A 57,177-nucleotide genomic window follows, 5' to 3' on the forward strand; every position below is an offset into this window, starting at 1 on the left:
CGGGCAGCGTCTGGGTCTTGGACGGCCCCGCCTACTTCAACCGCCCCGGCCCGCGGGTCGTGCGCGGAGCCGAGATACTGGCACATGTGCTGCACGGCGTGCGGGCCGGGGCGGCGGTCACAGCGGACGAGGCGAGACCGTTCTAGAAGGTGGTCCAGGTGAAGGTGACCTTGTCCCCGGCATTCAGCTTGAACTGGCATCCGCCGACAGGGGTCGGCGTGCCGTTGACGGAGATGTTCCAGTAGGCAACACCTCCACCACTGACGTTCTTGATGGTGTCGACCGAGAAGTCGTCGAACGAGGCATACCAGGCACCGTCCCAGGTGAAGTGTCTCTTGCGGGCAGCGTCGTCGAGGGCCGCGGTCGGTGTGGGGACGGCGCTCGGCTGAGCTCCCCCGTTGGTGCCGTCGCATCTGTGCGTACCACCGGTGGCGGTGGTCACGTCGTGTCCCTTGGTCTTGATCTTTCCGTTGAAGAGACGCCCGTCCGGCCCCTTCACGGTCACAGTCACCTTGACGGCGGCGTTCGTCGAGGCCGTGCCCTGCGCGTGAGCGACACCGGGAGCGGAGGTGAGAGCCAGGCCGAGGGCGGCCGAGGCAACAAGGGTACGGCGGGCGGATATCAGGTGCACGGAAGTGCCTTCCTGGTATGGGTCGTCTGCCGCCCCGGCCGACAGACCGCTGCCTGGCGCAGCCGTCCGCTGAACGGACGGTGAGACGCACGAGAGCGGTGCTGCGGGCTTCACGCTGCAGACCATGACAGTGGGAAGCGGTGCACGTCACGCACCGGGTTCTCCGACTCGCGGCCCGGACGGGCCACACACGGTTGCAGGTCAGCGCCGGATTCCCACCGGCTTCCCCCTGAGCGCGCACGCATTGAGTTGTCGCTCCGAGAACGCCGAAGCACTCGCATGCTATTGCCGATCGACGGAATGTCACCAGAGGCCAACGTGACGTGCCTGCCTATGCCGGCCAAGACAGCCCGGCCTCCCAACCGGGACACCGCACTTACGGGGACCGGAGACAGGTCATGCGCGCCACATTGTCGTGCCCGGTGCTCACATATCCGCAGGTTCACTCATGTGACTGCCGCGGGCCGCGAAGCGGCGCCGCACGAGCACGGAGGGCAAGGCTTCCCCAACTCGGCACACGGCCTCCGTGCGATGACTCGCACCCACCTGCACCACACGCGAGAGACCGACAGCGGCATCGAGACCCCCGCGTCCGCCGATGCCCGACCGACGCACATTCGCAGCCGCCAGAAACGGCTGTAAGTACCGACGCGGACTGGGTCACCGTGACACTTCCGCCGATCGACAGCGCCCGACCACCCTCGGATCTCCGCAGGCCCGCGCCCTGGTCGAGCAGGTCGTGGACCTGGTGCCAGCGCTCCAGGGTGGTCTGGGCGCGGGGCCCGTCATCCAGGGGCGCGTCCAGCACGGTGGCCCAGCAGCTACTGTGCGCCTTCACCTCGCTCAGGTCGGCCTCGCACAGGTTGTGCCACCGATGCCAGCGATCACCAACCTGCACCGCGTCGGTCAGGGCACGGCGGATGGCCTGGGCGTAGGTGGCCGAGCCGTCGCGGCACACGACCTCGACGCCCGGATGGGCGCGCAGCCGTGCCTCCAGGGTGTCGGCCGTGCGGTCGGGCAGCACGTCGATCCGCTCATGGGTCTCGGCGTCGATCACGACGGCGGCATAGCGATGCCGCCGACGCAGCGCGAAGTCGTCGACGCCGATCACGCGGGGGCACCCGCCCGGTGGGCAACGGGATGCGCATCAGGGCGCGCAGGGCAGTGTGACGAGAGACGCCCATCGCGGGTATCGCCGGCAAGCGTGCACCCGCCCGGCCCGCTAACTCCTCGACCACGGCCTTGACTTGCCTGGTCGGACGGGTAGTGCGGCGCTGTACCACTCCAGCGCCCCGGGCACCTGTTCGCGGAAGGTGTGGCGGCAGCCGTGCGTGGGACACACCAGGCGCCGCACCCGCACTCGGGCCATCACCCGCCGCCCGTCCACCGACACATCGGCCACCGTCCGCAGGTGAGAGCCATGCACCCGCCCGGACGGCGCTCCGCAACCCGGACACGGCACCGGGTCCTCCGGCGTCCGAGCCCGCACCACAATCCCCTCGCCTTCGTCGGAAACGGCCTCGATGACCAGCGGCGACAGCCCCGAAAACACCACATCTACAAGCTCGTTGACATCACGCACATCACGTCAACGGCAAACCGACACCCTCCGTCACCACCGAATGTGAGACAGGGCCGTTCGTTTGACAGACCCCCCATTGACCAGAAAAGCCGTTCCTGGACACAACAGTTGGCCGGCCTTGGGCTGGAGTGGGCGGTACAGATGGGACCCCGATGCGCGCCGGCCTGTGACCGCCATCCGGCCCACGGCCGACGCGCACGTCCCGCATCCCTGGTGAAGACCCCGCGAAACCAGGGGCCTGTCCTGGCGATCCGTCAGCGGCGCTCGGGGGTGTCTCCACTGCGACCGCCACCGGGGGCCGCGGCTTCTCCGGCGCCCAACGCCGGTGCGCGGGTCCGGCTGGTGCGGTGGTCATCGCCGCCGAGGCCGCCGCCGGTGCCCGTGGGGATCACGACCTGTCGATCTCCGCCTTGCAGTCCCGGAGCAGTTCCAGGTGTCTCGCCACCACGGGGCGGGCCGCCCGGGCGGCCGCCTTGACCTCGGCGTTGCTCCCCGTTCCCATTTCCTGGTCGATCAGGGCCAGCGCTTCCACGTGCCCGGTGGCCTCGGTGTTCAGCCACGCGACGTCGTACGTGCTCGTACCCGCCTTGGCCCGCACGGCGGCCAATGCCTGCTCCTGCGCCGGGGAGGGCCCGGCCGGCAGAGTAACGTGCAGTTTGCCCGCCAGCGCCTTGACGTCGGCGTCCAGCCTCCTGTGGTCGCGCACCAGTGTGGCGCCGACCGTCTTCACACACGCCGTTGTGGCGTTCTTGCCCGTGTCCTGTCCGGCTGCGATCTCGGCGAGGTTTCCCTGATGGATCGCCTTCAGGAAAGGCGCGTCATCGGTGGCCGCGGCCGCCGCGAACGCGGAAGGCGCGGATATGCCGGCCAGCGCTGCCAGCATCGTGGCAGCGGCCACGCGTCGCACAGCAATCATCTGCGTTGCTCCCTTCGCCCGGTCCGAGGTGCGCAAGGGGCGGCATCAGACCGGTCGCTGAACGGGCACGCGTGTTGGTGTCCGGTAGCCATGCTTTCCCGTGCCAAACGGCGTGGTCACACAAATACCGGTCTGTCACACGAATGGCCGCCGTTTCCCGGGTAACGGAATCCCCTGCCGTATCTCGTCGGGCCGTACCCCCGTGAGCTCGTCGGGCCGTATCCCCGGCGTATCCCTGATGGCCGCGCCGTGGTCTGCATCCCCGGCGATGCCCTCGTCCGCCCTCCCCTCCCCCGCCGCGCCGACAGCGCTGTGGCCGACACCTCCGCGTTCGCGCCGGTCTACGCGGTTCGTACACCGGGCGGATCCAGCGGTGCGGACAGGCGTCCGGCGGCTTCGCGGAGGACGATTTCGGCATGGGCGCCGCGGCCGTTCTTCGGCAGGGCAGTGGCGTGGCGCTGCCCGTCGGCGGCGATCGCGCGGGCGTGACCGGTCGGCTGGAGGGCGATCTGTTCGTAGTCGCGGGGTTCGAGGTGCGGGTTCTCCCACGCGAGCACGGCGGTGACGAGCGCTTCGTAGGAGCGCGGTTCAGGGGAAGTTCGGCTTCGATCAGGCCGTGAAGGTCGTGGAGCACGGTGTGTGTGCCGCTCATTGGCGCCTTGCCGCGCCGTTGTGGTCGCCCTTGTAAGGTAAAATTCAGGCGTATGGGTATATGGCGGCGGCTCTCGTTCCGCCAACATTCCTGGCAGGCCAGAGACGCCCTGCTGGCGATCCCGCTCGCTCTGATCACAGCCATCGTGCTGGCCGATGCAACGACCGGGCCCGACGTGCCGCTGGGCCCCCTGCTGATCGTGGCACCCGCGCTCACCGCCTCTTTCGCCGGCCCCCTCCTGACCGCCGTGGTCGGAGTCATCGCTGTGGGGGCCCTGTTCGGCGTCGGCGTAGGGCTCCGCATCCTGACCACGGAGAGCATCGGTGCGCAGATCATCGCCGTGGTGGTGGTCTCGGCGATTGTGACGGTGTTCCGGTTGCTGCGGGATCGGTACGGCCGTGAGCTGGCGCAGGTACGGACGGTGTCGGAGGCCACGCAGCGAGCGGTGCTCAGACCGCTGCCGCGGCGGATCGGGCCACTGCGGGTGGCCTCGGTGTACCTCGCGGCAGAGGAGCAGGCGCAGATCGGCGGCGACCTGTATGCGGCCACTCGCACCTCGGCCGGTACCAGGCTGATCATCGGGGATGCGAGGGGCAAGGGCCTGACCGCGATCGGAGACGCCGCGCTGCTGCTGGGCGCATTCCGGGCGGCCGCACACCGGCAATCCTCCCTGCCCGACCTCATGGCCTACCTGGAGAACAGCGTGTGCTGGAGCATGGTCGAACCCACCGAGTCGGAGCAGGAAGGGGAGTGCTTCATCACCGCCGCAATCATCGACATCCCCGACGCAGGCGAGAAGGTGGAGATGATCAGCTGCGGTCACCCGCCCCCCTTGCTACTACGCGACGGACAGGTCACCGCACTCAACGCCACCCGCCCCGCGCCGCCACTGGGCCTGGGCGAGCTGACCACACCCCAGTACCAGGTGGACACCTTCGCCCTGGAGCCCGCAGACCTGCTGCTGCTCTACACCGACGGCGTGATAGAAGCCCGGGACCCCGGCAGAGTCTTCTACCCGCTGGCCGAACGTGCCGCCTCGCAGGCACACCACAGCCCCCAGGCCCTGATCCACCACCTGCGCGCCGACCTTCTGGCCCATGTGGGCGGGCGCCTGGACGACGACGCCGCCATGGTCTGCATCCAGCGCACCCCCGGGCCCGGATCGGGGTCGGGGTAGTCGAGGCTGTAGACCCGGCCGCGCAGCAGCTGCTCAATACGTGGCATCAGTAACTTCTGCCCGGATTCACAGGCTCGGCACGATGGCGGCGCCGATGCCGCCGGGGCACAGGGCGAAGGCGACTTCCGGCCAGCCGCCCTTCCTCAGCGGAACGGTCTGTCGAGGGCGAGCCGGCCGGGGCCGATGGCAGCGATGGCCGGCGCCACGACCGCGATGCACACGTTGAACTCGACGCCACTCTGTGTCTCCCACAGGGAATGTGCCGCGGTGACGGTCACCATGGCATTGAGCATCACGCCGATCAGGACAGCCGATGCCAGCGGGGTGAACAGTCCCAGAGCCAGGCCGAGAGGCCCCCGAGAAACTCGGAGCCACCACCGATGGCGGCATAGACCTTTCCGGGGTGACTGGCGCCGCCGCACCTCGCGGCCGGGGACGGCACTGACCTCCAGCACCGGGGCGACGTTGGCCGGCTGCGGGCCCAGCCCGCAAACACGCGCCTCACATCCACGCGTGCGACTGATGCTCCGAATATGACATATATGGCATGCGTGGAAATTTGACATGTGTGGCATTTGGTGTTGGGGAGAACTTCTTAGCTGAACCCTCGGCTGGGAGGGCTCAAACAGGCGGGAGGAGCGCATCATGATCGCCAAGCTGCTCGGCAAGCTGTCCTTCACCCGCCACTACGGTGCGTAAGGGGCCCACGAATGGGATGCGTACGCCGGCGACGACCGGGGCTGACCACACCCCCCGGGCGGGCGCCCGGCGCCCGCCCGGCTCCCAGCCACGCTACCGACGATATCGGCCTGGACGGGTACGAGAGTCAGGGACGATCTCATGGGCCGAATGAATGAGCCGCCGCGGTTGCCCGAAGGCAGCTTCGCGGCTTGGAGCCGCGACCGGCCAGCACTAGCGCGACGTGGCGCTGACGAGTGCGGGGACGTCTGGCAGCTGGAGCCGGGTGTCTACGTAGCCGCTACGGCCGGGCCGTGTGAAGAAGTCCTGCGCCGCGCACAGGACTTCCCCAAGGCATCCTCGCCCCTCTTCCCGCCGTTGAAGCGGTCGAGCGGAGCACCGCCGCCTGCCTCACGCAGCACGCCGTGAGCAACCCTGCTCCTCACGAAAACGGCGTCCAGGCACTTCGGCTCCGCCAAGTCGGCGACATACCGGCCCTGGCCGGTGAGCAGCCGCTCATCCTCACGCCTGGTCCACTGCTGCACAGAGTCCTCCGTAGTCGGCTCCCTGGACCCACGCTAAGGCGATGCCTGCTGCTTGTCAGACCGACGTCAGCCCTCACCACGCCCTGCCAATTGGCCACGGCATGGCCCGGAGCGAGTGGCGGTCATGGCACTCAGCGCATCCCGGAGCGCATAACCTGGCTAGGGCGCAGGTCAGGTCCATGATCAACCATCTCCGCCGGATGCAGATCAACTACAAGGGGCGGCGCGGCTCGGGGGCGGCATGACGCCGTGCCGGCGGCTGCCGCAGGAGCTCTGATCAGGAGGCGTCACTGCCCGCCGTCGCCCACCCCTCGGGCAGCGCACCCCGAGGAGGAGGACGGACTTCACCCGCCTCACGGTGCGCAGCACCGTGTCCACATCGGGCTGCTGCGCCGGGGACGAGCCAAACGGTGGAATCGACACGGCGGACGTTGCGTGGCGAGCCACGAGCAGGGCCTGGTCGAGCATCGGCACCCAACCGGTGCGGTCCGACGCCCAGCGCTCATTCCGGGGCGATGTGGAGCGGCTTCGAGGGACGGCGCGACGACGGGGCGGCCGACACGCGCCCCGCCGACGGCAGCCCGGTCAGCCGAGGTCCAGCTCCGGTTCGTACATGTCCAGCCACAGCGCGAGGTCCAGGGTGCGTTCCAGCCCGCGGCGGGACGCCGAGGTGATCCCCGGTGCGTCGTCCTCCGCCACCCGCCGCAGCCGGTCGCGGTCGATGAGGTCGAAGACTCGGTGCTCGGGGCGCGCGAGCAGGGCGCGGGCGTATTCCTGAAGGGCGGCGGCGTACTTCGGGTCCTGGGTCGACGGATAGGGGCTCTTGGTCCGCTCGTACACCGAGCGGGGAAGCAGATCCGCGGTGGCCTCGCGCAGCAGGCTCTTCTCCCGGCCGTCGAAGGACTTCAGGGCCCAGGGGGTGTTGTAGACGTACTCGACGAGCCGGTGGTCGCAGAACGGCACCCGGACCTCCAGGCCGACCGCCATGCTCGCCCGGTCCTTGCGGTCGAGCAGGACGCGTACGAACCGGGTCAGGTGGAGGTGGCAGATCTTGCGCATCCGGTACTCGAAGTCGCTCTCGCCGGCGAGCCGTTCGATGCCGGCCACGGCGGAGTCGTAGCTGTCGTGGATGTACTTCTCCAGGCCGAGGGCCTGGTTCACGTCGTCGCGGAGCATGCCCGAGTCCTCGCCGAAGTGCTCGGCGAACCGCACCAGCCAGGGGAAGGTGTCGGCGCTTCGGGCCTCCTCGTCGAAGAACTGGAGGTAGCCGCCGAAGACCTCGTCGGCCGACTCCCCGGACAGCGCGACCGTCGAGTGCTCGCGGATGGCCCGGAAGAGGAGGTAGAGCGAGGCGTCCATGTCGCCGAGACCCATGGGGATGTCCCGGGCCCGGATCATCCGGGCGCGTACGTCGGGGTCGGCGAGGGTCTCCGGGTCGAGCACGATGTCGCGGTGGAGGGTGCCCGCCCGCTCGGCCACGTCGTGCACGAAGGGGGTGTCGGGGGTGGTGCGCAGTTCGTCGGCGATGAAGTTCTCGGTCCGCCCGACGAAGTCGACGGCGAAGGTGCGGACCTTCTCGCCGGTCTCGGCGAGCTGCCGGGCGGCGAGCGAGGTGACCGCAGAGGAGTCGAGGCCCCCGGAGAGCAGGATGCAGCGGGGTACGTCGGAGATCAGCTGGCGGCGCACGATGTCGTCGAGCAGTGACCGCACGGTGGCGATCGAGGTGTCCCGGTCGTCGGTGTGCGGACGGGTCTCCAGCCGCCAGTAGACGTGTCGGCGCAGGCCGCCCCGGTCCACGGTGACGACCGTTCCCGGCTCCACCTCGTACATGCCGTCCCACACGGCGTGGCCGGGGCTCTTGACGAGGCTGAAGAGTTCCCGGAGCCCGTCGAGGGTCACCCGGGGCTTGGCCAGCGGGTTGGCAAGAATGGCCTTGGGCTCCGAGCCGAAGAGCACACCGTCGGGCGTCGGCCAGTAGTAGAACGGCTTGACGCCCATCCGGTCGCGGATCATGACCAGCTTGTCGTGACGGCTGTCCCAGACGGCGAAGGCGTACATTCCGTTGAGCCGTTCGGCAACGGACTCGCCCCACTCAAGATAGCCGTGCAGCACGACCTCGGTGTCCGAGTCGGTGGTGAAGCGGTGCCCGCGGGTGATCAGTTCGGTGCGGAGTTCGGTGAAGTTGTACGCCTCGCCGGAGTAGACGAGGGCGACCTCCCCCTCGGGCGTGGACACGGTCATGGGCTGGCGTCCGCCGGGCAGGTCGATGATCGCGAGCCGGCGGTGTCCGAGCCCCGCGTGCTCGACGGTCCAGGTCCCCCGGTCGTCCGGGCCCCGGCAGGCCATGGTCTCCGTCATCGCGTCCAGCGTCGCGCCTTCCGCGGCGGCCCGTAGATCGCGGTCGAAGGAGACCCAACCGGCGATGCCACACATACGCGTCCTCCCGAATCGGTCCCGGCCGGGAAAGGGACGTACGCACGGTGCCGTCCCTCGGACGGCATGCCGAATGCGAAGGCCCGGCAGAACCAGTTGTATTTAGCAGCTATGTAAGGAGCCTGTGCCTGCGATTGCGTACGGTCAACACGGTCGTTACCTCGCCGGGGCCGGGCGCCCGATATTTTCGGCCGCCGCTTTCCCCTTCCTATACGGGACCACCGTGCTCCGCAGCCCGTGGGGGAAGGGCCCCGGGCCGGTCGAGGAGCGTGATTCAGCCACGGGCAAAGACTTACCCAACCCCGAGTGGGCCAGTGGGGTGCACCGGGCGGTCGGCAGACGGTCCGGTACGCCGCATCAGGCAGATGCGCCTGACCATGCGCCTGCGTGTTCCGAGAGACCGCCCCGGGAGCGTGCTCACAGCCGGGGTCGTCGGTGTTCCCATGCGTTCGGAGCCGTCGGGCGATCCGACGGCCGCGGAACGGCTGTCGGCGGAGAATGCGAGGCCGGTCGCGGGAGCCCGCCGTCGGCGCCGGGGGCCGACACCGCACCACCGAACCGGCGATCACGGCATGCGCCGTCGAGTTGTCCACGCAGCGGCGCTGAGCAACGCGAACGAAATTGATCGGCGCCACCTGCGCGGGCTTCCCCTCAACACGGCGGACGATCGACCGAGCGAGAGAACCCCTTCGAACGGATCACGTCATCTCTCTCATCCAGCACCCCGCCGCCCCCGTCGATTCGCGAACGGGACACCTCCAGCGATCTCCCCTGCACCGGAGCGCCCTGCACCGGGCGGTCCTGTGGCCCCCCGGCCTGCTGGCCCTCCTCGTCGGACTCTGGGGGATCCGCCGCCAGGACACCCTGTGGGGAGACGAAGCGGTCACCTACGCGATGGCGCACCGGAGCGTGCCGCGGATATGGCACACCCTGGCCCATGTCGACGTCGTGCACGGCCTGTACTACCTGATCATGCAGGGCGTGTTCGGCCTCTGGGACGGCGGTCTCGTGGCGCTTCGGCTGCCCTCGGTACTGGCGGTCGCCGCGGCGGCGGTCGGTATCGTGCGGCTCGGACAACGACTCGGCGGCACCTGGACCGGGCTGCTGGCGGGCCTGGTCTTCCCGCTGCTCCCGCCGGTGCAGCGGTACGCGCAGGAGGGCCGGTCCTACGCCCTGGTCTGCGCACTGATCACATGGGGCAGTTGTCTCCTGGTCGGCAACCTGTCCCGGCCGGAGGGACGGGGCCGGGCAGAGGGACGGGGCCGGACGGGGGGACGGGGCCGGGCGGAGGGACGGGGCCGGGCGGGGGGCCATGTACGCGGCTGGGTCGCGTACGGAGTGGTGATGCTGACGGCATGCCTGCTCCACGAACTCGCCGTACTGATACTCCTGGCCCACGGGGTGACCGTCTTCCGGGCGCGATTGGCTCGACCGGTGACGCGGGCGTGGGCCGTGGCTGCGGGCGGAGTGCTCACCGGGCTCCTGCCGCTCGCCGCCTTCAGCACCACGCAGTCCGCGCAGGTGGGCTGGATCGGGGTGCCGGACTCCGGGGAAGTGCTCGGCTTCGTCGCGACGGCTCTGCTGGGCGTCGCCTTCGCCCGCTTTCCCGGCCGGGTGTGCGGACCGATCACCCTGCCCGAACTCGCACTCCCGCTGCTGATCCTGCCCACCGCGCTGCTCATGCTCACGAGCCCGCTGCATCCGCTGTACGTGGACCGTTACGTCCTGGCCTCCGCCACAGGCTTCGCGCTCCTGACGGGCTCGGTGCTCGACCGGCTCCGGCAGTCGGCCCACGATGCCGGCACCGCGCGGCGTGTGACATGTGCTGTGGCATTGCTCGCCGTGCTGGCCGCCCTCGTACCTGTGAGCACCGCGTTGCGGAAGCCGGGGAGCCGCGAGAACGACGCGTTCGCGATCGCACGGGCGGTGCAGGGCATCGCCGAGCCGGGGGACGGACTGCTGTTCATGCCGTCACGCAGGCGCGTGTGGACGCTGGCCCGGCCGGACTCCTTCCGGTCCCTGGCCGACCTCGCCCTGGAACGGACCCCGGTCGCGTCCGACACACTGTTCGGCAGGGAGCTGCCACCGGGCCGGATCCGCGCGCGCATCCTGACACGCGCACGCATCGTCGCCGTGCGCGATCTGGAGGGCCAGCCGCTGGAGGTGAACACGCGAGAAGCGGTCAAACGCGCCACACTCGACGCGTACTTCGAGGAGTGCGCGAACCGGACGGTCACGCAGGCGCGCATCACGGTGTATGCCAGACCAGGCCACTGCTGAGCCGGGCCGCCCGAACCGTTCCGGGCGATCGGGGCCGGGCGACCCGGAGCAGGGCAACCAAGGGCTGCCGAGCGGCCGCGCCCACCACGTGTCCGGGATGCCGGACCCGGTGGTGGCGGGATCGTGCGCAAAGCTGTCCTTGCCAATGCTTTCAGATCAAGATCCCCGCACCGAAAATGGGCATCCGACTTCATCCCGCGCCGACACCCAGGCGATGGATGCCCCAACCCGCTGGGAGAGCCATGCCTCTGGAGATGCGCGACCGCTGCGAACGGTGTGAAGGAACGTTGCTGCCGCAGGACTCGTCCGCCCGCATCTGCTCCTACGAGTGCACATTCTGCGCGGCCTGCGGCGAGGCCATGCAGAGCACGTGCCCCAACTGCGGCGGCGAACTCGTGGCCCGCCCCCGCCGCGCGCCGGCACCTGCCGCACCGTAGACGACCGGTCCGGGGAACTCGCTGCGATCACGAGGCGAAGGAGGCCGATGCCGGGGTGCGAAGACCGACTCGGCCTCCTTCGCGTCCGCCCGGCATGTGCGGGCGGACCGCCGCTCGACGGTCTTTCCGCAACCGGCCCGTCCCGGCCGCCAGTCGGGTTCGCGCCCCGGCCGGCCGATACCCAGCCGGACGGAGCGGGAGACCCGGCGGCGTACGGCCACCGGCCTCAGGAGCCGATCACCTGGCCAACCTGCATCTCGGCCGTGATCGCCCACCGCTCGTGGTCGCGCCAGGCCCCGTCGATGAAGAGGAAGTCCGGCGAGAAACCTTCGAGACGGAATCCGGCCCGCCGGACGAGGGCGAGCGAACCCTTGTTGCCGGGCTGGATGTTGGCTTCGAGCCGGTGCAGGCCGAGTGGTCCGAAGGCGTACCGCAGGACCAGTGCCAGCCCTTCGCTCATCAGACCGCGTCCCACCGCGTGGGCGAAGGCCCCGTATCCGAGCGCACCGCAGCAGAACCCGCCGCGGACGATGTTGTTGATGTTGATGAAGCCCGCGATCCCGCCGCCGGCCCCGCTCCCACCGGCCTCCCGGTCACGGCCACGGTCGGGTTCGCGTTCGCCTTCGCGTTCGCCGTCGCGTTCGCGTTCGCGTTCGCAGACCAGGAAGCCCGCCTTCGTCGGATCGTCGATCAACCGTCCCGCGTAGGTGGCGTACGCGCGGGGGTCCTCGGGCGGGAAGAGCCAGGGGCTGTGTACCCCCCGGCTCTCCCTCGCCCGGGTGGTGAACTCTTCGGCATCCGCCGGGGTGTAGGCACGGATCACCACACGGCGTCCCTCGGCCAGACAGTCGATTGCAGACATCCGGCCAGCCTACGGGCTGTCCCGTAATCCCCGGCGGGCGTGCGGTCAGCCCGTCGCGCGGGCGATTCCCCGCACCGGGCCCTCGGGACCGTCCCTGACGGCGCAGTAGAAATGGTGGAGCCCGGCGCCGTCGGAGATGAGACCCGGCTTGTGCGCGTGGCGGTCGTCGACGTGTCCGGCGGGGCCGATGTCGACGAGGATCTCGCCGCTCTTGCGCCAGTGCAGCAGGTCGTCCGGGAACGCGACGCTCTCCCGGGCGTGTCCGTCGCTGCAGTTGCCGAAGTAGAACATCACCCAGCGCCTGCCGTCGTGCAGCACGCACGGATCGGAGGCGAAGCGGTCGTCGTGACGGAACGGAAACGGGCAGTCGGCTCCTCGGCTGTCGAAGTCGTCCCCCTGCCCCGGGGGGATCACCAGGGTGTTGCTCTTGTGCGGGGTGCGGTGGGTCCGGTGGGGGTGGACGGCCGGCACTGCGGCCCCCGGAAGCACTCGGGGACGGTGGTTCATGACGCGGCCCGGGGCAGGGTCACCCGGGCCACCGCGACCTCACCGGTCGACGGATCGCCGTGGTTGTAGAGGACCGCGGTGCCGTCGGGGGTGAACACCGGGTGCGGGTGCCGGGGGTGCCGGTCGGCCTCCGTACGGGCCAGGGGTGTGCGGGCGCCGGTGGCGACGTCCACGAGCACGACGTCGGACACCTGTCCCGCGTTCTGCCAGCCCCGGCCCGGTGCGTCGAGAGGGCCGGTCGTGTCGACGACCGCCAGCCGTCCGTCGCGGCTGATGTCGCAGTGCCAGTCCCGATCGCCCTCGCTGACGAGCCGGGCCGCCCGGCCGTCGGGGTACAGCGTGTACAGGCCGCGCGGTCCTGCCTCGCTCTCGCCGTACGCGCACACCACGGCGCCCAGATCGTGGAACATCCAGCGTTCGTGGCCCACGGCGAGTGTGCCCCGTTCCGTCGCCTGGTCGAAGACGCAGCGGCCCTCCGGACCCCGCGTGGGGTGCCGGGCCCAGATCCGGTCCGGAATCTCCTGGGAAGGCCCTTCGTGGGCGAAGGTCAGCCACGACTCGTCGTGCGGACTGTGGGCCGGGTGGTTGGCGAACCATGGCTTGCCGAACAGTTCGTCGGTCTTTCCGGTGGACACGGAGATCTCCAGGCACGTCACCGCTGTCTCCCGGCCCTCGGGGTGCTCCATCACCACCACTCGGTCTCCCGCACCCGTGAGGGAGCACAGGTTCTGCAGGGTGTGTCCGGGAGCGGCCGTGTAGAGCCGCTCGGAGGCACCGGAGTCCAGGTCGAGAACGTGGAGCGCACCGTTCCAGACCCAGGCCGCCCGCTCGGCGGCCAGGGCCACGTCGGGCCAGAGCAGCTGCTCCGGCCCCGAGGTGCTGGGCGGCAGCTCACACAGAGCGCGTGCGGCACGCTCCTCTCCGCGCCAGCGGACGCTGGTGAGTCCGATGGCACCGGTGACCGGGGAGTGCCGGGTCAGCACCACCCGTTCGCCGCCGGCGTGGAACCCGTTGGCATGGGGGTAGGGCAGATGGGCCCCGTTGAGGAGAAGCGTCATCGTACGAGCCTCGCGGACCGGAACAGGGCGGGGTTCTTGGGTGCCGCGCCGACTCCGGCACCCCATTGGAGATAGCCGTCCCGGGCGTCGGGGCCGGTGCCCGCGTCGGCGTCGTTGACGAGGAACGACAGCCCGATCGTCCCGGTGGGCGGCCGGTCGAACCCGAGCGAGGACCAGGGCACCGCGAGCCGGTACGTGGTGGTCCGAGCCGTCTCGTCGCGCACGGCGGAGACGTCCGCGCCCGGTGTGGGCCCGGCCTGCTGCCCCGGTGGGGCGGCCCAGGTGTACGCGACGGGGCCGGTCGGCAGCAGCGCCGCGCCGACCTCGACCCGGGTGCCGTCGGGCGTGCCGGGGAAATCCGAGTAGAGGTCGTACTGAAGGGAGTCGACCTGCCAGGCCGCCGAGGGATCGGTGCGGTCGGCGTTGTGCACGTCGTCCTTGATGACGGCGTCCAGGATCAGGTCCTTGTCCGTGTAGGTGTAGCGGATCGCCCCGGAGAGATCGTCGGGGCCGGTCCTGGTGCCGCCCCGCAGACCCGCCCAGTCTCCGAGGGAGTTCAGGTCCACCGGGGCGAGGGTGGTGTCGCCCGCGGGTTCGACGGGGCTGAAGCTGAGCGAGCCCGAGTCCGTGGCACTGCCGGTCGTGACGGAGTAGGCGTAGGGCACGAACTGCCTGACCTCGGCGGGGAGTTCAACCGTCTTCTCGGACGACTTCCCCGCGGGGACCGGGTCCGGCTCCGCGATCGTGCCCGTCCAGGATCCGACTCGCCAGCCCACCGGCGCGGGCGCCAGCGCCCGTTCCGGGTCGTTGTTGGTGATCTTCACGGTGAATCCTCCGCCGCTCCTGCGGATGTCGGGCCGCCCGGTCACCGTGTACGGCTCGACCACCTTCGTCGTGGTGTGCAGCCGGGCCAGACGGCCGAAGGACGCGGTGACATCGCGTACGCCGGTGGTCGCGGTGGCGGGTACTTCCAGCGTGAGCGAGGTCTTCGCGCCCGGCCTGGTCTTCAGCGTGCCGTGCACACCGTCGATCACGACCGGCAGCCGGCGCGGCAGTGCGCCCGCCCTGGTGCGGTCCGCAGTGACGGTGGCCTTCAGGCGAGCGCCGGTGACCGACTGTCCGGCGGTGCTCAGGGAGAGCGGCGAGTCCGTGACCGCCACCTCGCCGACCCGTCCTTCGAGGAAGACGGGGCTGCCGTCCAGCGCGAGCGTGACATGCCCCGCCATCGGCGTGAGGGCGCTCCGCTTGCCGAACTGATCGGTCAGGATCAGGGGCTTGTCGGTGGCGACGGAGACAGTCTTGGGTGAAGTGGCCCACAGGGAACGGGTGGTGGTGCCGTACGGGTAGATGTAGACGGCCGGGTCGCCCGCGCTCTCCCGCGCCCCGAGCTGCTTGCCGGCGGTCTGGCGGATGAGGACGGCGTTGGAGACGGCGGCGGGTTTGGGGGCCAGTCCCTGCACGCCGGCTCCGGCGCGGCGGAACAGGCCGAAGCGGTGCTCGCGCTCGCCCGGGTTGGTGCCGTCGTCGAGGACGTCGTACCAGAAGTACTTGTCGGCACCGGCCGCGCGGGCCAGCGTCTGGGCGCGGATCAGGTAGTCGGCCTGTTGGGTCTCGCTCCAACCGCCGGTGTTCGTGGGCCAGCCGTTCTCGGTGACCCAGATCGGCATCTTCTTGCGCGCCTCGACCTTCTTCACCAGTTGCGCGAACTCCCCGAGTGCCTTGATCTCCTCCGGTGGCGTGCCGGGGCCGTCGCCTGCGCTGCTGTAGTAGTTGACGCTGAAGGTGTCGAGGTAGTCCAGGCCGCCGCGTGCGATGAAGTCGTCGTGCCAGGCGAGCTGGGTGCCGGCCGAGGTGGGGCCCACCACATTGGCGTCCGGCATGGCCTGCTTCACCGCTTTGGCCATGCCGATATAGCACTTGGCGGTGATGCCGCAGGCCCCGTCGTTGAATCCGGTCCCGTTGAACTCGTTGTAGACAGAGAAGTCCTTGGTGTACGGGGCGTACGCGGCGGCCGCTGCCGCACCGAACCTGGCGAAGGCGGCCAGGCCCTCGGGCGAACTCGGTGTCTTGCCGCCGTCGTAGAGCGGGTTGCGGTACCCGAGGATCGGCATGGTCTTGATGCCGCGCTTCGCCGCGTTCTTCAGCCCCGCGTCGAGGGGGTAGGCGCCGAAGTCGTAGACGCCCTTCTGCTTCTCCACCGCCCAGTTGACGTCGGATCTGACCTCGCTCCAGCCCACGGTGGCGGCGGAATCGATCAGCGCGTCCTCCCACCCCGGCTGCCAGCCGTAGTGCATGGCCACGGCGTAGTACGGGTCCTTGGCCGGCAGCGGGGTGACGACGCCGAACGAGGTCGTCCGCGTCACGGGGGCGCCCGAGTCGGCGGTGGCGGTCAGCGTGTAGTAGCCGGGGCCGAGGTCCTTGATGTCGAGGGCGGCCTTGCCGTCGGTGACCTGCGCCGTGCCGGACTTCAGCGGCACCCCGCTCGGGTCGCCGATGGTCCAGCCGACCCGGTCGGCCGCGGAGGCGAAGGTGATCGGGCCCTGGTCCGCGCCCTGGGTGAAGAGCAGACGGCGCGAGGTGATGTCGAGCAGGGGGGCGTCGGTGAACTCGACGGATATCCGGCTGAAGCAGACCGGGGGCATGTTCTCGGCCGTCGCCTGCACATCGAGCCGGAAGTCGGCGCCGTTGGCGCGGTTGGCGAACCGGATGTCACCGAGCTCGAACTGGTGGCTCTTCCAGGTGCCGGTGCCCTTCAGCGCCGGACCGGACGCGCCGGTGAAGGCGTTCGACTGCGAGTCGTACTGGAGGTTCATGCCGACGGCGCCCGCGTCGAAGTAGTCGACCGTGACAACGGCGCGCTTCGCCCCGGCGGGAATGGCACTGCCGGCCACATCCACGTACAGATACCGGTTGTACGGATCGCCCGACATCGTCCAGCAGCTGCGCCCCGCCTGTTCGCGCACCGCGTGTGCGGGGTCCTTGTCACGGTCGCCGGGCCAGGCCCGTTCGATGCCCTCGTACACGGGCTTCGCACCGAGCACCGCCGTGGCACGGGCGGTCTGGGCGTGCGCCGGTGCGGCGGCGGGCGCCTGGATCAGGGTTGCGGCCGAGGCGGCGACGGCGAGCGTCGTGAGCGTGCGACGCAGCCGGGCGAGCGGTGTTCTCGGTGGTGCTCCGGACATCATGAGGTCCCTTCTCGTGGAGCTGTCGGGGTGCCGAGCCCTTCCTTGCGCCGAGGTCACCGCTGCGACCGGTCGAGGACCGGACCGATCCGCCGGTCCGCCTTCTCCAGCTCGGCGGCCGGGTCGGCGCTCTCCCGGGTCAGTACGGCCTGCACGGCACTGTCCAGAGCCGCGTACAACTCCTGGGCCGCGACCGGTGGTTCGACGACGTACGTGGTGGTTCCGAGACTGTTCAGGTACGGGGCGAAGTTCTTCAGCGGCACGTTGGAGTGCTTGCGCTCGGCCTCGGCGGCCGGGCCGGAGACCTTCGCGTCGTAGAAGGGGAGACCGGGAACGCCGGCCGGGTTCTTGTCGGCGGCGGCCTGCTCGGTGCGCTCGGCGGCCAGCGCGGGATCGTACTTGGGCTTCAGATAGAAGAAGTTGATCCACTTCGCCGCGGCACTGCGCTGCGCCTCGTCCGCCTTCGGCGAGACGACGGCGACACCGCCGCCGAGGAGGGTGGCCTTCTCTCCCCCCGAAGGAAGCGGGGCCTGTCCATAGGCGTCGGGCCTGCCGCGGAACTTGGACACATAGGTGCCGTACGTGCTGGGTGAGCCCAGCAGCATGGCGACCTTCCCACTGGCGAAGTCACGGGCCAGGTCGTCGGTGCCGCGCAGTTGCTGCCGGCCCATCGACCTGTCGTCCCACCGCATGGCCTTCAGCAGGCCGAGGGCCTTGCCGGTCGGGCCCTCCCTGAAGGCGGTGGTCTGTTTGCCGTCCGCCTTCTTCTCCATCCGGCCGCCGTAGGAGTACGTCATGGTGGTCAGCATCCAGCCGCCCGTGTTGTCCGTGGTGTGCATGCCGAAGCCGGGGACACCGGTCCGGTCCGTGATCGTCTTGGCCGCGGTACGCAGCTCGCCCCAGGTGGCGGGCGGCTTGTCGGGGTCGAGGCCCGCCTTGCTGAACAACTCGCGGTTGTAGACCAGGCCGACGGAGTACACCTCGGTGGGAATGCCGTACACCTTCCCGTCGGAGCCCGTGGCCGGGGCGAGCAGCCGCTTGTCGAACTCCGTGCCGTGCGGCAGCGCCTTGATCTCCTTGCTGAGGTCGGCGATCTGGCGCCGTTCGATCATCTCGGGCGGGTAGGTCAGCGGTACCCGGAAAACGGTCTCCAGCCGGCCGGAGGCGAGACGTGCGGGAAAGGTCTTGGCGCCCCACAGTGCGTCGGTCGGCTTGATCCTGATGTCCGGGTTGGCCTTCTCGAAGGCCTTGACCTGAGCGAGGAAGTCCTTCCGGCCGGCCGGCAGTGTGCTGGGCGGCATGCCCGCGACGGTGATCTCCGTCCTGCCGTCCGCGCTCCTCCCGCTCTCGCCGCCGCCTCCGCAGGCAGCGAGGGAGGCCACCATGAGCGCGGCGGCTCCCAGGGCGGAGAGTCTCACCGGCCGGCTGTTCGCCCCTCTGCCGATCGGTCTGTTCACGGTTCTGCTCATCACGGCTCCCCTTGGCGCGGCTCGGGCTGAGCAGAAGCTAGCAATAGCGCGTTAACGCGTAAAGATGATGCGGCGAACTTCCCTGAATCAGGAACGAAGTTCGTTCAGTTAACACACCAGGAGAGCCTTGGTTCGTGCTCGACGACCACGCGGACCGCGCCCCTGTCGGGCATCTACCGCCCGGGAGCGGCTCCGAGCTATTGTTAGCGCGTTAACGTGTCAGGAAAGCGGGTCGGTGAACGATGGGGGCAGCATGACCGAGGCCGAGCGAGACGGCACCGGCCAGGAACCGCTCTACCGGATGGTGAAGCGGGACCTGGTCGCGGACATCGACCGGGGCGCCTACGAGCCCGACCAGCCGTTCATCAGCCAGCGCGAGGTCTGCGAGAGGTTCGAGGTCAGTACCACGACCGCCGTGCGGGCCCTCAACGAGCTCGTCGCGGAAGGCTATTTGGTACGCCACCGGGGCCGCGGCACCTTCGTCGCGGAGCGGAGCCCGCAGCAGCGCCCCACCGGGACCGCGCACGGCACCCGTGAACGGTCGATCGCCTGCGTGATGCCCGGGAACGGCCCGCACCAGTCGGCCGTCATCGACGGCATCGAGACGGCGTGCGGCGAACGGGGTCTGCGGATGTTCCTGTCGAACTCCAAGGGCTCCGAGCAGGTGGAGGAACGCGCTCTGCGGCTGGCTCTGGAGACGGGCGCCGGCGGTGTCGTGCTCTACCCCGTCAGCAGCGGCGCCGACTCACCGGCGCTGGCCGAGCTGACGCGCTGCGGTGTGCCCGTCGTCCTGATCGACCGCTATCACCCCGGATCCCCGAACGATGCCGTGGTGTTCGACAATTACTCCGTCGGCTTCCGGCTGACCGAGCACCTCATCGAGCTCGGCCATCACCGGATCGCCACGCTCTGGGACGAGACCGGCGTCACCAGCGTGACGGAGCGGCTCACCGGACACGTGCAGGCACTGCGGAAGCACGGTATCCAGGTGTCGCCCCAGCTCACCGCCCTGGCGACCTATCACCGGCTGCCCGACGAGCGCCGTCTGAAGATGCTCTCGGCCGTCCTCGACCGCCCGGAGCCGCCCACCGTCCTGCTCTGCGCCAACGGGCACACCCTGGCACATGCCGCCCGCGACCTGTCCGTCCTCGGCTTCGAGGTCCCCGGCCGGATCGAACTCGCGGGCATGGATGACGCGGGCCCCTTCGACCTGCTGCCGCTGACGATCGCCGCCGCGCAGCTCCCCTCCCGGGAGATGGGCCGCCGGGCCATGGAGCTGCTCGCGCAGCGGATCCAGGACCCGGACGGCCCGCACGAGGTGGAGCACGTCGTGCTGCCCGTCGAGATCCGTACGCGTGACGCCGCGCAGGCGTACCTCCGGGTGGTCGGGACCGGCGCGGCGTAGGGGACGCGCGCCTCACTCCACCCGGCCACCGACCACCGGAAGTTCCAGCACACCGGTGTCCTCGGGAGCACTGACCACCGTGACCGGCTTGATGCCGCGATTGCCGGAGTACGCGCTGTCACTCGCCGCGATCACGAATTCGAGCCGGTGTCCCGCCTCGTACCGGTGGACGATGCCCGGCAGCCGCACGGTGAACGAGCGGGTGACGTCGGGCACGCGCACCGGGGCGACGAGCCGGTTCACCAGCTTCTTGCCGCCGTCCGGTGCCACGTCGTACACCTTGGCGAACAGGACGAGCTTGTCCGCGGCGTCCCCGCTGTTCTGTACGCGCTCCGTCTTCGGCGAGACGACCTTCAAGGTGGCCTTCGGCGCGCCGACGACATCGACGGCGGAGGCCAGCGGGGCGCTGGTCCAGCCGAGGTAGGTGCCCTTGATGTCGTACGGCGCGGAGTCGGGCAGTCCGAGGAGTCCGGCGAGTGAGCTCTCCGAATGGCTGGTCGGGACGAGCCAGTTGGCGTACTGGCGGCTGCCCCGGGTGACCTCGGAGCGGTTGTCGACGAGCTTTCCGTCGCCGGAGAGGTACATCTTCCGGCTCGGGGCCGGCACCGCGGCGGCGGTGCCGTACCCGCTCTTCCAGTCGCGGTAGTAGGCGAACTCGGGCCCGGTGTCGGTGTTCTTCTTGTGCTGGAGGTACCGGTCGAACCAGGCGAGGACGCGCTGTCCGACGTAGCTGGTCTCCAGATTGCCCTGGCCCAGGTCGAGTTCGCCCGGTGCCTGCCCGCCGCTGTGCCCCCAGGCCTGCCAGATCATCTTGGTGGTGGTGCCCTGCGCCTTGAGGGTGTTGTATGTGGCGGTGGCCTCGTTCAGGTTGAACAGGCTGTCGGCCTGCCCCTGGACGAGCAGGGTGGGTGCCTTGACCCTGGCGAGGTAGTCGACGGGCGACACGCTGCGCGCGTAGTCGAGCATCGCCCTGGTCCTGTCGGCGGGGTAGCGGCCGGAGTTGAGCAGCTGGATGGTGTCGCAGGCCCGCGGCGCGAAGTGCAGACAGGTGAGGCTGCCGAACCGGGACGGATCGAGGCTCGCGTTGAGGATCGTCTGCCCCTCCCCCAGCAGGTAGAAGCCGTTGGTCCACTGCCACTTGAAGACACCGGCGGTGTCGGACGAGACGCCCGCGCGCGGGCCGGTGTTGTTGGGGGCGAGCGCGTAGGCCAGGTCGTTCCAGGTGATCAGGGGTACGAGGGCGTCGACGCGCCGGTCGACGGACGCGGTCGCCATCTGGATGGCGCCGCCGTACGAACCGCCGATCATGCCGACCCGGGGATCGCCCTTGCCGTCCTTCGTGACGTAGTCGGCCTCGGTGCCGTTGTCGGCGGCGCGCGTCCCGGCGAGGAAGTCGATGAGCCCGGCGGCCGCCCGGCCGTCGACGGCCGGGTCGTCGAGCGTGATGAGGCAGCCGGACTTGCCGAAGCCCAGGCCGGAGTAGACGAGGCCGACATAGCCGCGGGAGGCGAAGGCCTTGCCGATGCCACCGGTCGAGCCGTCCGATTTGCTTCCCCCGAAGCCGTTGGTGGCGAGGACGGCGGGGGCGGGATGCTGCGCGTCGGCCCCGGCGGGGCGGTACAGGTCGGCGTCGACCGTGCAGGAGCGGCCGCCCGCCCGGATGGTGAACTTCAGCGGGGTGACGGTGTACGGCGAGGTCGCGGCAGGAGCCGCGTGCGCCGCACCGGTGAGGACCAGCGGAACGGCGAGCGCGGCTCCGGCCGCGTACGCGACCGTTTTCCGGGAGAGCGTCCGGTACCGGGACCGGGGGCGGGAAACAGCACGTGACACGAGGACCTCCACACCGAGCCTTACCGGCCAGTAAGTACTGGGCCGCGCTCATGCTGTGACACGCGTCATAGCGATGTCAACGTCCCTGGCGGGGTTTCCTGAAGGATGCTCAACTTCTCCCCGATTCGGTCCCGTTCAGACCAGTGCGGGCCCCTCGATCGTGAGCGTGGCGGGGCCGCCGTCGGCCGGCGCGTCCAGTACGGCGGGCACTCCGAGCGGAATCGTCAGCGTCGTCGGTCCGTGCCCGAAGCCCAGTTCCTCGACGACGGGTACGCCCAGCGGGCCGAGCCGGTCGGCGAGGACCGCCCGCACCTTCTCGTACGGGCCGCAGCCGGCCCAGGAACCGCAGGCCACCCCGGCCGTCCCGTCGAGCGCGCCGGCCCTGAGCAGTTGGGTGAGGATGCGGTCGATGTTGTACGGGTCCTCGGTGGTGTCCTCGATCATCAGCAGTCCGCCCCGGGCCGAGCTCCGGCCGTGCGGGGTGCCGAGGTCGGCGGCGAGCAGGCTCACACAGCCGCCGTAGGTGATGCCCCGGGCGCTGCCGGGCACCAGCACCCGCGCCGAGGGCAGGCCGAGGCTCCGTACCGTCTCGGGCTCGAACAGGGTGGCCCGCAGGGACTCCTGGGTGTCCGGGTCCTTGAGGAAGGTCTCGGTGCCGGCCATCGGGCCGTGCAGGGTGGCGAGCCCCATGCGCAGGGCGAATGCCTCGTGGAGCACGGTGATGTCGCTGTAGCCGACGAACACCTTGGGTCCGGCCGCGCGCATCGCCGCCCAGTCGACCAGGTCGACCATGCGGTGCACGCCGTACCCGCCACGGGCGCAGATCACCGCGTCGACGGACGGATCGCACCAGGCCTCCTGGAGATCCCGGGCGCGCGCCTCGTCCGTACCGCCGAGGTAGTCCAACTCCGGGTGTACATCGCGCACATGAGGTGCCTCGACGGGTTCGAGGCCCCAGCGGCGAAGTATGTCGAGGCCCGCCTCCAGGCGGTCGGCGGGCACGGGCCCGCTCGGTGACACCACGGCGATCCTGGCACCGGGACGCAGCCGGGCAGGACGGGTCAGGGGGGCGAGGGTCACCGCTTCAGCTCCAGCACCGGTACGTCGGGACAGTCGATACCGAACGTCTGCCCGTACAGGGAGAGTTCGGCCTCCAGGGCGCGGATCATCGTATCGGCGCGCCGGAATCCGTGCCCCTCCCCCTCGAAGGTCAGATACGCGTGCGGGATGCCGCGGCCCTCGACCTCGGCCAGGAACCGCTCGCACTGGACGGGCGGACAGATCGGGTCGTCCAGCCCCTGGAGCAGGAGGAAGGGGGTGGTCAGCCGGTCGGTGCGGCTGACCGGGGACCGTTCCCGGTAGCGTGCCGGCACTTCGGCGAGCGGACCCACCAGGGACTCCAGGTACTGCGACTCGAAGTCATGGGTCTCGTCCGTGCCCCAGCCGGTCAGATCGAGGATGGGATAGATGATCGTGCCGCAGGCGTAGACATCGGTGCCGGTCAGCGAGGCCGCGGTGGTCCAGCCGCCGGCGCTGCCGCCCCGGATGGCGAGCCGCTGCCGGTCGGCCGTGCCCTCGGCGGCCAGCGCCTTAGCGACGGCCGCGCAGTCCTCGACGTCGACGACGCCCCACTGTTCGCGCAGCCGGTTGCGGTAGCTCCTGCCGTAGCCGGTGGAGCCGCCGTAGTTCACCTCGGCGACGCCGATGCCGCGCGAGGTGAAGTAGGCGATCTCCAGGTCGAGTACGAGTGCGGCATGGCCGGTCGGGCCGCCGTGCGCCCAGACGACGTAGGGCGGCAGTTCACCGTCGGGGCCGGTCCGGTCGGGGTTCCGGGGCGGGTAGATGTGGGCGTGGACCTCCCGGCCGTCGGGCCCTGCGAAGGTGCGGTCCTCGGGCCGCGGGCAGTACGCCGGGTCGACGGCGTCCTCGTGCGGTGTGCCGATGACCCGGGTCCGGCCGGTCGCGGTGTCCAGCTCGATGACCTCGTAGGCGCTGTACGGGCCGGCGGCAATGCCGTAGACCCGACTGCCGTGGACGTCCAGCGACTCGGCCCATTCGGTCCAGGGACCGGCGGCGTCGACGAGTTCGCCGGTCGCCGGGTCGAGGATGCCGAGCGTGGTGGTGCCCTTGCCGTGGACGGTGGCGATCAGACCGTTCTCCAGCGGCCGGAACCAACTGAGGCCGATCTTCCAGAGCGGTCCGGCGAACTCCTGCTCCCGGGGGTGGAGCGCGACCGCGCCCCGCTGCGGGTCGGCGCGGTACAGATTCCACCACCCGCTGCGGTCGCTGGCGAAGAGGAGCTGCCCGTCGACGCCCCATTCGATCTGCGGGACGGATTCCTCGGGGCCGCCGCCGAAGCTCCGGGTGTGGTGGAACGTACCGTCCTCGGAGACGTCGGCGAGCATCACCTCGGTGCCGTCCCACGGCATGCGCGGATGGTCCCACGCGATCCAGGCCGCCCGCCGCCCGTCGGGCGAGAGCTTCGGCCCGGTGACGAATCGGTGGCTGCCGTCGGTGAGTTCACGGACCGCGGAGCGGTCCTCGGCCGCCGAGCCGTCCAAGGGTACGGCGGCGATCACCCGGCGCAGCTCGGTGGGTGACTCGCCGGTGAACTCCTCCAGCACGCACCACACTTCGCCCCGGTCGAGGTGGATCCGCGGGTCGACCCAGCGCAGCCCGCCGCCGACGGACGAGACCGGGGTGAGCGGCCGGGGTCCGCCGGACCCGTCGGGGGCGTGGGCGTACAGCCGCTGGTCGGAGAAGTCGACGAAGACGACGAGCGGCCCGCCCTCGGCGCGTTCGGCTCCGGCCCAGGGCTGTCCGCCGTACTCGATGACCCGGCTCCGTACGTTCCACGGAGCGGGCAGCACCTCGGCGCTGGTGCCGTCCGCCCGGCGGCGGACCAGGGCGCGGCGGCCCGCCTCCGCGGGGCGCGGCTCGGTCCACCACACCTCGTCGCCGACGACGCCGACGTACTCCGGTCGGCCGTCGTGCGAGGCGGCCAGCCGTGCGTCGATCGGCGACGGCCATGTTCCGTAGGCCCCTGTGGACACCATGTTCGATTCCCCTCGTGCCGGGTCAGGCCGTGCGCAGATAGTGATCGAGGACGCGGACGCCGAAGTGCAGTGCCTCGACGGGGACGCGTTCGTCGACGCCGTGGAACAGCGCCTGGTAGTCGAAGCCGACGGGCAGCTTCAGCGGCGAGAAGCCGTAGCCCGTGATGCCGAGCCGGGAGAACTGCTTGGCGTCCGTGCCGCCCGACATGCAGTACGGCACGACATGGCCGTCCGGGTCGAAGCGTTCGACGGCGGCGCGCAGCTTCGCGAAGGTCGGCGAGTCGACCGGAGCCTGCAACGGGACCTCGCGGTGGTGGAATTCCCAGTCGACATCGGGTCCGGTCAGCCGGTCCAGCGTGGCACGGAACTCGTCCTCGCCGCCGGGAACCATCCGGCCGTCGATGAAGGCGGTGGCGTGGCCCGGGATCACATTGACCTTGTACCCGGCTTCCAGCATGGTCGGGTTGGAGCTGTTGCGCACGGTCGGCTCGACCAGGCCGGCGGCCGGTCCGAGCTTGCCGAGCAGTTCGTCCACGTCGAAGCCGGGGGCGTCGAGATCGGGGCGGAGGCCGTGGAGCGCGGCGATCTCGGTGAGCGCGGCGCGGACCGTCGGAGTGAGCCGGACCGGCCATGTGTGCTCGCCGATCCGGGCGACGGCAGCGGCGAGTGCGCTGACCGCGTTGGCCTTGTTGACCTTGGAACCGTGGCCGGCCTTGCCGTGCGCGGTGAGCTTCAGCCAGGCGGTGCCCCGTTCGCCCGCGGCGATCGGGTAGAGCGGCGTGTCCGGTCCGGCGTGGAAGGTGAAGGCACCGGATTCGCTGATGCCCTCCGTACACCCTTCGAAGAGTGCGGCGTGCCGATCGGCGAGGAAGCCGGAGCCGTCCTCGGCGCTGGCCTCCTCGTCCGCGGTGTACGCGATCACGATGTCGCGGCGGGGCCGGACGCCGGCCCGTGCCCAGGCCCGGACGACGGCCAGGACCATCGCATCCATGTTCTTCATGTCGATGGCGCCGCGCCCCCAGACGACGCCGTCGCGGATCTCCCCGGAGAAGGGGTGCACGGTCCAGTCGTCGGCCTCGGCCGGGACGACATCGAGATGGCCGTGTACGAGCAGGGCGTCGGCGGACGGGTCGGTGCCCGGGATCCGGGCCACCACATTGGTGCGCCCCGGGGTGCGCTCCAGCAGGGCGGGTTCCAAGCCGGCGGCGGCCAGCCGCTCGGCGACGTACTCGGCGGCCGGGCGTTCCCGGCAGTCGCCGCCGCCGCGGTTGGTGGTGTCGATCCGGATCAGTTCGGAGGTGAACGTCACCGATTCGTCGAGTGCCTGCCGGTCGACGCTCTCCCGGGGGTCGGTCGCCTCAGCCATACTGTTCCTCCACGGCGGACGACACGATCGTCGTCACCGCCTTGAACGTGCGGATACCTTCGTACATCGTCGCGCTGGTGTAGGCGACGCGCCGTTCGCCACTGGGTGCCACGCCGGGGACGACCGTGGCCGCCTGGGCCAGGTGCTCTGCGTCGAACTCCAGCTCGACGGTGAACGGGCCGCCCTTGACCGGGGTGTGCCGCACGGCGAGTGCGGTCGCGTCCTTGGCCGCGGCACGGATGTCGGCGGCGGTACGGGCCGGGGTGCGGCACACCGCCGCGTACCGCGAGACATAGTCCTTCACGGCGACCTTGCGGGCCTCCGGGGCGTACCCGTCCGCGTCCACGCAGGTCAGGTCGTCGCCGGTGACGAGGACGACGGGTACGCCGTACTCGGCCACGACATGCGCGTTGAGCAGTCCCTCGCTGGCCCGGGCGCCGTTGAGCCAGACCCCGGTGATGGAGTTCGCCAGGTAGGTGTGGGCGAGGACCCCCTCCGCACCGGCGCCCGTGTGGTAGCCGACGAAGGCGATGGCATCGACGTCGCCGTGCTGGATGCCCTCGACCATGGAGAGTGACTTGTGCCTGCCGGTGAGCATCTGGACCCGGTCGTCGAGTTGCTCCAGCAGGAGGTTGCGCATGGACCAGTGGGCCTCGTTGACGAGCACCTCGTCGGCACCGCCGTCATAGAAGCCGAGCGCCGCCGCGTTCACGTCGGAGGTGAACATGGAACGGCACCGCTCCCACTGGGGCGTGCCCGGAAGTACATCGGCCGGCCAGGTCACGCCGGTGGCGCCTTCCATGTCCGCGCTGATCAGGATCTTCATAATGAGTCCGTCTTCTTGCAGGTCAGGGGCTATCTGCGCCGGTCGTGACACCAGTTGCTGACATCCGTTCCTGAAGGCCATCAAGCAGGCACCCAACTCGGCGCCCCCATACAAGCATCTTTGCTGGCCAACCGTCTCCCCTCCGCCGTCATCGGGGGCCGAAACGCCCCTGTCTCGCGGGTTTGAGTGCTCGTGGCCGTCGCGACACCCGGCCTCCGGGAACGCGACGGTCGAGATCCGCACGATCCGCTCGGCGCAGGGACACAGGAAGCTGACGCGCGGGCGGGAGGCACGCTTCCCGCTCGTACGACAGGGAGTCGGCACATGCTCTCCACCGTGGCCGCTGTACCGCTGCCGCTGTACCGGTGCCGCTGTACCGGTCTGCTTCTGCGAGCCGGGCAACCCCTGACCGTGCGGTTCGAACGAAAGCACGAACGCTCTGCTCCAGCAACACTTCCCCGAGGTCACCGACCGCTTCATCCACACCCGCGAGACGTTGGACATCGTCTCCGCGGAATTCAACAGCCGCCCATACACGGCGCTCGGCCGGGACGCCCCGGCCGAGCGCCATTCCGGATTGCTCGCGCCCGCCTCACGCTGACCTCCTGTTGCGACGATCGCTGGAATTCGAGGAGTTGACATCGATCACATCAGCCGCATGCGGTGCCCCTGCCTGGCCAAGGGCCTCGCGCCGCTCCTGTGGCGCGGCGCGGGTGCACATGCAAACGAACATCGTCCTGTCGAAGTGACTGTGCACCAGAACGGACTGCGGCGGCAGAGGCGCGGGGCTGGGTCTCGTGAGGCTTGAAACCCTTCTCAGCCCACAGACTTGACGCGCCGTGACGGAGATCGCGGAGCCGGATGATTCGTAGCCCACGTTTCTTGCCTGGGCGCTTGACCGACCCCGCCAAAACCCTTGCTCTCCTTCCGCGTTCTCCTTCCACTCTCCGCCCTTTGGCCCGTAGTCCACGTCAACAAATCAGCCCGCCCCGGAACCGTATGCCGTGTCCGCGTCCGGACCGTCGGCCGCGGCCGCCGGTGACGCCCGTCATCGGCGCGCGCGCCCGGGCTCACCTCATGGGCATGAACTCGGGCAGGGTGAGGGCCGAATGGGCCGGTCGTCCCTCCGCGGAGGGCATGGTGCTGAGATTGCGCAGCATGTCGTTGCGCTGTTCCAGGGCCCGGGCGCTGGTCGGGAAGAGTGCGGCGTCCTCCTCGCGGACCTGTTCCTGATTCACGGTCACGAACTCACGGGTGCCGTGTTCGTAGGCGGCGAAGCCTGCGGCGTGGTCCCGGTCGGACAGGGAACCGGCGAGCATGTACGCGCCGACGAGCGCGAGGCTGGAGCCCTGTCCGGTGAGGAACGAGGGCGCGTACGCGGCGTCGCCCACCAGCGCGACCCTGCCGCTGGACCAGCGGGGCATGCGGATCTGGCTGACCACGTCGAAGAACAGGTCGTCCGCGTCGCGCATGGCGGCAAGCATGCCCGGGATCTCCCATCCCGCGTCGGCGAAGTCCATGACGACCAGGTCCCGTTGGGCTTCCGGGTTCCGGAACGCGTCGAACGGCGGTTCCGGGCGGGCGAAGTTCAGGAAGGCGTGCACGTCGTCGTTGTCCCCCGCGGCGGTAGAGTGCCGCGGCCCTGCCCGGGGTGTTCCATATCACGGTCTCGTGGGAGAGCCCGAAGGTGTTGCGCATGGTGAACCCGGCGAAGCAGTAGCCGAGGTACCGGTGGAACTGCTCTTCGGGGCCGAACTGCAAAGCGCGGGTACGTGAATGCAGACCGTCCGCACCGAACACCATGTCGAACGTGCGCCTGCTGCCCCTGTGGAAGGTGACGTCGACCCCGTGGCCGGACTGGTCGAGGGTGTCGATGGAGTCGTTGAACAAGAACTCCACATCGTCACGGATCGCCGTGTGGAGAGCACGGGCCAGATCCCCGCGCCGCACCTCGAGGTCGCGTTCCGCGACACCGCCCGTGACGGTGTGCGGGTGGACCGAGGCCACCTCGCTGCCGTCCCCGTTGAGGAACGTCAGCCGGCGCAGGTCGATGTGCACGTCCCGCAGTCGCGGCAGGATTCCCATCCTCCGGACGACCTCTAGTAGTACTTCGTTAGGTTGATTTGATCTTGGTGGTCGTGGCGGTGCATGCTGCGGCTCGTGGATCTTGGTGAGGTGGAGAAGCTCCGCGGGGACCTCGGTGATTTCGTGGCTGAGGTCTTCGCGTCCCTGACGCGCAAGGACCAGCGCCGGCAAGGAGATTGCTATCTGCGGGGGCTGATGCTGGACGGGCGGCGCAAGTCCATCCAGCCGATGGCCGGGCGGCTTCCGGACGGCAACATGCAGGCCCTGCAGCAGTTCGTCAGCCAGTCGCCGTGGGACCACGTCCCGGTGCTGCGGAAGATCGCCCGAAAGATGACCTCCGCCATCACCCCCGAGGCATGGGTGATCGACGACACCTCGTTCCCGAAATCCGGCGACCAGTCGGTGGCCGTCTCCCGGCAGTACTGCGGCGCGCTGGGCAAACGCTCGCCCTGCCAGGCCGGAGTGAGCGTCCACGCCGTCACCGACCGGGCTTCGTGCCCGCTGTCGTGGCGGCTGTTCGTGCCGCCGGAGTGGGACGACCGGGACGATGACCGCAGGGGGCGGACCGGTCTCCCGCCGGAGGTCGGGCACGTCGAGAAGTGGCGGTTGGCGATCGACATGCTGGACGAATCGATCACCTGGGGACTTGCTCCGCAGGTCGTCGTCGCTGACGCCGGCTACGGCCAGTCCGCCGCCTTCCGTCACGCTCTGCGCTCCCGGCACTTGGACTACATCGTCGCCGTGCGCGGGGACGAGACGGCCCACCCCTTCGACGCGGAACCGGTGGCGCCCGCATACAGCGGCGCCGGCAGGCGCACTCTGCCCCGCTACCGCACCGCCACGCTCGCCCTTCACGAGCTCGCCACCGAGGAAGGCCGCCAGGCGTTTCGGCAGGTCACCTGGCGCCAGGGAAGCCGCGGCGCGATGCGCTCGCGGTTCAGGGTCCTGCAGGTGCGGCCCGCCGGGAAGACCCCGCGGACGCTCGCCGCCGCCGACGCCGGAGGCGGAGCCGCCTGGGACGGCGTGCTGCCGGCCGAGACCCTGCTGGTCGAATGGCCCCCCGGTGAGAACGCACCCACGGACTACTGGCTCACCGGCCTCCCGCCCGACACCCCGATCCGTAAGCTCGTGCGCCTGGCCAAGATCCGCTGGCGCATCGAGCACGACTACCGCGAGATGAAGCACGGCCTCGGCCTGGACCACTTCGAAGGCCGCACCTGGCGCGGCTGGCACCACCACGTCACCCTCGTGACCGCCGCCCACGCCTTCCTCACCCTCCGACGCCTCGACCCAAAAGCCGAAGCGCCGGCCTGACCTTCTACCAAGTCCTCGACACCCTCCAGGACCTGATACGGGCCTGGACCGGCGAATGCCCCACCTGCCACCGCGACTTACCCGACACACAACAACAACCCCGCAGTCACGGAAGCACAACCTAACGAAGTACTACTAGTGCGGCGCGTCGATGGGGTAACCACCGTCACGAAGTGCGCCCGCCTTCTCGACCACCGTGACCGCGAATCCGTAGCGGTTCAGCCGGGACGCGAGGGTGGGCCCCGCGACGCCGTCGGCCAGTCACTGATCACCACGATCCGGCGCACCCTCGACAACCCCCTCACCGGCCTGACCAAGGTCGCCGAACTTGAGGACGCCCTGGTCACGTTCTCGATGCGCATCGCGACCGGCATGCTCGGCTCGGCCGAGTACGGAACGCTGCAACGACTGGTCCGCGTGGAATCCGGCCACCTGCCGCACGAGGGCTACAACCCCATGGCCGACACCCCCGACGAGGCGATTGCCGAGCGGTTCGCCGCCTTCACCGAGGCCGGGCTGCTCGACGTCCCCGACCTCCGACTCGCGGCCGACCAGTTCATCGCGCTGGCCTTCGGCGTCGCGCTGGACAGGCTCGGTTCCGCGAACGTCGCGGAGAACACCCGCGTCCGGCCACTCGTCGTCGAGGGAGTGCGGACCTTTCTCCGGGCATACCGAACCACGTAGGGCGGGGACGACACGAAAGAACAGTGCCCCGCCTGCCCACGTCTCCTCCCTCTGCTCCTCCCCCTTCGCGCGTGCGAGTTCATCGCACTGGCGCTCGCGCCACTGACGGCACCGGCACTCCACCGACCGCTCACTCACCCGCAGCGCGGCCGCGATCTCCCTGTTCTTCGCTCCGCTCTCGAAGCGACCGACCACCTCCAGCCGGATCCGCTCCCCTGCAACCAAGGACTGAACAGCACAGCCTGTGCCGACACCCCAGCCCCTGGGACTCTCGGTTCGATCTGAGCGGCATACAGAGGGTCAGGAAGGCACCGAAACCATCTGTGCTTCGCTCAAGGGAAAGCACTCCGTGGAACCCATACATCGCGCTCAGAGCCGAAGAGGAGCAGCCTCAACCACCATCGGCGCATGGGGGTTACCGCCCCCGGAAGGCGCAGGCTCGCCCGCCATCCGGCCGGCATCCTGCCCTCACTGACCGCCGCGGACCTCGACTCGGGTGCGACGGACCCGGGCACCCATGAGGCAGTCCGCCTGCCCGGCCCCGCCCTGGCGCTGCTCAGTACGAGCAGGCCATTGCGGCGCCAGGTCCAATGAGAGCAACCCGCGCAGCGACAGGCACACTGCTTTCCGACGGGCCCCGGGTCTCGTCTCCGGAGCGAAGGGTGTGCATGCGAACGACACCCTCCGCGCCTGCCGTGCCACCGTCTCAGCCGCGGATGATGTTCTCCGCCTGCGGGCCCTTCTGCCCCTGCCCGATGTCGAAGGTCACCTGCTCGCCCTCAATGAGCTCACGGTAGCCGCTACCGGAAATGTTCGAGTAGTGCGCGAAGACATCCGGCCCCCCGCCATCCTGCGCAATGAAGCCGAAGCCCTTCTCGGAGTTGAACCACTTCACTGTTCCGCTGGCCATGCCTCATCCTTCGATCAATCCTGGGACGCCCAGGCTGAGCGTTCCAACTGCCGTCATCCCGGCAATCGAACGCAGTCCTACCCCGCTGCCTACCCGCCTACCCCACCTGCGGGCGCTTGCCGCAGCGTAGTTGAGCAACCCGGGCGGACCACCATCAGCAAGGAGGATCCTCGTGCGGTCCTGACCGGCTGGCGCAGGCGGTGTTTCGCAGAGCAGCCGTCAGGCTTGCCTCCCATTTCTTGCAGATCAGCACTGCCGTGGAGGGGCCGTGGGTCAGCGGGGGCACCAGGTGCGGATCCGAGGTGGGTGATGGCGGCGTCGGGATGGGCGCGGCCGGCTTCGACGAGCCATGGGTGGATGGCGGCGCGGCTGGCTCGCAGGAGGGCGGCGGCGGTGTTGGTCCCGCCGTCTCGGCGGAAGACTCTGAGGGTGAGGTTGCGCAGGCTGGCTTTGGTGCGGTGCAAGGCGCCGGTGCGAACCCTGGAGTCGTCTTCACGGAGGGTCCGATCGCGCATCTGGTGCAGGACGACCGCTCTCGCTGTCCGTCCGTCGATAGAGGTGCAGGCGGCCATCATGCGATTGATGTCCCGGATTGCCGTGGAGAACCCGAAGGACTGCGCGGACCAGGAATTGGCCGGCGCCCACCCGACACGACAGCCGGGTCACGGACCTGCCACAAGCCGAAACCTCCGCCCCGAAACAAACTTAAAGGGCCCGCCAGAATACTGACGGACCCTCACGCAAGATCGAGGTCAACTCGTCACAGGATTTCGATGGCGTTGACCTTCGGCGGGCGGTTCGGGAAGGAGATCTCGTGCCACCGTTCGATTTTCACCGAATCACCATTGGCGTCGTAGTAGATCAAGTCATTGTTCCCCGTGGAGATCTTGTCGATCCACCACCCACCGAAGGAGGTCTTCCCGCGGTTCGCGTAGCAGTCCACGCTCTCACGCCCGTCGCTGTGCGACCAGATCTTCAAGAAGTTCTCTCCGCCGCGACAGGGGACGTGATCGATGGCGAAAGCGTTGCTGGTCGGCATGGTCATGGTGAACGCGGCGGCTGCAGCGAACGCCACGGCCATGGAGCGCGCAGCCCTCGTCGTTTTTGAGATCACAATTTCTCCCTGTTCCGAATGCCGAACCCGGAGCTCACTTCGCAGCCAGCGCGGGCGGCGTCGCACTGAACAAGCATTCGGTGAATCCCGCAGTACGGCCATCACGTCGTATCGTCTGGCACTTACGCAACAACGGTCCCGTAAAACTGTCGCGCCGGGCAATCTGCTTTATGGCCCTCGGCTGGAATGTGCCCCCGGATGTCCAGATTGGGTCCAGCGAGGGGAGCCGATCCTGTTCTTGTCATATCTGCGGCGAACCACCATGTGGCACTAGGTGGCGCTCGGGGCTCGACCCATCGCGAGGGTCGGCAGCACAGCGATTGACGGAATATCCGAGTCGGCTTATCGGACTTCTAATTTTTGATCAGAAACTCAATGGGTTCTCGTCCCCGGGGCTTGGGTGATCGCGAAGTGTCCCGTTTCGTCAGGTGGGTCCGAGAGGGATAGGGGGCGGTGGTAGTCGCGGGCGGCTCGCCGGACGGCTGCGGCGATGTTCTCCGCGCCGTTCCGTCTGGGGACGCCGGCGGCAAGGCTGCGCAAGGACGCGACGGTACGGGGCAGTTGACCGGTGCGGGCTTTGGTTTCGTCCTCGCGGTAGGTGCGGTCGCGGACGTGGTGCAGGAAATCCTCGACGCCCAGTGAGCCCCTTCCAACCTGGCTGTGAGATCGAGGGGTTGCGGTGACGGGACAACGAAGCCCCAGGTAGATGGGTTGTCGACTAACAGCAACCTTCTCCGCCTAGAGCCCCGAGTCATTGCCCACCCATCCGGGCTGTATCTGTCCACATCTGTCCGCACCCTTGTGTATAGCCGGTCACTGACCGGTTAGGGTCCGCGGGTGTTGAGCAGATCCAGGTGGACCGTGCACTTTGTGAGCCGCGACTTATCTACGCCCCCGGCCACCCGCTCCTTCCTGGACGTACGGCCCGGCGACCTGGTGGCGTGGCTGGATGAGGCAGGCCTGCCGGACGGCCTGCCGTTCCTGCTCTCGCCGCGATTCGAGTACGACGTCGAGCTGAACACGTACTTCGTCCAGGCGAATCTGACGGGGCCGTGGAACAGCAACGCCAACCGTGCCCGCGCTCTAGCCCGGTTCTTCACGTTTCTGCACTCTTCGCGCGGCGGGAAGTCGTGGCGGGCTGCCACGGAGGCGGATCATCTTGCGTTCCACCAGTGGCGCCGTCGGGATGAGGCAGGGCCGCATGTCGAGGGCAGTACCTGGAATCACGAGGTGTCGCTGGTCAACCAGTTCTACGAGTGCGCAGTTCGCCAGCGCTTCGTCGCGGCTGTCCCGATCCCGCACCGCGCTCGCCGCCTCCCGCCGATGGGTTCGGTGGTGCGGTCCTTCGACTCGTCGACGGTCCCGGCGACCTATGCGCATGACGAGAACGGGGAGCGCATCGAGTGGATGCCGCCGGCGACCTACCGGCTCTGGCGGGACGTGGGGATTCGGGGCTACGGCCCGGACGGGCTGCCCTCTGGCCGGTTCCGCGGCCGGTGGGCGGCGCGCAACGCGACGTTCAGTGACCTCATGGTCCGCACGGGGCTGCGGCTGACCGAGCAGGCCAGCGTCACCGTCTTCGAGATCCCCACCAGCCTTGCCCTGGGCGGATATCAGCGGTTCTGGCTGCCCGGGGTGATCGCGATGAACTTCTCAGCCCGGTGGGTCTACGTCCCGCACAGCACCGTCCAGGAGGTGATCGCCTACGTGGAGTGGGACCGGGCCGAGGTGGTCGAACAGGCCCGGGCAGCGGGCCGCTATCAGCGCATCCGCCAGCCCCTGGTCATCGAGGACCCATCTCGCCCGGATGTGGTGCACCGGCTCAGCGCGGGCGGTGTCCACCGGACGCGGCTGCAAGACCTTTCACCGGTCGAGCGACGGCGGCTCTTGCGGGAAACCGAGGACGGTCTGGAGCCCGCGATGCTCTGGCTGAACGAGAACGGGCTGCCGATGTCGGTCTCCGGCTGGCAGGCGGTGTTCTCCACGGCCAACGACCGCTGCCGCAAGGCCAACGTGCTGGTCGAGGCACACGCCCACCTTCTGCGTCACACGTTCGCGGTGGTCACCCTCGAACAGCTCCAGCGGGCCCACATCGCTCAGCTCGCCGAACTCAACCCCGAGCAGCGAGGCCACTACACCCGGATTTTCGGCGACCCGCTGGACTGGGTCCGCCGCAGGCTCGGACACCGGTCGATCCTGACGACCTTGATCTATCTGCACGCTCTGCAGGAGCTGGAGATGGAAACCCGCATGGCCCTGGTCCCGGACACCTGGGACGACCCGAGAGATACCCCGCTGACCCAGATCGGCGATGACGCCGTCCCGGCCGACGCTGAACAGGAAGCGGTTCGGTGACCCGCCGGGGCCGCGGCAGCACGGGGCCAGGCCGTCCGTCGGCCTTGCCGCCGGGCGAGTACGACCCGCCGGGCCCAGTGAGGGCAGGTCCTGCGCGCGCGACTGTGGTCTTCTTCCACGGCGACGACGGCCGGCACGACGTCTTCGACGTGGCCCGGCTGCCGCTGCCGGGCTGGTGGATTCCGCTGGCCGGGGCCTTCGCCCAGCGCACGGGTCCGGGCGGCGCACTGCGCACTCGCACACTGCGCACTCGCACCTCAGCGTCGGGAGCCTGGTGGTGCCTGGGCCGCTGGATGCGGTTCCTGGCCAAACTTCCCACTCCCCCGCCGATCCCGGCCGGCTCACCGCCGCTCACGTCGAAGGGTTCGTACGGTTCCGCACGGCCCAGGCGGGCGAGGAAACGGCCTTCAAGGACGTGCAGGACATCAAGCTCCTGCTCGACATGGACGCGATCGTCTCGCTCCTGGCACCCGAAGCCCGGGACTCCTTGATCCGCCGGCAGCCAAGATCCCGCAGCTTCGGCCAGGCCGGCTACTCCGACGGCGAGTTCGAGCGGCTGCTGGCCGCGGCACGGGCCGATGTTGCCCAGATCCGCGACCGGATCGGGGCCGGAGACGAACTGGTACGCCGCCACGGCGATGGCGTCGACGACGGGAAGGCGGCCCTACTGGCCGACATGGCTGCCAGCGGAAGGGTTCCACGGCTGAGCGATGACGGTCGTCATGACCATCTGACGCGACGGATCGCGCTGGCCCAGCACCTGTTTCTGCACCTGCGGGACCTCGCGCCGCTGATGGTCTTGCTCTGTGCTCTGACCGAACGCAACGGCGAGACAATCAAGGAACTGCCCGCACAGCACAAGATCCTGGACGGCCAGGCTGTCGAACTCACCCTCATCAAACGGCGCCGCGGCCCGCGGCGATGGTTCGAGACGGTCACCTGGGAGATCGGCCCTCCGCACCGGGCCCTGCACACCCCCGGTGGTCTCTACCTGCTGATCCACAAGCTGACAGCCCGCAGCCGAGCTTTCTGCGGCTCGGACCGGCTCTTTTGCGCATGGCGCAACATCCTCGAGGTTGGAGGCGACGACGTTGCCGAGCACTACCCGCCGTTCGCGGACAAGCTCTGGGGCGAGGTGAAGCTCTCGAAATGGGCCGGGGACCGCCGGCGCCCGCTGCTGGCGGATGCCGCCGAGGGCCGTGAGGCGAAGCCGCTCCAGGTGACCTTCAACCGGATCAAGACCAGCACCGAAGTCCGCCGCACACGCCGGCTGGGCGGACATCTGCCGTCGGCCGCGAAGTCGAACACGATGCAGGTCCTCTTCCGCAACTACCTGGGCGGTGACCCTGTCATCGTCGAGTGGGCCCACCAGGTTCTCGGCGAGGCGCTCGTCGACGCCGAGCAGGCCGCACTTCGCGCGCACGAGCAGGTGCTGAACGCCGCCGGCGGCTCCTTGCGGGTGGTGACCGGCCCGGCCGACGCCGGAGCGATGCAACGCGGAGCGGGCCTGGATGCCGAGTCGGCCCGGCGGGCGGCCGACGGCGAACTCGACACCGCCTGGACCGCCTGCGGCGACCACGTCCACCCAGCGACCGGGAAGACCTGCGAGGCATCCTTCCTGGCCTGTTTCCACTGCGGGAACTGCCTGGTCACCCGCGATCACCTGCCCCGGTCGCTGGGACTCATGGATGCCCTGGCCGAGCGTCGCCTGACGATGAGCGAAACCGCGTGGTGGCGCCGCTACGGGCCGGCCTGGGCCGCGGTCCGCCACGACATCCTCGCGAAGTTCAGCCCCGCGGACGCGAGCACGCAGAGCGGGTCAAGCCAACCGACGCCCTGCTGGATCTGGTTGAGGAACCCTGGGAGCAGATGTGACCGCCCTCGCCCGCAGCGTCTCCATCCCCGGCGACGACGTCTTCGTCCTCCATGACCGGCCCCTGCGGGACGGCGTCGCCCTGGAGGAAACCTCGCAGTTCGGCGATGACGTCTGGCGGCTGCAGCCCGCGATCCACAAGAGCAGCGGCCGCAACCTGATCCTGAACTTCAACCGCTTCCCGGCCCGGTTCCGACCGGTTGCCAAGCAGCTGGCCTACGCCATGCTGTCCGGGCCCCTCCCGCAAGGAGAGAAGCGCTGCAAGGTCGAGGGAGTACGGTGCGCGTCCACCGAACTCTTCCGCTTCCTGACCTGGCTGGACAGCCAGGCCGAACCCCGATGCCAGAAGCTGGCTACTCTGACCGGCGCCGACCTCCTCGCCTACCAGCGGCACCTTGTCGGGCTGTTCCCCAATGCGGCGACACAGCGGGAAACCTGCCGGGCGAAAGTCCGGTTGTTCTGGCGCTGGCGGCACAACCTCAGTGACTGGCTGCCCTTCGACCCCCTTCACATCGACGGGTGGGGCGAACCCGATGCTGGCGGACAAAGGCGGGGCGAGAACCGCACCAGCCGGATTCCCGAAGAGGTCCTCGGACCGCTGTTCGTCTGGGCACTACGGTTCATCGACCTCTTCGGCCCCGACATCATCGCCGCCGACCAGCAGTGGAGGAAGACCCGGTTCGTCGGGGTCTACCAGCGGCTTCCGGTCCGGAAGTTCCACAGGTCCACCGGCACCCTGCCCCAGGCGATCTCCGAGCATCTGGAAACGTACGTCACCAGCGGCCGGCCGCTGCCGGGCTGGCGGGGAGTCCCTAACCGGAAGGTCCTCGCCCAGCAGATCGGATGCAGCCGAAGGTCCCTGGACGAACCCGCCTACCAGGTGCTCATCGACCAGGCCGAGGCCAAGGTCGGGGTCAGCGAGAGCGCCGCCTTCGACATTCCGATCCGCGGCTCGCTCGACGGCCGGCCCTGGACCGGCGACATCGTCACGCACCCCGAGCAGCCCAACAGCCTCGCCGTTTTGGCCCGGCATCTCCAGGCTGCCGCCTATGCCGTGATCGCGTACTTGAGTGGCATGCGCGACTCAGAGGTCAAAGAGCTCCGACGCGGCTGCCTGCGGACCGAGCGGGATCCCGAGGGACGCCCCTACCGCTGGAAGGTCGACGGAATCGCCTTCAAAGGCGAGGACGACCCGAGAGGAGTGCCGGCGACCTGGATCGTCGGCGAACCCGTCGCACGAGCCATCGCGGTCATGGAAGCGCTCCAGCCGCCCGGCACCGACATCCTGTTCACCCGGCTCCCGCACGGCTACGGAACCCGCCACCGTGTCCGCGACGCAAGCGCCATGCTCAACAGCACCACCAACGAAAATCTGAACCACTTCGTCGCCTGGGTGAACGCCTACTGCGACCAGCACGGACGCGGCGACGCCATCCCGGCTGTCAACGGCAGGACGTTCCGGCTGATGACCTCGCACTTCCGCCGGACCCTGGCCTGGTTCATCGCTCGTCGGCCGGGCGGCTCGATCGCCGGAGCCCTGCAATACCGCCACCACGGCATCCAAATCTTCGAAGGCTATGCCGGCACCAGCGACTCCGGATTCCGCGCGGAAGTCGAAAGCGAACAAGCTCTTGCCCGCGGTGAGCACTACCTCGCCATGGTCGACGCCCACGAACACACCGAGCTGACCGGTCCGGCCGCCGCCGAAGCGGCCCGCCGCCTCGAAGGCTTCGGCCACCGGGCCCGCTTCCAGGGAATCGTCGTCACTGACGAACGGCGCCTGAAACGGATCATGGGACGGGAAGACCCTGCCGTCTACCCCGGCACCTACATCACCTGCGTCCACGACCACAGCAAGGCACTCTGCGAACGAGCCCGCAAAGGCCGCTTCGAAGGGCTGCCCGATCACGGCGAATGCCAGCCCCTCGCCTGCCGGAACGTCGCTCTGACCAGCAGCAACACCCAAGCCTGGCGGTCAGAACTCGACCGCATCGACCAGCGCCTGGCGGCACGGCCGCCGCTGCCGCCCCTCATGCAGCACCGCCTCGAGTCACAACGGGCCGAGATCACGATGTTCCTCAGCCGCAACACCAGCACCCCGGAGACCGCATGACCCGCCGCGTCGACTCCCCCTCCGAATCCCGAGTCCGGGCGGCACTGAAAGAGCTCCGCCAGCGAGCAGGCGACCACGGCACCCAGCCGAGCGTCCTGGCTCTGGCCAACAAGTTCGGCATGAGCAACACGATCTTCCGTCGCCACTTCCCCGACATCGCACAGGAGATTGCCGCCCTCCGGTCAGCACAGTCGACGCCAGGAGCCCCAAGCGAACCGACCCGCTACGACAGGCTCGTCGCCCGAAACGCCAAGCTCAAGCGTTACAACCGCGAGCTCACCGAGACCCTCACACTCGCCGCCTGCCACATCCAGCGAATCACCCTGGAGAACCAGAAGCTGAAAGAAGAACTTGAAGCCGCCACGGGCGTCGCTCGCCTGAACCCCATCCCCTCCAGGCGGTCGGCAACCAGCTCACTGCCCCGGAGCGGCGGGTGACGGCCGGGTCGACTGTCATTCGGCGAAATCATTACGAGGAGGGGCTGTCCGCGACCGGGGACGGAGCCGTTTCGGTCGTGGGCGTCGGAACTTTCCCCGTGGAGATATGTTCCTTCCGCCATGGCAGGAGAAGTGCGCTCGCCATGCACAGCACGCCGGCGATGAGCAGGACGCCGCGCACTCCGGTTGCGGTGGCGATCGTGCCACCGGCGATCATGAAGAGGGCCTGGCATGTCTTGGAGCCGACGGACCAGGAGGTGCCGACGCGGGACATGAACGCGTCGGGGGTGGCCGCCATGCGGTAGGTGGTGAACGACGGGCCAAAGACGCCGGCGGAGAAGAGCAGGCCGAAGTCGGCGGCCACGATGACGAACACGCCGAGGGCACCGGAGGGTGTCAGTGGCAGAAGGACTGTCCAGAGGGTGCGTGCGACACCGGACAGAAGCAGGATGCGCCGCTGTCCGTATCGTCGGGTGAGCAGCGGGGTCAGGCGTGAGCCCAGCACGCCGCCCAGGCACGGCAGTCCCAGAGCGAGTCCGTACTGCCACGGTGTCAGGCCGAGATCGTCCAGCATGAGGACGGCCATCAGTGGTGATGTCATCATGATGGATCCGCCGAAGAGGAGTGCGTTGAAGAACAGCGGCCGCAGTCCTGGGTGCCGCAGGAGGTACTGCCAGCCGGCGGCGATGTCACGGCCCAGGTGAGAGGTGGCGGAGCGTGTCGGTGGCGCGGGTTCGGGCTGCCGGATGCGGCGGACGCCTAGGGCGGAGCCGAGGAAGGACAGCGCGTCGACCACCACGGTGACGGCCGTGCCCAGTGCCCCGATCAGAAGCCCGCCGACGGGCGGGCCGGCGCTGACGGTAATCCAGTTGGTCGTCTCGAACAGGCTGTTGGCACGAAGGCGCTGGTCGGGGACGACAAGTGCCTTCAGATGCGCGCCACTCGCCGCGTCGAACGCGACAGACGCCGCCGTCTGGAGAACGCCGACGGCGCACAGGTGGATGAAGGTGAGCCTGTCGAAAGCCATGGCGACCGGAATGCTTGCCAGCACAGCGCAGCGGACCAGATCAGCGATGATCATGACCGGCCGCTTGTACTGGTGCTCGATACGCACACCGAGCGGCAGAGCGATCACCCCACTGGCCACTGCGGACAGCGCGGCGAGCACAGAGACCTAGAACGCTGAGGAATTCAGCACCAGAACGGCAATCAGCGGCAAAGCCCCCATGCCGACGGCACTGCCCGCCGCACTGACCGCGTAGGCGCTCCACAACCGCCGGAAGTCCTGCCCGAGCGCGCTCCGCCGCACCAACCGAACCTCCCGAGGTGTGAAGGCGCTCAGCGTAGCGACTGGGACCAGCCACCACCCCGTGATCAAGCCACCATCCGACTCAGGAGCACCCACGGGTTCATTCACAGCTTTGAGGAAGTGGTCAACGGTCAACTGCAAACCCTGGCCACAAACTTCCGCACTGCGGCTGCTGCTGCGGGGTTGGCCGCTCGGCGACGGGACCGGATCCGGTGTCCTGCGCGGCGCGGGCCTTCTTCACCCAGCCCCGCAGGGACTCCGAGCTGACCCCGAGCTCCCGGGCGACCTCGGTCACCGTCCGGCCCGACGACCGCACGAGCTCGATCGCGTCCCGCTTGTACTCGTCCGAGTACCGCTTCGTGTACTTGCTTCCCACCTGGCACTGCTCCCCCTGGGCTCTCACGGCCCAGTCTCCAGGTGTCCACGATCAAGGGGAAGCTTCACCGCGAGCTCGTAGACGTAGAACAGCGGCCGTCGCAGCCACTGCGGCGCGGGGGCGATCGCCCGTGGGTGCCACCAGCCCTCGTCGAGGGGTACCCCGTAGGCGAAGCCGCCGAGCCCACCGTCGTCGAGCACGATGGTCACGGAGAAGCCGGGCAGTGCCGCGTGTCCGGCCAACCGCTCGGCGAACGCGTCCGCGGCCGCGGCGTCCTCACCGTACGGCGGCTCTCGATAGACCCGGTGGTAGATGTCGCGGAACGCCTCGGGGTGGCGGACCTCGGCCGCGCGCTCAACCCTCCGCATCGTCCGATCGCCTCCCGTGTCCCCTGCCCGCGCCTCAAACGACGCCCGCCTGTGGTTCTTCGCCCCTCGGTGATCCCGCAGCCTCCCCGGCCGCCGTCGCCGGCCGGTCCGGGTCCCCACCCCAGGGCCTACCGCCGCAACCGGCTGCCCGCCGACGGCTGCCGCACACCGGTGGCCTCGCTCATGCGTCGCCTTCCTTCGGTGCGGGCTTGTGGGCCGAGAACGTCAGGCGGTCACCCACGCCGAGCGTGATGTCGACGTACCCCAGCGTCTGAAGGCGTACGAGAAAAGCGGCCGGCTCCACCGGGTTGTAGATGTCGTCCTCGTGGAACTCGTGCAGCGAATGGCTCGGAAGGCTGTCGGAGCCGACGAGGACGCCGCCCGGCCTGAGGACCCGCAAGATCTCCGCCAGCAGTCGGTTCTGGAGCGCCGCTGTCGGCACGTGGTGCAGCATCGTGAACGACGCCGCCGAGTCGAACGAGTCGTCGGCGAACTCCAGCTCGGTCCCGCTGCCGTGGTGGATCTCGACGTTCGTTCCGGCGTAGCGGTCGGCCAGGAGTGACGCCGCTTCGGCCTCGACCTCGACAGCCACCAGGCGCTCCACCCTGGTACGCAGCCACTCGGTCGCAGCCCCCGGACCGGGGCCGATCTCCAGCATCTCCCTACCGAGCTCGGCCCGGGCGATGGCGACCGGGAGCACACTGTCCTGGAGATGGGCGGCCCACTCGGGGCTCGCGCACAGCTCAGCATGTCTTTTGTTCATGACGGCAACGCTAAGCACCGGCGCCACCGTCTCAAAGGCCGTACCCTTCCACGCCATGTCGAGAAACGGACACGACGGCGCACTCGTGCTCATCGGCACCTTCCCGATGCCGGCGGGGACACGGTTCAATCGGCACACCCACCAGAGGCACCAGCTGGCATGGGCCTCCAGCGGCACACTCACGGTCGGTGCGGACGCGCGGACCTGGGTGCTGCCGACCACACGGGCGCTGTGGCTCCCGGCCGGAGTGCCGCACGAGGTGCTCTCGGCGAGCCGCAGCACCATGACGTCGCTCTACCTCTCCGCGGCGCCGACAGGCGCCCCGGGCCCATGGACCGCACCCCGGCCGGTCGAGGTCCCCCGGCTGCTCGCGGAACTCATCCTCTTCCTGGACGATCCGAGCCTTGACGCCGCACGCCGGGCACACGGCGAGGCGCTGCTCCTCGATCTGCTCAAGCCGGTGGCCGTGACCACACTCGACACTCCCCTACCGGCCGACCCGCGCGCCCGTGAGGTCGCCCAGGCACTCCTCGACGATCCGGCCTGCGGGCTCTCGCTCGATGCCTGGGGCCGCCGGGTCGGCGCCTCGGGCCGCACGCTCGCCCGGCTGTTTCTGTCCGGTGCCGGTATGCCGTTCGGCCGATGGCGCATGCTCGTCCGTCTCAATGCGGCGCTGCCCGCCCTGGCTGCCGGCGAGCCGCTGAACCGGGTGTCACGGGCCGTCGGCTACGAGACGGTCAGCGCGTTCGTCGCGGCCTTCAGGCGCGAGACCGGCGTCACGCCGGGCACGTACTTCCAACCGCGCCGCCCCCACTCGGACCGATCAGCTCCGTAACGCCGTTCACGCCAGGATCACCATCGCCCCCCTTTGCTGAGCACGTACTCGGCCGGGCGGCCCAACCACAGCGCCCCTCGTCGACCGAGCAGTGATCCACCCCGGTGGAACCGGCATCGACCACCGTGTGTCACCAGACCTTCGCGAGCCGCACCCCGAACAGGGGCATTCCGGGCATCTCATACCCAGGCGGTGAGCGGGCCCCTCCGCCTCGCCTTGACAGCCCTCCACCACCAAGACCATGATTCCATTAATTGACTAATGGAATTGAGGCGAAGTGCATGGCAGACGCATTCACTCCGGGCGGCACGTCCGGTGCCTGGGCGCTGGAGGCCCGCGGCCTGGGTAAGCGCTACCGTCGCGGCTGGGCGCTGCGCGACTGCTCGTTCCGGCTGCCGGCCGGACGGATCTGCGGGCTCGTCGGCCCCAACGGGGCCGGAAAGAGCACCCTGTTGGGGCTCGCGACCCGGCAGGTGCAGCCGACGGACGGTGAGCTCCGTCTCTTCGGCGTGCCGGTGGACGATCCCTCGGTGATGCCGCGATTCGCGTTCCTGGGGCAGGACAAGCCGTTGTTCAAGCGGTTCACCGTGGCGGAGACGCTGCGCCTGGGCAGCGAGCTCAACCCGGACTGGGACATGGCCGCGGCGGAGCGGATCGTGCGGTCGGGCCAGGTGCCGATGAACGCCCGTGTCGGCACTCTCTCCGGTGGCCAGCGCACCCGCGTCGCGTTCGCGCTCGCCTTCGGCAAGCGGCCCGACCTGCTGCTGCTCGACGAGCCGATGTCCGACCTCGACCCGCTGGCCCGCCACGACATGAGCACCCTGCTGATGTCGGAGGCCGTCGAGCGCGGCACGACCGTGGTGATGTCCTCGCACATGCTGTCCGAGCTGGAGGACATGTGCGACTACCTGCTGGTCCTCGCCGATGGCAAGATCCGGATGGCGGGCGACGCGGACGCGCTCGTCCCGGCGCACGCGCTGGTGACGGGGCTCGTCACGGACGGGAACCCGGCCGACCTGCTGGCCCCCCACACGGTGATCGAAATCCGCGTCCAGGGCAGGCAGTTCCAGGCGCTGGTGCGGACGAACGGCCCGCTGGGGGCCGACTGGGTCGTCGCCGAACCCAGTCTGGAGGAAGTCCTGCTGGCGCATCTCCGCTCGCCGGACATGCCCCCCTTGTACACACCCGGTGCCCGCATCGAGGCCGAAGGGATCCACAGCTCATGAGCGCCACCCTGACCGACACCCCCCGGACCGGCCGGACGCCCGGGCCCCGCCTGCTGCGCGGGCTGAACTGGCTCGTCGTACGCCAGCACCGGGCCGCACTGCTCTCCCTGCTGGCCGTGATGGTTCTCGGCTCGATCTGGCTCGTCTACCAGCGCGGAGAGATGACCCAGGCGCTCGAAGCGGCCGGCTGGCCGGAGAAGCAGCCGGCACAGCCGACGTACGCGTCGACAGGGCTCAGTCTCACCCTCACCGCCCTGAGCGGGCTGCCCATGATCCTCGCCGTCTTCCTCGGCGCCCCGCTGGTCGCGGGCGATCAGGAACACGGCACCGCGCAGCTGATCACCACCCAGTCCGTGTCCCGCCGCCGCTGGCTGACGGCGAAGCTCGCCTGGTGCTACGGGGCGGTGATCGTATCCAGCGCGGTGCTCTCGGCCTTCTTCACCTGGTGGTGGAAGCCCTACCGTTCGGTGTTCCCCAGCCTGTGGCCGGATGGGCAGATCTTCGACAGCACCGGTCCGGTACTCCCCGCGCTGTGCCTCTTCCTGACCGCCGCCGGCATCACCATCGGCATGCTGCTGCGCCGAGTCGTCGTGGCCATGGCGGTCACGTTCGTCTTCGCCGGATTCGTCGAGGTCCTCTGGGGCGAACTGCGCGTGTACCTCGCGCCGTCGCGCACGCTCACCTACCCGCTCGATGCCGACATGCCCGCACGGCTGAACGAGTCGCACGAGCTGGACCGCTGGATCAGCTCCGCCGACGGGCATCTCTACGGCTGGGGGCTGTGCAGCAAGGCCACCGAGGCGGCCTCGGACGCCTGCATCAAGGAGCACGGCATCGTCAACAACGTCTACGAGTACCTCGGTTTCGACCAGATGCCGTCCATGCAGTGGACCGGGGCGGGCATCCTGCTCGCTGCCGGCGCCGTACTCACCGCGTTCGCCCTGTGGCGGGTCTCCCGGAGCCCCCTGTAGGACCGGCCACCGCGGGTGCATATCGTTTCGGCAGTCCAACGGGAGGTGAAGACGGTGGTCGTGTTCCGCATCGACAGACGCAGCGGAGTGGCAACGTACCTCCAGATCGTGCGGCAGGTCGAACAGGCGCTGCGCATGGGCGCCCTGGAGGAGGGTGACCGGCTGCCCACGGCGGCACAGGTCGCGGCGGAGACCAAGGTCAACCCGAACACGACCCTCAAGGCGTACCGCGAGCTGGAGCGCGCGGGCCTCGCCGAGGTACGGCAGGGGGCGGGCACCTTCATCACCCGCTCCCTCGCCACGGCCCAGGAGGACCCCGACTCCCCGTTGCGTGCCTCGCTCGCCGCGTGGCTGGACGAGGCCCGGGTCCAGGGGCTCAGCGGCCAGGAGGTCACCGCCCTCTTCCGGTCGGCGTACGCGGCGGTGTATCCGTCCGGGACCGACGGGTGAGGGATGGTTCCGTACTCCTCGTCGATCGTCGACGGAGTACGGAACCATGCCCAGTCCCGCCCAGTCCCGCTCACTCCCCTGCGGGGTAGTCGCCCGTGGCGCCGTCGGTCCGTTCGCGCAGCAGGTCGGCGTGGCCGTTGTGGCGGGCGTACTCCTGGATCATCACCAGGTACACCCAGCGGAGGCTGACGGGCCGGCCACGGGTCGTCGACTGGAATGTCTCGTCGAGACCGCGCCCGGCCACAGCGGCCTCGCACGCCTCGACCTCGGCGCGGAACGCGGCGTAGTCGCGTTCCGCGTGCGCGGCGTCGACGCCGTCGATGCCCCCGTCCCCGTCGTCGGGACCGGCGAAGAGGTCACCGATCGGCTCACCCGCGAAACTCCGCCGGAACCACCAGCGTTCGACCTCCGCCATGTGCCGGACCAGGCCGAGGAGCGTGAGGTTCGACGGTTCGGCGGCGGTGCGGGCCAGTTGCGCCGGGCCGAGTCCGGCGCACTTGGTGAGCAGCGTCTCGCGATGCCATCGGAGCCAGCCCTCCAGCAGCACGCGCTCGTCCGCGGTGCTGGGAACGTTCAGCTGGTCGCCGTCGGCCGTCGTACGTTCGATGCGGGGTGCTGTCCATGTCATGGCGGCCATCCTCACACCGCGCACACCGCGTTCAGGTCAGTTCCCGGACCAGCGGTTCCGCGTCCTCCATGAGGAAGAGGTGCCCGCCGTCGGGGACGGTGTGCAGTTCGGCGCCGCCGATCTGCGCGTGTGCCCAACGCGCCACCTCGATGGGGACGTTGCCGTCCGCGTCGCCGTGGAGGAACACGGTCGGTACGGAGACCGTGCTCAGCGGGGCGGGCAGCGGGCGGGAGTAGCCGGCCAGATCGGCCACGGCCGCGTCCATGCCCTGGCGCCGGGCCTCGGTCGTGTCCAGGTCGGACAGTGCCCGGAACTCAGGGGTGCTCATGACCAGCCGGTCGGCCCGGGGCCAGCCGGAGAGGTTCGGCTCGCGGTTCCTCATCTGCTTGAAGATCCCTGTTCCCGCGAGCATCGAGCGGCCGACCGGCGGGGCCCAGCGGACGATGCGGTTCGCCCACGCCACCATCGGGATCCGGCGTGCGTACGCCTCCTTGGGTGCTCCGGGAACGGCCGCGCAGGCCAGGATCAGCTTCGTGATCCGGCCAGGGTGGGACTGGGCCGCGGACAGCGCGTATCCGCCGCCGCCGGAGATCGCCACCAGCGTCGCCCGTTCCCGGCCGAGGTGGTCGAGCAGGGTCACGAAGTCGTCGTTCCAGCGGTGGAAACCACGGCCGGGCACCGGATCGGTCTCGCCGTATCCGGGGCGGTCCGGGAAGATCAGACGAATGCCCGCGTCCGTCGCGGTCTGCCGCAGCGCGACGCCCTCGTAGCGGCTGCCCGGGGTGCCGTGCAGCACGATCACGGGCGGGGCGGCGGGGTCACCGTACGAGCAGTACGCGATACGGCGGCCACCGGGGGCCGTCAGCCGGACCGTCTCGGGCAGGTCCTGCAAGGCGGGGGTCATCTCTGCTCCTCGTGCGGTACGGGGGTGGTGGCAGCGGCGGCGATCCCGCCGATGACGAGGTCGAGGCCGTAGGCGAACCGGCGGCCGTAGTCGTGGTGGTCGGCGAACACCGACACCGCCCGGCGCTCGGGCGGGATCTGCATCAGTTCCAGGTCGCCGCGGCCGAGGCGGATCGCCACATGGCCGGTGACGAAGTCGTGCAGGGTGCCGTACGCGTACACGGCGGACGCCTCGTCGAGCCCCGCGGCCCCCAGCGCCCTGACGACCCGCAGTGCGACGTCGTCCGCGCCGGGGCCGACGAGGGAGGCACGGCGGTGTGCTTCGAGGACGACGGGGTGCCGCATGAGCAGGTCGTGGAGCGTCTCGGCGAACAGCCGGACGACGCCGCGCCAGTCGTCCGGCCAGTCCACGGCTCCGGTCACCTCACCGACGATCCGGGACACCAGCGCGTGCTGGAGCGCATCGATGCCGCCCGTCGTGCGGTGGATCGCCATCGGTGACACCCCCAGCCGGTCGGCCACCACACGGAAGGTCACCGCGTCGAGTCCCCGGTCGTCGGCGATCTCCGTGGCCGCGTCCAGGATCGCGTCGAGCGTCACCGCCCTGGGACGGCCGCTCTTCGGAGTGCTTGCCTTCTCGACCACCATGCCGCCACCATATCGATACGCGTAACGAAACAGCAATGGGAGCATCCATGACGCAGTTGCACGACCTCACGGCTCTCCAACTGGCCACCGCCTACGAGCGCGGTGACACGACCCCCGCCGAGGTCGTGGACCATCTGCTGGACCGGATCGCGAGCGGCGACCGGGTGGGGGCGTTCACCACCGTGTCGGCGGACCGGGCCCGCGCCGCCGCGGCCGCGGCGGGACGCGCCCTGCGCACGTCGGACCGCACCGGGCTGCCGCGCCTGTTCGGTGTGCCGACCGCAGTCAAGGACCTGGAGGCCACCGCGGGTGTGCGCACCACACTGGGTTCCGCGCTGTTCCGCGACTGGATCCCCGAACACAACGACGAGATCGTCGACGTCATGGCCGATGCCGGGCTGATCAGCCTCGGCAAGACGACCGTCCCCGAGTTCGGGGCCGCCTGCTACAGCGAGCCCGCGGTGTCCGCCCCCGCGCGCAGCCCGTTCGACGTCACCCGCAGCGCGGCCGGCAGCAGTGGCGGCGCGGCGGCCGCGGTCGGGGCGCTGCTGGTGCCGATCGCCCAGGGCAGCGACAGCGCCGGTTCCGTGCGCTCCCCCGCGAGCGCCTGCGGTGTGGTCGGGCTGAAACCGAGCCGCGGGCTCGTCACGGCGGGCCCGAACGGCAACGACGGGATGGGGCTCTCCGTGAAGGGGCCGCTCGCCCGTACCGTGCGCGACACGGCGGCGTTCCTCGACGCGCTGACCACCCGTACCGGAGCCGGCACCGTGCATCCGCCCCGCGCCGAGAGCTACGAGCGGGCCTGCGACACACCCGTCCCGCGGCTGCGGGTGGCGCTCGCGCAGGGCTCGGTATCGGGGGCTCCGGTGGACGCCGAGGTCGCCGCCGCCGCCGAACTCACCGCCCGCACACTGGCCGGACTCGGTCATACCGTCTTCGCCCGGGACCAGGAGCCGGACCCCGAGCTCACCGACGGCTTCCAGGTGATGTTCACCGCGCTGGTCGGGTCCAGGACCATGGCGCTCGACGAGGCGGCCCTGCGCCCGATCGTCCGCCATCTCCGGTCCCGGTCACAGCAGTTGACCTCGGGCGAGCTGGCCGCCGCGATCGGTGTGGTCCAGGCACGCGCGCGGGCCTGGACACTCGACTACGCGGACGCGGACATCGTCGTCACCCCGACCGTGACGGCCCCGCCGACCCTCGTCGGCCAGCTCCGCGACGACGCCGATCCGGCGGCGGAGCTGGCCGCGATGACGGCCTTCACGGGCAACACGGTCATCGGGAACGCCACCGGATTCCCGGTCGTCAGCCTTCCGCTGGGGTGGAGTTCCGAGGGCCTGCCGCTCGGGGTCTCACTCACGGCCGGATGGGGGCGCGAAGACCTCCTGTTCGGTCTGTCCGCGGCCCTGGAGGAGGCGCTGCCCTGGGCCCACCGCTACGCCGACCTGGCCTCAACCACCTGAAAACCGGGGGTGTTCACTCCCCGGTGGCTCCGTCGATGCCCTCTCTGAGCAGGTCCGCGTGGCCGTTGTGCCGCGCGTACTCCTCGATCATGTGGGTGAGGATGTAACGCAGCGAGAACACCTCGTCGCCGTAGGCGCCGGTGATGTCGAGGGACTCGGCGGCCTCCACGGTGGCACGGGAACGCGCGCACTCCTCGTGCCAGATCCTGAACGCCTCGTCCGGGTCGGCGGTTTCGACCTCGAACTCGGCGAACTCGCCCGGACCCGGCCCCGGCCAGTGCGGCGGGGCCACCTCGTCCTTCAGCACGCGGCGGAACCACGAGCGCTCCACCTCGGCGAGATGGCGGACCAGCCCCAGCAGGGTCAGGTCCGAAGAGGGCACGGCCCTCCGCTTCAGCTCCTCGGGCGTGAGCCCGGCGCACTTCACGGCCAGCGTCTCGCGCTGGAACTGGAGGAAGCCGCTCAGCGACGTACGTTCGTCGCCCACCTGCGAGGGGTACGTTCTCGTGTCGTCCCGCATCGGGCCATCATGCCCGCCACGGCAGCCGTGCACTCGATCATTTCGCCGACCCGACGGCGCCCCGAGGAGGAAGTGCCGGACGGCTCAGCCGGCGTCCGGGCCCCGGAGGATCGCCTCGATCCGGGCCAGCTCCTCGTCACCGAACGCCAGATTCCGCACCGCCTCGACGCTGTTCTCCAGCTGGGTCACGCTACTCGCCCCGACCACGGCGGAGGTGATCCGGCCGCCCCGCAGCACCCATGCGAGCGCCATCTGCGCCAGGGACTGCCCGCGCGCGGAAGCCACCTCGTCGAGCGCCCGCAACCGCTCCACCAGCTCCAAAGTGACCGAATCGGGCGTCAGGAAGGGGCTGTCGCCCGCCGCTCGCGAGCCTGCCGGAATGCCGTGCAGATAGCGGTCGGAGAGGATGCCCTGCTCCAGCGGCGAGTAGGCGATCGAGCCGGTGCCCAACTCGTCCAGCGCCGTGAGCAGACCGTCCTCGACCCGGCGGTCCAGCATCGAGTAGCGCGGCTGGTGGATGAGGAGCGGGGTGCCCAGTTCCTTGAGGATCCGGGCGGCCTCCCGGGTCTGCTCCGGCGAGTAGTTGGAGATGCCGACGTAGAGCGCCTTGCCCTGCCGTACGGCCGAGTCGAGCGCCCCCATCGTCTCTTCGAGCGGGGTCGCGGGGTCGGGGCGGTGGGAGTAGAAGATGTCGACGTAGGCGAGGCCGAGCCTGCTGAGGCTCCGGTCCAGCGACGCGAGCAGGTTCTTCCTGGACCCCCACTCCCCGTACGGGCCGTCCCCCATCAGGTAGCCCGCCTTGGTCGAGATGACGAGCTCGTCCCGGAGCCGGGCGAAGTCCGACTTCAGCGCGCGCCCCATCGTGGTCTCGGCGGCGCCGGGCGGCGGTCCGTAGTTGTTGGCGAGGTCGAAGTGGGTGATGCCGAGATCGAAGGCCCGGCGCAGGATCTGCCCCTGGATCTCCGGCGTGCGGTCGCCGCCGAAGTTGTGCCACAGGCCGAGGGAGAGTGCGGGCAGCAGCAGGCCGCTGCGGCCGGTGCGCCGATAGGGCATGGCGTGGTAGCGGTCGGCGGACGGGAGGTACATGCGGACTCCACGGGAGAACACGGGGGAGGGTGGGGCGGTGCGCGGGGTCCCAGGTTCGCCCACAACGATCCAGCAGTCCAACAGGAGATTCTGCTGGGATTCAGCGACTACCTTTCTCAATCATGGAACTGCGCCAGCTGGAACACTTCGTCGCCGTCGCCGAGGAGCAGCACTTCACTCGTGCCGCCGAGCGCCTCGCCGTGTCGCAATCCGGTCTGTCCGCCTTCGTCCGGGCCCTGGAACAGGAGCTCCGGACCCCTCTCTTCAGCCGCACCACACGCAGCGTGCGGCTGACCGAGGCGGGCCGCGCCCTGCTGGTGGAGGCCGAGCGCACACTTGCGGGGGCACGCGCGGCACGGGACGCCGTCGACGCGGTGCGGGGGCTGCTGCGCGGCACGCTGTCGGTCGGCGTCGAACAGTGCGTGGCCGGGGTGCATCTGCCGCGACTGCTGGCGGCCTTTCACCGCAAGCACCCGCTCATGGAGATCCGGCTCCGCCAGGAGGGCACCACGAGCCTGGTCGACGGGGTGGCCGGCGGGCGGCTCGACGTGGCCTTCGCGGCGACCGTCGGCCCCGACGAATGGCGTGGCGAGCTCATCCCGCTGGCACGCGAGCCGATGGTCGTCCTCTGCGCCCCGGGCCACCGGTTCGCGGCGGCGGACGGCGTCGCGTGGGGTGAGCTGCCCGGTGAGTCCTTCATCGACTTCCATCCGGACTGGGGTCCGCGCCGGGCGGCGGACGGGGCGTTCGCCGAGGCACGGGCGCGGCGCACGGTGGGGCTGGAGGTGAATGACGTGCACAGCCTGCTGGAGCTGGTGCACGAGGGGCTGGGGATCGCACTGGTGCCGCAGCACTTCTCGCGCAAACCCGAGGCCCGCGGGCTGGTGGCGGTGGGGCTCGAAGGGCCTCGGCAGCCGTTCTACGAGAGTGCCGTGGTGCTCCCGGCGCCCCGGACCATGAGCCCGGGGGCGCGGGAACTGATGGCGCTGCTCCGGAATGACGGCGGGAACTGAGGGCGAGCGCGGCCCGACCCGCACGGGGGGCCCTGGCCGTCAGTCCCCCGCGGGTGCGCCGGCCAGGACGAACCAGCGGGCGGGCAGCTCGATGCGCGTTCCGTCGGGCAGCCGCTCGGTCTGGGCCAGGGCGGTCTCCCCGCTCGCCAGCGCGGTCAGACCGGCCGCCCGCAGCAACCGGGGCACCTCCTCCTCCGTGGCGCTCGCCGGTTTGAGCCCGTGGTCCAGGACCCGGCGCAGCTTCTCGGGCGGTCCGTCCGGGCCCTGCGCCACCTGCTGGAGCACCGCCTTGGAGGCCGGGGTGAGCTCGGCGACGAAGGCCCGGCCCCGCTCCCCCACCAGCGTCGCGACCGCCGCGGCAACGGCGGGCCTGGCCTCGGCCTCGCTCTGGTGGATCACCGCGCGCATGTACACGTTGGTGTCGCCGATCCGCTCGTGCAGCGCCGCGACGGCCTCCGAGTCGGCCAGGTCGAGCTGGGCGTACTCGGCAACCCCGTCGGGATCCGCCCGGCGTGCGTGCGCGATCGCGGCGTGCGAGAGGTCCACTCCGATCGCCCGGACGAAGCGGGTGGCGAGATAGCGCGTCTGGGTGCCGTTCCCGCAGCCGAGGTCGACGACGGGCAGCGAGGCGTCGGCGTGCGGCAGGAGCAACTCACCGTGGGGGACGGAGCTGAGAGAGGGGTCGGCGTCCCAGATCGCCTCACCGGGGGTGTCCGAGGTGGCGGACCAGAAGCCCTCCCACGCCGATCGGTACCGCTGCGACACACTCATGATCACTCCCAAGTCCGTTTTCCCCGAGGTGACTTGCTCAGGTACGGACTACCGTCCCGGGACGGCCGCGGCAAGACCGCGTACAGCGTCCACCTCTGCGGCGGCGCCTTTCACCAGGTGTGCGGGCGGGGGTGCGGGACAGGGCCGAGGGCCTGCTCGAACCAGACGGTCTTGCCGTGTGCCGTGGTGCTGGTGCCCCAGGTGCGGGCGAGACTGCTCACCACCAGCAGTCCCCGGCCGGACTCGTCGCGTGAGGAGGCGTCGAGCAGCGTGGCCGGGGCGGGTTCGTCGTCGCTGACCTCGCAGAGCAGGGCTTGGGTGCGGACCAGGCGGAGTCCGATGTGGTGGGTACGGCCGTGCTTCACGGCGTTGGTGACGAGCTCGCTGACCATCAGCTCGGCGGCCTCCACCGCGGTGGGCAGGTCCCAGTCGAGGAGCTTGCCTCGCACCAGACGCCGCGACCGGGCCACCTCCCTGGGATCCAGGGCCAGTTGCCATTCGGCGACGTCGTCGTCGGGGATGCCGTTCAGCCGGGCCATCAGCAGCGCCACGTCGTCCTTGCGGCCGCCGCTCGGATTGAGGGCGCGGATGATCGTGTCGCAGGCGTGGTCCATCGAGGCGGCGGGGTGCGCCGCGGAGGCGCAGAGCGCGGCAAGCCCGGCGCCGATGTCCTGGCCGCGGACCTCGACGAGACCGTCGGTGCACAGGACGAGACGGTCGCCGGGCCGTACCCGCACGGTCGCGGTCCGGAAGGCGACACCGCCGACGCCGATGGGAGCACCGGTGGGCAGGTCCAGGAGGTCGGCCCGGCCGTCCTCGGCGTGGACCAGTACGGGCGGGATGTGTCCGGCGTTGGCGATCTGGACCTCGGAACGGATCGGGTCGTAGACGGCGTAGAGGCAGGTCGCCAGATACTGCTCGCCGAGACGCTGCGCCAGGTCGTCGAGGTTGCGCAGCAGTTGGGAGGGCGGCATCTCCATGGTGGCCATGGTCAGCACCGCCGTACGCAACTGCCCCATCATCGCCGCTGAGTTGAGGCCGTGGCCCATGACGTCACCGACGACGAGCGCGGTCCGGGAGCCGGGCAGTTTCACCGAGTCGAACCAGTCGCCGCCGATCCTTCCGAGCCGGGCTCCGGGCAGGTACCGGGTGGCGATGTCGCAGCCGGCCATCCGTGGTTCGACCTGGGGCAGCATGCTGTCCTGGAGGGTCTCCGCCACGTTCTCCTGGTAGGTGTACATGCGGGCGTTGTCGAGTACGAGCCCGGCTCGGGCGGCGAGTTCGGCGCCGGTGGTGCGGTCCATGCCGTCGAAGGGCTCACGGCCGGGGCGGCGCATCAGGACCATGAAGCCGAGGACCACGTCCCGGGCCTTGAGCGGCACGATCAGCAGGGAGCGGTGGGTGATCAGCGGGCGCAGGTCGCGTTTCTCGAACTCGCCCGAGATCCGGTTGCTCATCTCTTCGCTGACGTACGGGATGAGGACGGGCTCGCCGGTGACCATGCACTGGAAGAACGGGGTGTGTTCGGGGAAGGCGATGGACTCGCCGACCGGGACGGTGTCGTCCCAGCGGCCCGGTTCGTCGTTGTGCTCGACCCAGACCCGGTGCCAGACGGTGGTGACGTCGGGCGGCCCGTCCGGGAAGCCCTCGCCGGCCAGGACCGCGGCGCGCAGATGCGTACCGGCGAAGTCGGTGAAGCGGGGTACGGCGGCGCTGGTGACCTCGCGGATGGTGCGTTCCAGGTCGAGTGAGGTGCCGATGCGGCCGCTCACCTCGTTGAGGAATTCCAGCCGTTCGCGAACCGCCGCGTACTCGAGGTCGAGTTCGGGGCGGGGGACGGCGAGAGGTGCGTGCGCGCCCGCGCCGTCGTTCCGAAGGGTCTCGGCCGGGCGGCGGGCGACATGTCGCGGCACTCCCCAGTCAGGGGTGACCGGAACCTGGTCGCAGTGGCTGAACTCCAGGACGGGATAACCGAGTTCGAGTACCTGGGAGACGATTCCGGTCGCCTCGTGGACGCTCATGCTGGGCAGGATCTCGGGCAGCCGGCCGGCCAGCTCCTGGTAGCCGGGGAAGTCGGTGTGCAGCGCGAAGCCGGGGGCGATCGTCTCGGTGTCCGGGCCCTCGCGCCGGTCGCCGTCCCGGACCCGCGCGGCGTCCGCGGCGAGCACGAGCAACCGCCCGGACCCCGGTCCGGCCAGCGGGTAGGCCCACCACAGGACGTCGATCCTGCCGCCCCCGGGTTCGTCGACCCGGGCCCGGCCCGCCGCCGGGTAGGCGACGGTCCCGCTGGGCGAACCGTCGGGCTCGGGGCCGAACCCGCCGTGGTCCCCGTCGTCCTCGATTCCGCCCGGCTGCCGCAACGCCCCCGACACCGGCAGGAGTTCACCGGCCGGGCAGCCGACCGCCTGCTGTCTGGTGAGGCCGAAGAGCCGTCTCGCGCCGGTCGACCAGTGCGAGACGAGCCCGTCCGCATCGACCACCACCACGGCCAGCGGCACGCGGCCCGCAGCGGCTCCGCGCGGCTGTGGTGTCCTCTGCGGCGGCACACCGAGATCCATGGGTGGAAGGCTCCTTCCCCACCGCGACGTTCTGCGGTACGTGACTCCACGGTACGGCCCCGGGTCCGGCGTCCGCCGGGCATCGGCGGAATCGCTTCGGGGGGTGGTGCGCCCGGCGCACCCGGCCGCGCACGGCACGGCGCCGCGCGGTGCCCGGCCGACCGGTGAAGCCACCGGCCGGCCCGCCGATCCGGCGGAAAGCGGTCAGTCCTCGTGCCCCAGTTGGAGATCGCGTTCGGTCCGCCCGCCGCCCGCGACCTGGAGGACGGTGGCCACCGGCGGATACCCGGCGGCGATCACCGTGTACTCGCCGGTGGACAGGTCGACGAACCGGAACGCGCCGTCGGGCCCGGTGGTCAGCGTGTCGACGACGTTGCCCGCCGCGTCCAGGAGCGTGACCCGGGCGTCCTCGACGGGCCGGCCACCGCTCGCCCGCACCACACCGCGCAGCACCGCACCGCCGGCCAGCTCGATGTCCTGCCGGGTCTCCCTGGCGGCCTGCACGCTCACCGGAAGCGCGGCCGGCCGGAAGGCGGGGGCGCTGGCGGCGAGGGTGTACTCGCCCGCCACCAACTCCGTGATCACGTAACCGCCTTCGCGGCCGCTGCGGGTGGACGCGACGACTTCACCGCGCACATCGGTGAGGGTGACGGCGGCATCGCGCACCGGGATGCCGTCGGCGGTGACGACGGTCCCGGCGAGACGCCCGGCACCGCCGAGCACCACGTCGAGCTCGATGGGCCGTTCGCCCACGGTGACGCTGACGGCCTGCGGCTGGTGGCCGCCGGCCGCGGCGATGAGGACGTACGAGCCGGCGCCGGGCACGCTCAGCGCGTACCGTCCGTCGTCCCCGCTCGCGCCCCTCCCGACCTGCTGCCCCTGGACGTCGATGAGGGTGAGGGCGGCGCGCGGGACCTTCGTGCCGTCGGGGTGCTGGACGCTTCCGCACACCGGCACACCGGACAGGTAGACGGGCGGCGGCGGAGCGGCGGAGCGGGCGGCGGGGACCGGTGCGGACTCGGCGGCGGTTTCGGGGCTGTGGTGGGACACCAGCGGTTTCTCCTTGAGGAAGAAGGCGAAGAACAGGCCGAGCGCGAGCACCGGCACGAGGTAGAGGAAGATCCGCGGCATCGCGTCGGCGTACGCCTGGACATAACTGTCGCGCAGCGCGGGCTCCATGGCATGGACCAGCTGCGGGGTGATCGACTCGGGGTCGGGGAGGTCGGCGCCGGACGGCAGCCGGACGGCGAGCGCGTCCGCGAGCCGGCCGGCGAAGAGCGTCCCGAAGACGGCGGCACCGACGCTGCCGCCGATCTGCCGGAAGTAGTTGTTGGCACTGGTGGCGGCGCCGAGGTCGGCGGGCTGCACGGAGTTCTGTACGGCGAGCACCAGTACCGGCATGACCAGGCCGATCCCGATGCCGAGCACGGCCTGCGCGATGCTGTATTCGAGGCGCGGGGTATCGGTGTCCAGCCGGGAGAGCAGCCACATGCCGACGACCGAGAAGGCGCC

47 protein-coding genes, 3 pseudogenes and 1 riboswitch (2 of these 51 only partly in view) are annotated in these 57,177 nt (G+C 70.0%); of the genes and pseudogenes, 19 read left to right on the forward strand and 31 right to left on the reverse strand.

The genetic code is table 11. From position 1 onward, the window contains the following. A protein-coding gene (locus ACIOMQ_RS24085) for a cobalamin-binding protein (RefSeq protein WP_362196762.1) crosses the window boundary here: on the forward strand, window positions 1-146 show its 3' end. It extends 766 nt beyond the left edge of the window; the window shows 146 of its 912 coding nt (coding positions 767-912); its start codon lies off the left edge, out of view; it ends in the stop codon at window positions 144-146. On the opposite strand, the gene ACIOMQ_RS24090 is transcribed toward ACIOMQ_RS24085, so the two are convergent. The 4 genes and pseudogenes from ACIOMQ_RS24090 to ACIOMQ_RS24105 all read right to left on the reverse strand — a co-directional run bounded on the left by ACIOMQ_RS24090 (window position 143) and on the right by ACIOMQ_RS24105 (window position 3,686). After that, a complete protein-coding gene (locus ACIOMQ_RS24090; RefSeq protein ID WP_362196765.1) occupies window positions 143-631 on the reverse strand; it encodes a DUF4430 domain-containing protein in 489 nt (162 codons plus the stop codon). The genes ACIOMQ_RS24085 and ACIOMQ_RS24090 overlap by 4 nt on opposite strands. A gap of 135 nt (window positions 632-766) precedes the next feature. Beyond that, window positions 767-895, reverse strand: a riboswitch (cobalamin riboswitch). 448 nt (window positions 896-1,343) lie between these two features. Continuing rightward, window positions 1,344-2,183 (reverse strand): annotated as a pseudogene (locus ACIOMQ_RS24095) (ISL3 family transposase); the annotation flags it as partial. A gap of 418 nt (window positions 2,184-2,601) precedes the next feature. After that, window positions 2,602-3,129: a DUF4142 domain-containing protein gene (locus ACIOMQ_RS24100; RefSeq protein ID WP_401941848.1), complete on the reverse strand. Its 528-nt coding sequence runs from the start codon at window positions 3,127-3,129 to the stop codon at window positions 2,602-2,604. 341 nt (window positions 3,130-3,470) lie between these two features. Then, window positions 3,471-3,686, reverse strand: coding sequence for a hypothetical protein (locus ACIOMQ_RS24105; protein ID WP_401265843.1), 216 nt, complete (start codon window positions 3,684-3,686; stop codon window positions 3,471-3,473). Between the two features lie 147 nt (window positions 3,687-3,833). On the opposite strand from ACIOMQ_RS24105, the gene ACIOMQ_RS24110 reads away from it, so the two are divergent. Continuing rightward, window positions 3,834-4,958, forward strand: a complete 1,125-nt coding sequence (locus tag ACIOMQ_RS24110; protein ID WP_362196771.1) for a SpoIIE family protein phosphatase — start codon at window positions 3,834-3,836, stop codon at window positions 4,956-4,958. Between the two features lie 66 nt (window positions 4,959-5,024). Here the strand turns inward: ACIOMQ_RS24110 and ACIOMQ_RS24115 are convergent. Both ACIOMQ_RS24115 and asnB read right to left on the reverse strand, forming a co-directional pair. Beyond that, window positions 5,025-5,361 (reverse strand): annotated as a pseudogene (locus ACIOMQ_RS24115) (DoxX family membrane protein); the annotation flags it as partial. A 1,405-nt stretch (window positions 5,362-6,766) separates the two neighbouring features. Further along, window positions 6,767-8,614, reverse strand: a complete 1,848-nt coding sequence (gene asnB, locus ACIOMQ_RS24120; RefSeq protein ID WP_362196774.1) for an asparagine synthase (glutamine-hydrolyzing) — start codon at window positions 8,612-8,614, stop codon at window positions 6,767-6,769. Window positions 8,615-9,235: 621 nt separating this feature from the next. On the opposite strand from asnB, the gene ACIOMQ_RS24125 reads away from it, so the two are divergent. Both ACIOMQ_RS24125 and ACIOMQ_RS24130 read left to right on the forward strand, forming a co-directional pair. After that, the gene (locus tag ACIOMQ_RS24125) at window positions 9,236-10,894 is read left to right on the forward strand and encodes a hypothetical protein (protein ID WP_402190238.1); all 1,659 of its coding nucleotides are present in this window, start codon (window positions 9,236-9,238) and stop codon (window positions 10,892-10,894) included. Between the two features lie 242 nt (window positions 10,895-11,136). Then, window positions 11,137-11,331, forward strand: a complete 195-nt coding sequence (locus ACIOMQ_RS24130) for a DUF1272 domain-containing protein (RefSeq protein WP_362196780.1) — start codon at window positions 11,137-11,139, stop codon at window positions 11,329-11,331. Between the two features lie 226 nt (window positions 11,332-11,557). On the opposite strand, the gene ACIOMQ_RS24135 is transcribed toward ACIOMQ_RS24130, so the two are convergent. The 5 genes from ACIOMQ_RS24135 to ACIOMQ_RS24155 are packed head-to-tail and all read right to left on the reverse strand — an operon-like array spanning window position 11,558 to window position 18,409. Then, window positions 11,558-12,193: a GNAT family N-acetyltransferase gene (locus ACIOMQ_RS24135; RefSeq protein WP_401265852.1), complete on the reverse strand. Its 636-nt coding sequence runs from the start codon at window positions 12,191-12,193 to the stop codon at window positions 11,558-11,560. A gap of 45 nt (window positions 12,194-12,238) precedes the next feature. Further along, window positions 12,239-12,700, reverse strand: coding sequence for a hypothetical protein (locus ACIOMQ_RS24140; protein ID WP_401265854.1), 462 nt, complete (start codon window positions 12,698-12,700; stop codon window positions 12,239-12,241). Next, window positions 12,697-13,758, reverse strand: coding sequence for an oligogalacturonate lyase family protein (locus ACIOMQ_RS24145; protein WP_401756125.1), 1,062 nt, complete (start codon window positions 13,756-13,758; stop codon window positions 12,697-12,699). The genes ACIOMQ_RS24140 and ACIOMQ_RS24145 overlap by 4 nt, the downstream gene beginning before the upstream one ends. Further along, a complete protein-coding gene (locus ACIOMQ_RS24150) occupies window positions 13,755-16,943 on the reverse strand; it encodes a hypothetical protein (protein WP_402190242.1) in 3,189 nt (1,062 codons plus the stop codon). The genes ACIOMQ_RS24145 and ACIOMQ_RS24150 overlap by 4 nt, the downstream gene beginning before the upstream one ends. 53 nt (window positions 16,944-16,996) lie before the next feature. Then, window positions 16,997-18,409: an ABC transporter substrate-binding protein gene (locus ACIOMQ_RS24155; protein ID WP_402190244.1), complete on the reverse strand. Its 1,413-nt coding sequence runs from the start codon at window positions 18,407-18,409 to the stop codon at window positions 16,997-16,999. 253 nt (window positions 18,410-18,662) lie between these two features. Here ACIOMQ_RS24155 and ACIOMQ_RS24160 point away from each other — a divergent pair, with 253 nt between their 5' ends. Further along, window positions 18,663-19,814 (forward strand): LacI family DNA-binding transcriptional regulator, encoded by a 1,152-nt coding sequence (locus ACIOMQ_RS24160; protein WP_402190246.1) that lies wholly within the window; start codon window positions 18,663-18,665, stop codon window positions 19,812-19,814. Window positions 19,815-19,826: 12 nt separating this feature from the next. On the opposite strand, the gene ACIOMQ_RS24165 is transcribed toward ACIOMQ_RS24160, so the two are convergent. The 6 genes and pseudogenes from ACIOMQ_RS24165 to ACIOMQ_RS24190 all read right to left on the reverse strand — a co-directional run. Next, the gene (locus ACIOMQ_RS24165) at window positions 19,827-21,656 is read right to left on the reverse strand and encodes a CocE/NonD family hydrolase (protein WP_401941865.1); all 1,830 of its coding nucleotides are present in this window, start codon (window positions 21,654-21,656) and stop codon (window positions 19,827-19,829) included. Between the two features lie 123 nt (window positions 21,657-21,779). Beyond that, window positions 21,780-22,724 (reverse strand): LD-carboxypeptidase, encoded by a 945-nt coding sequence (locus ACIOMQ_RS24170; protein ID WP_362196798.1) that lies wholly within the window; start codon window positions 22,722-22,724, stop codon window positions 21,780-21,782. Then, window positions 22,721-24,700, reverse strand: a complete 1,980-nt coding sequence (locus ACIOMQ_RS24175; RefSeq protein WP_402190249.1) for a prolyl oligopeptidase family serine peptidase — start codon at window positions 24,698-24,700, stop codon at window positions 22,721-22,723. The genes ACIOMQ_RS24170 and ACIOMQ_RS24175 overlap by 4 nt, the downstream gene beginning before the upstream one ends. 22 nt (window positions 24,701-24,722) lie before the next feature. Continuing rightward, a complete protein-coding gene (locus ACIOMQ_RS24180; protein WP_402190252.1) occupies window positions 24,723-26,066 on the reverse strand; it encodes a M20/M25/M40 family metallo-hydrolase in 1,344 nt (447 codons plus the stop codon). After that, the gene (locus ACIOMQ_RS24185) at window positions 26,059-26,892 is read right to left on the reverse strand and encodes a M55 family metallopeptidase (protein WP_362196807.1); all 834 of its coding nucleotides are present in this window, start codon (window positions 26,890-26,892) and stop codon (window positions 26,059-26,061) included. Before ACIOMQ_RS24185 ends, ACIOMQ_RS24180 begins: the two co-directional genes overlap by 8 nt. Window positions 26,893-27,962: 1,070 nt before the next feature. Next, window positions 27,963-28,995 (reverse strand): annotated as a pseudogene (locus ACIOMQ_RS24190) (FAD-dependent oxidoreductase); the annotation flags it as partial. A gap of 57 nt (window positions 28,996-29,052) precedes the next feature. Here ACIOMQ_RS24190 and ACIOMQ_RS24195 point away from each other — a divergent pair. From ACIOMQ_RS24195 to ACIOMQ_RS24205, 3 genes are all read left to right on the forward strand, one after another. Then, on the forward strand, window positions 29,053-30,291 hold the full coding sequence (locus tag ACIOMQ_RS24195; RefSeq protein ID WP_402190255.1) for an IS701 family transposase: 1,239 nt from the start codon (window positions 29,053-29,055) through the stop codon (window positions 30,289-30,291). Between the two features lie 138 nt (window positions 30,292-30,429). Next, window positions 30,430-30,975: a TetR/AcrR family transcriptional regulator C-terminal domain-containing protein gene (locus ACIOMQ_RS24200; RefSeq protein WP_402190258.1), complete on the forward strand. Its 546-nt coding sequence runs from the start codon at window positions 30,430-30,432 to the stop codon at window positions 30,973-30,975. Window positions 30,976-31,383: 408 nt separating this feature from the next. After that, window positions 31,384-31,569: a hypothetical protein gene (locus tag ACIOMQ_RS24205; protein ID WP_402190260.1), complete on the forward strand. Its 186-nt coding sequence runs from the start codon at window positions 31,384-31,386 to the stop codon at window positions 31,567-31,569. A 112-nt stretch (window positions 31,570-31,681) separates the two neighbouring features. On the opposite strand, the gene ACIOMQ_RS24210 is transcribed toward ACIOMQ_RS24205, so the two are convergent. Further along, window positions 31,682-31,885, reverse strand: coding sequence for a cold-shock protein (locus ACIOMQ_RS24210; protein WP_362196816.1), 204 nt, complete (start codon window positions 31,883-31,885; stop codon window positions 31,682-31,684). Between the two features lie 760 nt (window positions 31,886-32,645). Beyond that, window positions 32,646-32,999, reverse strand: a complete 354-nt coding sequence (locus ACIOMQ_RS24215; RefSeq protein WP_362196819.1) for a beta/gamma crystallin domain-containing protein — start codon at window positions 32,997-32,999, stop codon at window positions 32,646-32,648. A 453-nt stretch (window positions 33,000-33,452) separates the two neighbouring features. Here ACIOMQ_RS24215 and ACIOMQ_RS24220 point away from each other — a divergent pair, with 453 nt between their 5' ends. From ACIOMQ_RS24220 to ACIOMQ_RS24240, 5 genes are all read left to right on the forward strand, one after another. Beyond that, entirely contained in the window at window positions 33,453-33,641 is a 189-nt protein-coding gene (locus ACIOMQ_RS24220; RefSeq protein ID WP_402190262.1) for a hypothetical protein, read from the forward strand. Between the two features lie 219 nt (window positions 33,642-33,860). Then, window positions 33,861-35,354 carry a site-specific integrase gene (locus ACIOMQ_RS24225; RefSeq protein ID WP_402190264.1) on the forward strand — a complete coding sequence of 498 codons (1,494 nt, stop codon included), beginning with the start codon at window positions 33,861-33,863 and terminating at the stop codon, window positions 35,352-35,354. Window positions 35,355-35,631: 277 nt separating this feature from the next. Then, a complete protein-coding gene (locus tag ACIOMQ_RS24230) occupies window positions 35,632-37,284 on the forward strand; it encodes a hypothetical protein (protein WP_401941883.1) in 1,653 nt (550 codons plus the stop codon). After that, window positions 37,226-39,340, forward strand: a complete 2,115-nt coding sequence (locus ACIOMQ_RS24235; protein WP_401941886.1) for a hypothetical protein — start codon at window positions 37,226-37,228, stop codon at window positions 39,338-39,340. Before ACIOMQ_RS24230 ends, ACIOMQ_RS24235 begins: the two co-directional genes overlap by 59 nt. Continuing rightward, a complete protein-coding gene (locus ACIOMQ_RS24240; RefSeq protein ID WP_362196831.1) occupies window positions 39,337-39,777 on the forward strand; it encodes a hypothetical protein in 441 nt (146 codons plus the stop codon). Before ACIOMQ_RS24235 ends, ACIOMQ_RS24240 begins: the two co-directional genes overlap by 4 nt. Before the next feature lie 31 nt (window positions 39,778-39,808). Here ACIOMQ_RS24240 and ACIOMQ_RS24245 read toward each other — a convergent pair whose 3' ends face one another. From ACIOMQ_RS24245 to ACIOMQ_RS24260, 4 genes are all read right to left on the reverse strand, one after another. Next, the gene (locus ACIOMQ_RS24245; RefSeq protein WP_402190267.1) at window positions 39,809-40,945 is read right to left on the reverse strand and encodes an MFS transporter; all 1,137 of its coding nucleotides are present in this window, start codon (window positions 40,943-40,945) and stop codon (window positions 39,809-39,811) included. Between the two features lie 265 nt (window positions 40,946-41,210). After that, window positions 41,211-41,462: a transposase gene (locus ACIOMQ_RS24250; RefSeq protein ID WP_362196834.1), complete on the reverse strand. Its 252-nt coding sequence runs from the start codon at window positions 41,460-41,462 to the stop codon at window positions 41,211-41,213. Window positions 41,463-41,485: 23 nt separating this feature from the next. Next, window positions 41,486-41,830, reverse strand: coding sequence for a hypothetical protein (locus tag ACIOMQ_RS24255; RefSeq protein ID WP_362196837.1), 345 nt, complete (start codon window positions 41,828-41,830; stop codon window positions 41,486-41,488). Window positions 41,831-42,011: 181 nt separating this feature from the next. Continuing rightward, on the reverse strand, window positions 42,012-42,593 hold the full coding sequence (locus ACIOMQ_RS24260; RefSeq protein WP_401756107.1) for a class I SAM-dependent methyltransferase: 582 nt from the start codon (window positions 42,591-42,593) through the stop codon (window positions 42,012-42,014). 55 nt (window positions 42,594-42,648) lie between these two features. On the opposite strand from ACIOMQ_RS24260, the gene ACIOMQ_RS24265 reads away from it, so the two are divergent. The 4 genes from ACIOMQ_RS24265 to ACIOMQ_RS24280 all read left to right on the forward strand — a co-directional run bounded on the left by ACIOMQ_RS24265 (window position 42,649) and on the right by ACIOMQ_RS24280 (window position 46,075). Beyond that, entirely contained in the window at window positions 42,649-43,428 is a 780-nt protein-coding gene (locus ACIOMQ_RS24265) for a helix-turn-helix transcriptional regulator (RefSeq protein WP_362196843.1), read from the forward strand. Between the two features lie 281 nt (window positions 43,429-43,709). Next, entirely contained in the window at window positions 43,710-44,654 is a 945-nt protein-coding gene (locus ACIOMQ_RS24270) for an ABC transporter ATP-binding protein (RefSeq protein WP_402190271.1), read from the forward strand. Further along, window positions 44,651-45,625, forward strand: coding sequence for an ABC transporter permease (locus ACIOMQ_RS24275; RefSeq protein WP_401265895.1), 975 nt, complete (start codon window positions 44,651-44,653; stop codon window positions 45,623-45,625). Before ACIOMQ_RS24270 ends, ACIOMQ_RS24275 begins: the two co-directional genes overlap by 4 nt. Before the next feature lie 45 nt (window positions 45,626-45,670). Next, a complete protein-coding gene (locus tag ACIOMQ_RS24280; RefSeq protein ID WP_362196852.1) occupies window positions 45,671-46,075 on the forward strand; it encodes a GntR family transcriptional regulator in 405 nt (134 codons plus the stop codon). Between the two features lie 70 nt (window positions 46,076-46,145). Here ACIOMQ_RS24280 and ACIOMQ_RS24285 read toward each other — a convergent pair whose 3' ends face one another. The 3 genes from ACIOMQ_RS24285 to ACIOMQ_RS24295 are packed head-to-tail and all read right to left on the reverse strand — an operon-like array spanning window position 46,146 to window position 48,254. Next, window positions 46,146-46,703: a DinB family protein gene (locus tag ACIOMQ_RS24285; protein ID WP_402190274.1), complete on the reverse strand. Its 558-nt coding sequence runs from the start codon at window positions 46,701-46,703 to the stop codon at window positions 46,146-46,148. Between the two features lie 31 nt (window positions 46,704-46,734). Next, window positions 46,735-47,607 (reverse strand): alpha/beta fold hydrolase, encoded by an 873-nt coding sequence (locus ACIOMQ_RS24290; protein WP_401265900.1) that lies wholly within the window; start codon window positions 47,605-47,607, stop codon window positions 46,735-46,737. Beyond that, window positions 47,604-48,254, reverse strand: a complete 651-nt coding sequence (locus ACIOMQ_RS24295; RefSeq protein ID WP_402128182.1) for a TetR/AcrR family transcriptional regulator — start codon at window positions 48,252-48,254, stop codon at window positions 47,604-47,606. Before ACIOMQ_RS24295 ends, ACIOMQ_RS24290 begins: the two co-directional genes overlap by 4 nt. Window positions 48,255-48,301: 47 nt before the next feature. On the opposite strand from ACIOMQ_RS24295, the gene ACIOMQ_RS24300 reads away from it, so the two are divergent. After that, complete coding sequence (locus ACIOMQ_RS24300; RefSeq protein ID WP_401989111.1) at window positions 48,302-49,717, forward strand: amidase; 1,416 nt, start codon at window positions 48,302-48,304, stop codon at window positions 49,715-49,717. A gap of 13 nt (window positions 49,718-49,730) precedes the next feature. Here ACIOMQ_RS24300 and ACIOMQ_RS24305 read toward each other — a convergent pair whose 3' ends face one another. Both ACIOMQ_RS24305 and ACIOMQ_RS24310 read right to left on the reverse strand, forming a co-directional pair. Beyond that, window positions 49,731-50,237, reverse strand: coding sequence for a DinB family protein (locus ACIOMQ_RS24305; RefSeq protein WP_401941908.1), 507 nt, complete (start codon window positions 50,235-50,237; stop codon window positions 49,731-49,733). An 84-nt stretch (window positions 50,238-50,321) separates the two neighbouring features. Beyond that, window positions 50,322-51,323 carry an aldo/keto reductase gene (locus ACIOMQ_RS24310; protein WP_362196871.1) on the reverse strand — a complete coding sequence of 334 codons (1,002 nt, stop codon included), beginning with the start codon at window positions 51,321-51,323 and terminating at the stop codon, window positions 50,322-50,324. A gap of 122 nt (window positions 51,324-51,445) precedes the next feature. Between ACIOMQ_RS24310 and ACIOMQ_RS24315 the strand changes: the two genes are divergently transcribed. Continuing rightward, window positions 51,446-52,336: a LysR family transcriptional regulator gene (locus tag ACIOMQ_RS24315; RefSeq protein WP_402190278.1), complete on the forward strand. Its 891-nt coding sequence runs from the start codon at window positions 51,446-51,448 to the stop codon at window positions 52,334-52,336. 39 nt (window positions 52,337-52,375) lie between these two features. Here the strand turns inward: ACIOMQ_RS24315 and ACIOMQ_RS24320 are convergent, their stop codons facing one another. The 3 genes from ACIOMQ_RS24320 to ACIOMQ_RS24330 all read right to left on the reverse strand — a co-directional run. Continuing rightward, the gene (locus ACIOMQ_RS24320) at window positions 52,376-53,107 is read right to left on the reverse strand and encodes a methyltransferase domain-containing protein (protein WP_402128185.1); all 732 of its coding nucleotides are present in this window, start codon (window positions 53,105-53,107) and stop codon (window positions 52,376-52,378) included. 110 nt (window positions 53,108-53,217) lie between these two features. Continuing rightward, complete coding sequence (locus ACIOMQ_RS24325; RefSeq protein WP_401756091.1) at window positions 53,218-55,665, reverse strand: SpoIIE family protein phosphatase; 2,448 nt, start codon at window positions 55,663-55,665, stop codon at window positions 53,218-53,220. 204 nt (window positions 55,666-55,869) lie between these two features. After that, window positions 55,870-57,177: the 3' portion of an MFS transporter gene (locus tag ACIOMQ_RS24330; protein ID WP_362196883.1), read on the reverse strand. It continues 1,131 nt past the right edge of the window; only the last 1,308 of its 2,439 coding nucleotides appear in the window; its start codon lies beyond the right edge, outside the window — the gene reads right to left on this strand; its stop codon occupies window positions 55,870-55,872.

Origin of the sequence: Streptomyces sp. NPDC087845 (assembly GCF_044742755.1) — a bacterium.
In the GTDB taxonomy this organism is placed as follows: domain Bacteria; phylum Actinomycetota; class Actinomycetes; order Streptomycetales; family Streptomycetaceae; genus Streptomyces.

Excerpts from the sequence above, each read along its gene's own strand:
- ACIOMQ_RS24285 (WP_402190274.1), bottom strand. The coding sequence starts at position 46,703 with ATGACATGGACAGCACCCCGCATCGAACGTACGACGGCCGACGGCGAC.
- ACIOMQ_RS24155 (WP_402190244.1), bottom strand. The coding sequence starts at position 18,409 with ATGAGCAGAACCGTGAACAGACCGATCGGCAGAGGGGCGAACAGCCGG.
- ACIOMQ_RS24305 (WP_401941908.1), bottom strand. The coding sequence starts at position 50,237 with ATGCGGGACGACACGAGAACGTACCCCTCGCAGGTGGGCGACGAACGT.
- ACIOMQ_RS24260 (WP_401756107.1), bottom strand. The coding sequence starts at position 42,593 with ATGAACAAAAGACATGCTGAGCTGTGCGCGAGCCCCGAGTGGGCCGCC.
- ACIOMQ_RS24270 (WP_402190271.1), top strand. The coding sequence starts at position 43,710 with ATGGCAGACGCATTCACTCCGGGCGGCACGTCCGGTGCCTGGGCGCTG.
- asnB (WP_362196774.1), bottom strand. The coding sequence starts at position 8,614 with ATGTGTGGCATCGCCGGTTGGGTCTCCTTCGACCGCGATCTACGGGCC.
- ACIOMQ_RS24320 (WP_402128185.1), bottom strand. The coding sequence starts at position 53,107 with ATGAGTGTGTCGCAGCGGTACCGATCGGCGTGGGAGGGCTTCTGGTCC.
- ACIOMQ_RS24160 (WP_402190246.1), top strand. The coding sequence starts at position 18,663 with ATGACCGAGGCCGAGCGAGACGGCACCGGCCAGGAACCGCTCTACCGG.
- ACIOMQ_RS24150 (WP_402190242.1), bottom strand. The coding sequence starts at position 16,943 with ATGATGTCCGGAGCACCACCGAGAACACCGCTCGCCCGGCTGCGTCGC.
- ACIOMQ_RS24100 (WP_401941848.1), bottom strand. The coding sequence starts at position 3,129 with ATGATTGCTGTGCGACGCGTGGCCGCTGCCACGATGCTGGCAGCGCTG.
- ACIOMQ_RS24140 (WP_401265854.1), bottom strand. The coding sequence starts at position 12,700 with ATGAACCACCGTCCCCGAGTGCTTCCGGGGGCCGCAGTGCCGGCCGTC.
- ACIOMQ_RS24130 (WP_362196780.1), top strand. The coding sequence starts at position 11,137 with ATGCCTCTGGAGATGCGCGACCGCTGCGAACGGTGTGAAGGAACGTTG.
- ACIOMQ_RS24210 (WP_362196816.1), bottom strand. The coding sequence starts at position 31,885 with ATGGCCAGCGGAACAGTGAAGTGGTTCAACTCCGAGAAGGGCTTCGGC.
- ACIOMQ_RS24310 (WP_362196871.1), bottom strand. The coding sequence starts at position 51,323 with ATGTACCTCCCGTCCGCCGACCGCTACCACGCCATGCCCTATCGGCGC.
- ACIOMQ_RS24175 (WP_402190249.1), bottom strand. The coding sequence starts at position 24,700 with ATGGTGTCCACAGGGGCCTACGGAACATGGCCGTCGCCGATCGACGCA.
- ACIOMQ_RS24180 (WP_402190252.1), bottom strand. The coding sequence starts at position 26,066 with ATGGCTGAGGCGACCGACCCCCGGGAGAGCGTCGACCGGCAGGCACTC.
- ACIOMQ_RS24295 (WP_402128182.1), bottom strand. The coding sequence starts at position 48,254 with ATGGTGGTCGAGAAGGCAAGCACTCCGAAGAGCGGCCGTCCCAGGGCG.
- ACIOMQ_RS24275 (WP_401265895.1), top strand. The coding sequence starts at position 44,651 with ATGAGCGCCACCCTGACCGACACCCCCCGGACCGGCCGGACGCCCGGG.
- ACIOMQ_RS24325 (WP_401756091.1), bottom strand. The coding sequence starts at position 55,665 with ATGGATCTCGGTGTGCCGCCGCAGAGGACACCACAGCCGCGCGGAGCC.
- ACIOMQ_RS24185 (WP_362196807.1), bottom strand. The coding sequence starts at position 26,892 with ATGAAGATCCTGATCAGCGCGGACATGGAAGGCGCCACCGGCGTGACC.
- ACIOMQ_RS24240 (WP_362196831.1), top strand. The coding sequence starts at position 39,337 with ATGACCCGCCGCGTCGACTCCCCCTCCGAATCCCGAGTCCGGGCGGCA.
- ACIOMQ_RS24135 (WP_401265852.1), bottom strand. The coding sequence starts at position 12,193 with ATGTCTGCAATCGACTGTCTGGCCGAGGGACGCCGTGTGGTGATCCGT.
- ACIOMQ_RS24145 (WP_401756125.1), bottom strand. The coding sequence starts at position 13,758 with ATGACGCTTCTCCTCAACGGGGCCCATCTGCCCTACCCCCATGCCAAC.
- ACIOMQ_RS24255 (WP_362196837.1), bottom strand. The coding sequence starts at position 41,830 with ATGCGGAGGGTTGAGCGCGCGGCCGAGGTCCGCCACCCCGAGGCGTTC.
- ACIOMQ_RS24290 (WP_401265900.1), bottom strand. The coding sequence starts at position 47,607 with ATGACCCCCGCCTTGCAGGACCTGCCCGAGACGGTCCGGCTGACGGCC.
- ACIOMQ_RS24110 (WP_362196771.1), top strand. The coding sequence starts at position 3,834 with ATGGGTATATGGCGGCGGCTCTCGTTCCGCCAACATTCCTGGCAGGCC.
- ACIOMQ_RS24205 (WP_402190260.1), top strand. The coding sequence starts at position 31,384 with ATGGGGGTTACCGCCCCCGGAAGGCGCAGGCTCGCCCGCCATCCGGCC.
- ACIOMQ_RS24315 (WP_402190278.1), top strand. The coding sequence starts at position 51,446 with ATGGAACTGCGCCAGCTGGAACACTTCGTCGCCGTCGCCGAGGAGCAG.
- ACIOMQ_RS24300 (WP_401989111.1), top strand. The coding sequence starts at position 48,302 with ATGACGCAGTTGCACGACCTCACGGCTCTCCAACTGGCCACCGCCTAC.
- ACIOMQ_RS24265 (WP_362196843.1), top strand. The coding sequence starts at position 42,649 with ATGTCGAGAAACGGACACGACGGCGCACTCGTGCTCATCGGCACCTTC.